Raw genomic sequence first — 57,069 nt, forward strand, 5'->3', positions numbered from 1 at the left:
CGACCTGGACTACGACGAGATCGCCGACGCCGTCGGCAAGAGCCAGGCCGCCGTCCGCCAGATCGCCCACCGCGCCCGCTCCCACGTCGCCGCCCGCCGACCCCGCGACACCGTCCCCCCGGACCAGACCCGCCACGCCCTCCAGGCCTTCAAACAGGCCGTCGAGACCGGCGACCTGCAACGCCTGCTCGATATCCTCGCCCCTGATGTCGTCCTCCTGAGCGACGGCGGCGGGATCAAGAAGGCGCTGACCCACCCCATCGTGGGGGCAGGCAAGGTGGCTCGTCTTCTTACCGCAGGCCTGGACAGGTTCGGCGACGGCGTGTCGGTCGAGCCGGTGCAGGTCAACGGCTATCCGGGCCTCGTCATGCGGATCGGCGGGGAGATCGACGGCGTCGTGGCGATGCGGATCGAGGACGGCCTCGTCACCGGGGTCTACTTCGTCCGCAATCCCGCCAAGCTGACGCATGTGGAACGCGAGACCGCACTGAGCCGCTGATGCGCTGTCCGCGCCGGTCCGGCCACCGCGCCCGGCCACCGGGCCCGGCCACCGGGCGCGACCAGCGCGTGTGCGGCCAGCGCGCGGGGACGGCGCGTGCGGGGCAGGGTGTACGGGGGCAGGGTGTGCGCGGCCGACGCGTGCGGCGACGGGGTGTACTGGGACAGGGCGTTTGGGGCCGGGCGCCATCCGATCAGAGAGCTTGGGCGGCTCAGGGACCTTGGGCGGCGTCGTCCTCGGGCGCCGTGCCGTACAGGCGGGACAGGTCGGCGACGGCCTCGGTCATCATCGCGCGCAGCTCGGCCGGCTCCAGCACCTCGACGAGCACGCCCATGCGCAGGAACAGCCACCTGGCGTGTGTGAGGGACTCGATCGGCAGCGTCAGCCGCGTCCAGCCGCCAGGCTCCGGCTGCCCGTCGGCGAGCGCCTTGTCGACGACGTCCTGCCCGACGGTGTATCGGAACAGGTCCTCCGCGCCCGGCGCGAGCCGCACCACCGCCTCGGCCGTGTACATGCGTGAGGCGAAATCCGCGGCGAAACCGCGCCAGAACTCGGCGAGGTCGAAGTCCTGCGGCCGTTCGAAGCGCTCGGGCAGCACCTCGGCCTCGATGATCCGGCCCACCCGGTAGGTGCGCACCGTGCCCGAGCAGGCGGCCGCGAGATACCAGGAACCCCCCTTGAGAACCAGCCCGTAGGGATGCACCAGCCGTTCCACCTCGGTCGGCCCCCATCGGCGGTAGCGCAGCCGGAGCACCCGCTCGTCCCAGACCGCCTCCGCGACCTCGGTGAGGAACGGCGCCTCGTCGGCGCTGCGATACCAGCCCGGCACGTCGAGGTGGAACCTCTCCCGCATCCGGGCCGCATGCGAGCGCGGCTCGGGCGGCAGCGCTGCCAGCAGCTTCAGCTCCGCCGCCGCGGCGAAGCCGGCGAGCCCGAGCTCAGCGGCGGGGCCGGGCAGCCCGGCCAGGAACAGGGAGGACGCCTCCTCCACGGTCAGCCCGTTCAGCCGGGTACGGTAGCCGTCGAGCAGCCGATATCCGCCGAGCGGCCCGCGGTCGGCGTAGACGGGCACGCCGGCGGCCGAGAGGGCCTCGACGTCCCTGTAGACCGTGCGGACCGAGACCTCCAGCTCTTCGGCGATCTCCGTGGCGGTCATCCTGCCGCGTGTCTGCAGCAGGAGCAGCAGGGACAGCAACCGGCTCGCACGCATGGTGACCAGTCTGCCACCTTTACAAAGTAGATTTATTTGCTTTCGCACATGAGCTGTGTTCAAATGCACGCATGGAAAGTGCCGATCGGATCCGCGCGATCATGAACGCGCTGCGTACGTCCGACAGCGTCTCCGTGGCCGAGCTGGCGCTGGCGTACGGCGTCTCGGAGATGACCATCCGGCGTGACCTGGACGAGCTCGCCCAGCAGGGGGTGGTGCGGCGCGTCCGCGGCGGCGCCCTGAGCCTGCTGCTGCGCGGTGAGGAGCCGCCGTTCGGCGTGCGCGAGCGGGAGGCGATCGACGCCAAGCGCCGCATCGCCGCCGAGGTCGCCGGCCTGCTCGCCGACGGCGAGGCCGTACTGCTCGACGGCGGCACTACAGCGCTCGAAGTCGCCCGAGCCGTGCGCGAACGCCGCCTGACCGTCCTGCCGCTGGCACTGCAGGCGGCACAGGAACTGGCCGGCGCACCCCGCATCCGCCTCGTCCTGCCCGGCGGGGAGGTGCGGCACGGGGAGATGAACTTCGTGGGCCCGCTCACGGAGACGTCGATCAAGGCCCTCCGGTTCGACACCGCGGTGATCGGCTGCTGCGGCCTGTCGGCCGAACACGGCCTGACCGCGCACGATCTGCCCGAGGTGGCCATCAAGCAGGCCGCGATCGCCTCGGCCCGCCGCGTCGTCGTCGCGTGCGACTCGGGCAAGTTCACCCGTACGGCCTTCGGCGCCGTCTGCGGCCTCGACCGGCTCGACGTGGTCGTGACCGACGAGCACATCCCCCGAGATCAGCACGACGCCCTCACCGCCGCGGGCGTCACCGTACGCACCGTTCCCGCCTCCGTTCCGGTCGGCTGACCATCGCCCCCGCTCCCTGGAACCGGCGCCATCGGTGTCGCGGCCTGCCGACGTCCAGGTGTCTCCCCAGATCACACCGGGCGCCGGACCTCGTCGCACCCACGTCGGACCAGCGCCGGACCGCATCGCACCCACGTCGGACCGCCCCGGCACGCTGGACCGCGCCGAACTGCGTCGCACCCGTGTCGCACCCGTGTCGCACCCGTGTCGCACCCGTGTCGCACCCGCGGTCGTCCCACGTCGGACCGCGCCGGACCGCGCCGGACCGCGCCGGACCGCGCCGGACCGCGCCGGACCACCTTGCACCCACCTCGGACCGCGGTCGGACCGCGCCGGACCCGCATCCGGCGCGGGGCGACTCCGCGGCGCATACGGCTTCGGGAACACGCCCCGAGGCCACATCGGACACAGGCCGGGCGGACATGCGAGGGGGGCAGTATTTCCCAGAGCCCTTCCCAAGAGCCCTCTCCCCACTTCCCCAGAACCCTCTCTCTTCTTCCCAGAACCCTCTCCCCTTGGGAGCCCCGCCTTCCTGAATCCCATGGAGCTCCGGATCCGGGTCGTCCCCGGGGCCGGCATCCCGGCGCGCCGGAAGCCCGCGAACATCTCCTGTGATCGTTCGCACAAGTCGCCGGCACATCCGGCGTCGCGATCCCGCCCCCGCCTCCCCACCCCGCCTCCCCACCCCGCCATCCCGCCCCGCCATCCCGCCCCGCCATCCCGCTCTGCCATCCCGCTCTGCCATCCCAGCCGCGACGACACCCGCTACGACACAGACGACGACATAGATGAACGTTCCGGCGTAAACCTCCCAGCCGCCCCGAGGAGCACCACATGGTCATGTCCGCCTCCACTCGCCCGGCGCTGCTGCGCGCACGCGTGGCCGTCTACGGGCTGTTCCTGCTGTCCGGCATGGCCATGGGCACGTGGACCAGCCGGATCCCCGCCATCAAGGCGGCCCTCGGGCTGAGCGACGGCGCGCTCAGCCTGGGACTGCTCGCCATCGCCGCCGGGGCCATCACCGGCATGCAGGTCGTCGGCAGGCTGGTGGACCGCTACGGCAGCTACCGGACCCTGCTGCCGGTGGCCGTCGCCCAGGGCCTCGTCCTCGTGCTCCCCGCCTACATGCCGAACCTGCCGGCGCTCGCGCTGTCCCTGTTCGTGTTCGGCGCGGTCTACGGCACGCTCGACATCGCGATGAACGCCAACGCCGTGGTGGTGGAACGGGCGTACGGGAAGTCGATCATGTCGTCCTTCCATGCGGTGTTCAGCGTCGGAGGGTTCGTGGGGGCGTCCGCCGGCGGCATGTTCGCCCACGCCGGGACGAGCCCCGGCGTCACCTTCGCGGCGATGGGCGTGGTCATCCTGCTCGTCGCCCTGCTGAGCGCCCGCTGGGCGATGCGCGACGCCCCGGCGCGGGAGGCGGCGAAGACGGGCTCCCCCGAGGCACGGCCCGCAGGCCGGCGCGTCGGCGGCACGGTGCTGCTCCTCGGCGTGCTCGCGTTCTGCTGCATGATCGGCGAAGGCGCGGCGGCCGACTGGAGCTCGGTCTACCTGCGCGACGACCTGGGCTCCTCCCCCGGCTTCGCCGCCGCCGCGTACGCGGCGTTTTCGATCATGATGACGGCGGGCCGGTTCGCCGGGGACCGCCTCGCCGCCTGGCTGGGGCGGGTCACGCTGGTGCGCTGCTGCGGGGGGCTCGCCGGGGCGGGTCTCGCGGCCGGGATCCTCATCGACGAGCCGGTCGCCGGGGTCGTCGGATTCGGCCTGTTCGGCGCGGGTCTTTCGTGCATCGTCCCGCAGGTGTTCTCGGCCGCCGGGCACCGCGACCCGGCCCAGTCGGGGCGGGCGCTCGCCGCCGTGGCGAGCCTCGGCTACACCGGTTTCCTGGCCGGTCCCGTTGTCATCGGCGGCCTGGCCGAGGCCGTCACCCTGCCGTACGCGCTGCTGGTGCCCGCCGTGCTCGCGTTGTTCGTGGCTTTCACCGCTCCGGCGCTGCGCTCGCCCCGCCCCGCCCCCGACCGCCGCGCCGAGCCCGCCCACGGCTGAGATCCGCGCCGCGTACGGCGAGGGTTGGATCGGGCGGGGCCGGGCAGTGGAGGGGCGTGGCCGTCAGCAACGATCCCGAGGGACCGGCTCCCGCGCACCGGCGGCTCGCGGCGATGCTCCGGGAGGAGATCGTCCACGGCCGGATCGAGCCCGATCGCCCGCTGCCGTCGGAGGAGTTCCTCGTGCGCGAGTACGGCTTCACCCCGGAGGACGTACGCCGCGCCGTCGAGACGCTCAGCGGAGAGGGCCTCGTGTACACGGTGGAGGGACAGGGGGCGTACGTGTCCACGCGTGCCGAGGAGACGGGCGGCGGCTGACCGGCCCCCGCCCGTCCCCCACAACTACGCCTGTGCGCCCTGTGCCGGCGAGCCGGGCTCTCGCCACATGGGGTACATGACCGGGCCGCCGGGCAGCCGGACCAGCTCGGGCATGTCGACGTAACCGTGCCGGAGGTAGAGCCGCCGGCTCGCCTCGCTGCTGGCCTCCAGGTAGGCCGGGATGCCCTCGGCGTCCAGCCTGCGGTGATGCTCCTGCAGCAGCCGGGTGCCGAGGCCGCGGCCGATCCTCGCCCGCTCCAGCGCGAGAAACGCCAGGTAGTGGTGCGGTTCCTGGGGGTGGAGCTTCTCCGTGATCTCCCCGAAGAGGCGGTAGCGCTCGGCGTTCTCGCCCGCGAAGGACGCGATCGCCTCCTGCTCTCCCGGGATCTCGGGGAACGGCACGGTGAACCAGACGGCCACACCGGCCAGTTCGCCCGACTCGTGGATGCCGTAGACGTCGCCGTGTTCGAGCGCGTGCGCGGACCACATGGTGAAGAACCGCCGCTGCATCGGCAGCCGGTCCTCGGCCCGCGGGATGAGCCACCGGGTGATCTCGTCGGTGTGGAAGGTCTCGGCGATGAGGCCGCCGGCCGCCGCGGCGTCCGTCATGCGGGTGATCTCGATCGTCACTTGGCGCCCCCGCCGACGGCCTGGGCGCCCAGGCCGATGTTGGCGTACACCTCGGGCCTGGACGACTTCAGCACCCGGCCCCAGATGAGGCCGAAGACGATCGCGACGACGAAGATGCCGGGCAGGATCCAGCGGAGGATCGAGTCGGGCTCGACCCCGAGGACCGTGTCGAAGTTGACCAGGGTGAGCGCGATGATCACGCACAGCGCCACGATCGCCAGAGCCGGGGCGATGCGGGTGCGCCAGGTCGTCTCCCCCCGCGCGTCGCGCGAGAAGAACACGATCACCGAGATCGAGGTGACGGTGAGCAGGGTCAGCAGCCCGAGGCCGCCGAAGGTGCCGAAGATGAAGAACATCTTGGTGACCGGGTCGAGGCCGGAGACCGCGTAGACGACGATCACGATCAGGCCGAGCACGGTCTGCAGCAGCGACCCGGAGATCGGGGCGGCGGTGCGGGCCGAGGTGCGGCCGAAGATCGAGGGCAGGACGTTCTCCCGGCCCAGGGCGAAGATGTAGCGGGCCGTGGTGTTGTGGAAGGCGATCATGCAGGCGATGCTGCTGGTCACGAACAGCACCGAGCCGATCGTCGAGACGGCGCCGCCCAGGTGGAGGGCGGCCTGGTTGAAGATGAGCTCGGTCCCCTGCTCCGAGGCGGCCTTGACGATGCCGTCCGGCCCGGTCGGCACGGTCTGCGCCCAGGCGGAGAACGCGTACAGCAGGGCGATGATCGCGATGCCGAGGTAGGTGGCGATCGGCACGGTCCGGTGGCGGTCCTTGGACTCCTCGGCGAAGACCACCGACGACTCGATGCCGGCGAACCCCGCGACGACGGTGGCGAGCGCGGCGCCCACGCCGGGCACGAACAGGGCGCCGGGGGTGAAGCCCTCGAAGCTGAGGCCCGCCGGGGCGGCGTGGACCACGTCGCCGAGGTCGAACAGCAGCACGATGGCGATCTCACTGACGAGCAGGACGGACAGGATCTTTCCGTTGACGTCCACCCGCAGCAGGCCGAGCACGCCGGTCAGCGCCCAGGCCACGAGCGCGATCACCCACCACGGCGGCGAGCCGCCGAACCAGTCGACCAGCAGCGGCTCGGCCGCCGATCCGATGATTCCGTAGAGGCCGAGCTGCAGCGCGTTGTACGCCAACAGCGCCACCCAGGCGGTCGCGACTCCCTGGGTGCGGCCGAGGCCCTGGGCGGCGTAGGCGTAAAAAGCGCCCGCGTTCACGACGTGCCGGGCCATCGTCACATATCCGACGGCGAACAGCGCGAAAACCGCGCCCAGCATCAGGAATGCGAACGGGACACCGATGACGCCCGTCACCGTGTATGCCGTGGGAACCGAACCCGCGACGACCATAAGCGGCGCAGCGGCGGAGATAACGAAGAACACAATGGACGGCACGCCGAGCCGGTCCTCTGCCAGTGCGGCGGTGACGGCACTCGGCCGTTGTTGTGTGAGGGACACCTGAAAACTCCGTGTGAGGGGGGGTGGAGGTCACCGGCGGCTGATGACGGCCTGGCCGACGGCGACCTTGGTCTGGGCGATGAGTCTCCGCAACTGCATGGGGAGCATGGCTGTCGCGGCGGCCTCGAACCGGGGATCGTGCTCGGAGAGGACCCGCTGGGCGCAGCCGGCCGCGGCCAGGAGCCCCAGGAGTACGCAATCGCGGTCCACCGGCGGCTTGCGTCGCTGGATGGCGAGGTTCAGGCGGGCGAGCGGCCACGCGGCGGTGTTCATGTCCGCGGGGGCCGCGGGCTGCTGTTTCAGCAGGTGCCTGACCGGGGGCTTGAGCAGCTTCGCGGCGATCATCCTGGCGGTGACGTCGGCGTAGATCGTCCGGGCGAAGAAGAGGAGCCACGTGCCGATCGGGTGGTGCGGCTCGGCGATGACGTGCCCGAGCACCGCGCTGGTGAGCGGGTCGCCCGTGGCCTTCTGGACCGTGGCGTAGAGGCGTTCGGGGTCCGCCGCGAAGTCGAGCGCCACACGCTCGGCGAGCATCAGTTCGCCGAGGATCCCACCGGCCAGCGTCAGCCCCGTGAGCCGGGAATGTAGCAACGGATGGCCCGTCACATTGTCGTGCAGGACAAAGTACAGGTCATCGACAAGGGACGGGCTCGAAAGATCGCTTTCAGCCACGGTCGGCGATGATATAGGCGAAATGTTCCATCTGTCATCGCGCAAATTCACGTTTCTGCGATCTCCCGCGGAATAGGAGAATTGTTCCAACCGGAACTTAGTTTTCGGCCAATGCGCTTACGGTCCGCCTCCGGCAGGGTCACGGCCGGGCGACGGAATCAGGCCGCAGGCACGCGCGGCGAAGGCCGGCGATCGGGCCGAGGGGACGAACGGCCCGCCGCCCGCGATTAGCATGCCGTGCCCCTCGGCCGTGCCCCTCGACCGCACCCCTCGGCCGCGCCTCTCAGCCGTACCCCCAGGCCGTGCCTCTCATCGGAGCAGGGCGTTGGCCAGAATCGTGAGCAGGATCGACGCCACGATCGAGACGATGATCATCACGAGGCAGCCCGCCGCTCCCCCGAGTGGCCGAATCTTGATATTTCCGGGCATGGCGTCCTCCCCCGCGACCCTTCCCGCGCCTACCCAGGTAAATCTGCCCAGATGCGCCTATCCCTGGCACTCATGCCGAACCAAGCCCGGTTTGTCGGTTTTGTCGCCGGGCATCGACGGCCTATGACCATCCAGGACGACAGGGGCGCGGCGGCCCTGGCCCGTGCCCAGGGGCTCTTCAACGTCGCGGGCGGGCTGTGGCCGCTGCTCCACCTGCAGAGCTTCGAGAAGGTGTTCGGCGCGAAGACCGACCGGTGGCTGGAGCGCACCGTCGCCGGGCTGCTCGTGGGGATCGGATGGACGCAGATCAGGGCCGCGTCCACGCCCGGCGGCGCCGACCACGCGCGCCGTCTCGGCGTCGCCGCGGCGGCGACACTGCTCGCCGCCGACCTGATCTACGTGCCCACGGGCCGCATCCGGCCCACCTATCTGCTCGACGCCGCCGCCGAGGCCATGTGGCTGCGCGCCTGGCGGGCCCGTGCCGTACGGCCGGAGCCTCCGTCCACCCGCGCGGGCGCGGCGTTCGCCGCGGCGGCGGCACTGGCCGCGGGGTGCGTCACGGGCGGCGTGCTGGCCGCGCGCCTGCTGCGGCGGCGGCGGGCGGAGCCGGACGAGTCCGAGCTCACCCGTGCCCGATACATCCGCCACCCCGCCGCGCGGTGACCACAAGTCGCTGTTAACACCGAATTACGGACCACGACGAGAGGCGACGAGAGACGGAGCGGACCCGCCGTCACCCGGGCAGGGTCTCTCCGCCGATCGGGGCGAGGACCTCACCCGTGTAGTACGACGACAGCCGGTTGGCGGCGAAGAACACGTACGAAGGGGCGATCTCGTCCGGGTCGGCCGGCCGGCCCATCGGCACCTGCTCGCCGAACTTCTCCACCTTCTCCTCGGGGAACGTGGACGGGATGAGCGGCGTCCAGACCGGGCCGGGGGCGACGGCGTTGATCCTGATCCCCCGCTCGACCAGCACCTGCGCCATGGAGTAGGTGAACGCGTTGATCGCGCCCTTGGTGGCGGAGTAGTCGATCAGGGTCTTGTTGCCGCGCAACCCGTTGATCGACGAGGTGTTGACGATCGAGCCGCCCTCGGGCATGTGCCGCAGCGCGGCCCTGGTCACCCGGAAGTAGCTGTGGATGTTGACCGCGAAGGTGCGCTCCCACTGCTCGTCCGGCAGCTCCTCCAGTGACCGCACCGGCGTCTGCGTGGCCACGTTGTTCACGAGCACGTCGATCCCGCCGAGCTCGCGGACCGTGCGTTCCACGACCTCCTCGCAGTGGCGGGCATCGGCGAGGTCGCCCGGGATGGTCACGCAGCGGCGGCCCTCCTGCTCCACCAGCTTCCTGGTGTGCTCGGCGTCGTCGTGCTCGGTCAGGTAGGCGATCGCGACGTCCGCCCCCTCCTTGGCGAACGCCACGGCGACGGCCCGCCCGATGCCGGAGTCGCCGCCGGTGACGAGGGCGCGCTTGCCCGCCAGCAGGTCACGTCCGACGTAGTCGCGCATCTCGTCCCTCGGCTCGGGCGTCATCCCGCCCGTCCGGCCCGGGTACGGCTGCGTCTGCGGTGGCGGTGTGGAGTTCGGCTGCTCAGGCATGCGGGTCGGCTACCCCTGACCGTCCGCGGCAAACGGCCGGCCGCCGCGCAGCCGCGGTCACGGTCACGCTCGCCCGATGGATACACACTGTTACCTATCCATCACGCTTTACTATAACCAGAACCGACATCGGGTATGACGTTGCCATGACATCACGGTCGCGGTTCGCTCCGCTCGATGTGGTCTGGAGGACGTGCGACGCCGTGCCCGAGTGCCTGGGCATCGCCCACGAGCCGTACGGCAGATGCCTGGCGCACCTCACGCCGGCCGAGGTGGCGGCGTTCCTGCGCGGCCTGGCGCCCGGACAGTCCCTCGACCTGCGCGGCACCCTCCTGTCGGAGGACCTGATCACGCGGGTCCTCGACGGCGTGGAGCGCCGCGTCGGCAGGGCGAGGTTCGACCGCGCGGTCTTCACCGGCCCGGCCCGCTTCGGCGAAGTCGTCTTCGCCGCCGACGCGAGCTTCGACCACGCCAGGTTCGACCGCCTCGCCTCGTTCTACGGCGCCCGCTTCCTCTGCAACGTCTCCTTCCGCGAGGCCCGGTTCCAGCGCGAGTTCTCCCTACACGGAGCGCGGGTGCGCGGCCATGCGGCGTTCGACCACGTCACGGTGCGCGGCGACGCTCTGTTCGGCGCGGCACTGTTCGGCGGTCCGGGGAACACCCGGTTCCAGAGGGCCTCGTTCCACCGGGCGCAGTTCCACGGGTTCGCCGTGTTCGACGGGGCCGTCTTCCACGGGGACGCCGCCTTCCGCTCCGCCCGGTTCCACCGGGCCGTCTCCTTCCGCGACGCGGACTGCGGGGCGAGCGCCGAGTTCCAGGGCGCCCACTTCGAGGGCGCGGCCTACCTCGGCCCGATGCGGATCGCGCGGCGCCTGTCGCTCGCGGGCGTACGGGCCTGCGCGCCGTTGCACATCGACACCGGCGGGTGCCGTGTGGTGCTGCGCTCGGCGGCCGTCCTGGGACGGCTCGCCGCGCGGCTGTCCGACGCCGAGATCGACCTGCACGGCGCGCGGGTGGCCGGGCTGTCCGACGTCACCCGGCGCTCCGGCCGGCTGCGGGTGACCTCGCTCGACGGCCTCGACGCGGACGCGCTCACGCTGACCGGGGCGGACCTGCGGACGTGCGGGCTCGGCGGGCTGCGCCGCCCCGAGGGCCTGCGCCTGCGGGAGTGCGTGTTCGCCGCGCCGCCGGGCGGGCTCGGGCTGCGCCTGGGCTGGCCGCCCGTACGGTGGTGGAGCCGCCGCCGGGTCATCGCCGACGAGCGCCTGTGGCGGGGCTGGGGAGCGCAGGGCTCGGACGGGCCCGCACCCGACCCGGCGCGCCTGGCCGTGCTGTACGAGCGGCTGGGGCCGGGCGTCGACGACGCGCGGGTCGCGGCCGACTTCGCGTTCGGCGCCATGGAGATGCGGCGGCAGGGCAGCCCGCGCGGCCTGATGCGGCTGCTGCTGTCGCTCTACTGGCTCGCCTGCGGGTACGGCCTGCGCGCGGGGCGGGCTCTCGGATGGCTCGCGCTGGTGGCGGCCGTCGCCGCGGGCGCGGTGTGCTGGGCCGCCGGGGTGCGCCCGCCGGACAGGCCCGCCGTCCAGCGTGCCCGGGTCGGTGTCGTACGGCCCGTGGCGTCCTTCTCCCACGCGGCGCACGGGCTCGCAGGCTGAGGACGAGCAGGGGAGCATCGAAGACTTCGATGCTGAGGACCACAAGCGTTCACGATTGTTACCGCCGTTACCTCCTGTCGCCAGCATAAGCTCAATCGTTCGCAAAGCAGGAGGTTCCATGACAAAGCGCCTATATGTGGCCATAGTCGGCGCGCTGGTCGTGTCGGCGCTCGCCGGCGGCTGCGGGCGTTCGTCGTCGGGGACCGCCGCGGGCGACAGCGCGGCGGCGACGACGGGCAAGACCGCCAAGGACCTGGTGCCCGAGGACCTGCGCGAGTCGGGCACCCTGCGGGTCGCGACGTCCGAGGGCTACCCGCCGATGGAGATGTACAAGAAGGGCACCCAGGAGCTCACCGGTGTCGACCCCGACCTCGGCGCCGCCATCGCGGCCAAGCTCGGGCTGAAGTTCTCGATCACCAACGCGGCCTTCGACGGGCTCATCCCCGGCCTCCAGGGCGGGCGCTGGGACATCGTGATGTCCTCGATGAGCGACACCGAGGAGCGGCGCGCGGCGGTCGACTTCGTCGACTACTTCAACGCCGGCGGCGCCATCATGGTGAAGAAGGGCAACCCGGACGGCATCAGGAACCTCGACGACCTGTGCGGCCACACGGTGGTGCTGGCCAAGGGCAGCTCCAACCTCGCCATCGGCGAGAAGCAGAACGAGAAGTGCGCCACCAAGATGAAGATCATGCAGAGTGAGGACGCGCCCACCGGCCTGCTCTCGATCGACTCCGGGCGCGCGGTGGCCACGATCGTCGACTACCCCGTCGCCGTCATGTACGCCAAGGACACCGGCAAGTACGACGTGCTGCCCGAGCAGTACGACGCCGGTCCGTGGGGCATCGCCATCGACAAGCGCAAGACGGCGCTGCGCGACGCGGTCGCCAAGGCGATGGAGGAGCTGCAGGCCGACGGCGGCTACAAGGCCGTGCTCGACACGTACGGCGTGACCGCCAACGCCGTCGACGGCGTGCTGGTCAACACCCAGCCGTGGAAGTGACGCCGGAGAGGGCGGCCGGCGTCGAGCTGCCGATCGAGGCCGTGCGCCCCGTGCGGCCCGGCCGGTGGCTGGGGGCGGCCGTCGCGCTCCTCTTCCTCGTCTGGCTGGCCTACACGATCATCGTCAACGAGAACCTGCACTGGGACGTCATCGTCGCCTTCCTGGCCGACGGCAGGATTCTCGGCGGCCTATGGGTCACGATCCAGCTCACCGTGCTGTCCATGGCCATCGGCCTGGCCCTGGGCGTGCTCGCCGCCGTCATGCAGCTGTCGGACAACCCCGTGCTGCGCGGCACCTCCGCCCTCTACACGTGGTTCTTCCGCGGCACGCCGCTTCTGGTGCAGCTCATCTTCTGGTTCAACATCGGGCTGGTCTTCCCCACCTTCGCGGTCGGCGTGCCGTTCGGCGGGCCCAAGCTGATCGAGTGGCAGGCGAACGCGGTCATCACGCCGTTCACCGCCGCGCTGCTCGGCCTGGCCATCAACGAGGGCGCGTACATGGCGGAGATCGTCCGCGCGGGCATCCGCTCGGTCGATCCGGGCCAGCGGGAGGCGGCCGAGTCGCTCGGCATGTCGCACCGGCAGGTGCTGCGCCGCGTGGTGCTGCCGCAGGCCATGCGGGTGATCATCCCGCCGACCGGCAACCAGTTCATCTCGATGCTGAAGACCACCTCGATGGTCTCGGTGATCGCCGGGGCCGAGCTGCTCACCGTGGCGCAGCGCATCTACCTCGGCAACTTCGAGGTCATCGCGATGCTCGTGGTCGCGTCGATCTGGTATCTCGTCCTCACCACGATCGCCAGCGTCGGCCAGCACTTCGTCGAGAAGCGGTTCGAACGCGGCCACGTGCGGCTGTCCTCCCGGATCCGCAGCAACCTGTCGCCCCTGCCGTCCAAGGAGGCGCTGCCGTCCGAAGAACCCCTGCCGCCCAAAGAACCCCTGCCGTCCGAAGAGGCGCTGCCGTCCAAGGAGCCCCGGTCAGCCGAGGAGACGATGTGAGCACCCCTGACCAGCCGATGGTGCGCATCCGCTCCGTCCGCAAGCGTTTCGGGTCGCTGGAGGTACTCAAGGGCATCGACCTCGACGTCCCCGCCGGTCAGGTGGTGTGCGTCGTGGGCCCGTCGGGGTCGGGCAAGTCGACCCTGCTGCGCTGCGTCAACCGCCTGGAGAGCATCGACTCGGGGCGGATCTGGGTGAACGGCGAGCTGATGGGCTACGCCGAGCGCGGCGGCCGGCTGCACGCGCTGCGCCCCCACGAGCTGTCGCGGCAGCGGCGCGGCATCGGCATGGTGTTCCAGCGCTTCCACCTGTTCCCGCACCGCACCGCGATCGAGAACGTGATGGAGGGGCCGGTCACCGTGCTGGGCACGCCCGCCGCCCAGGCGAGGCGGCAGGCGGAGGAGCTGCTGGAGCGGGTCGGCCTGGCCGACCGGGCCCACCACTACCCGTCCCAGCTGTCCGGCGGCCAGCAGCAGCGGGTGGCCATCGCCCGCAGCCTCGCCATGCGGCCCAGCCTGATGCTGTTCGACGAGCCGACCAGCGCGCTCGACCCCGAGCTCGTGCAGGAGGTGCTGGCCGTCATGCGGGACCTCGCGGCGACCGGCATGACCATGATGGTCGTCACCCACGAGATGAACTTCGCCCGCGAGGCCGGCGATCAGCTCGTGTTCATGGACGACGGCGTCATCGTCGAGCGCGGCGACCCGCGCGAGGTGCTCGCCGCGCCCCGCCACGAGCGGCTGCGCGCCTTCCTCGGGCAGGTCCAGTGAGCGGCTTCGACCTGCTGATCCGGGGCGGCCTGCTGGTGGACGGCACCGGCCGCCCGGGCAGGCCCGCCGACGTCGGTGTCACCGCCGGGAGGGTGACCGTGCTGGCCCCGGGCGAGGCCCCGGCCGGGAGCGCGGCCCACAGCGCGGCCGAGGTGGTCGACGCGCGCGGGCAGGTGGTCTCCCCCGGCTTCGTCGACGTGCACACCCACTCCGACGGCGTCACGCTGCTCGGCGCGGAGGGCGGCGGCTCGGCGCTGGTGCGGGCCCCGGTGCTGGTGCGGGCCTCGGTGCTGCAAGGGGTGACCACCGAGATCTGTGGCAACTGCGGGTCCGGGCTCTTCCCCGCCCTGCCGGAGCGGCTGCCCGCCATGCGGGCCGAGACGCGGATCACCTTCGGCGGCGACGTCGGGGCGTACGCGAACTTCGCGAGCTTCGCCGCCGCGCACGCCGGGGTGCCCCGGGCCAACCATCTGGCCTCGCTCGTCGGCCACGGCACGCTCCGGGCGGGCGTGCTCGGGCCCGTCGACCGGCCCGCCCGGCCCGGCGAGCTGCGCACGATGTGCGCGCTGCTCGACGCCTGCCTGGCGCAGGGCGCGGCCGGGCTGTCCACCGGCCTGATCTACACGCCTGGATCGTACGCGGGCACCGACGAGGTGGTGGCGCTGGCGGCGGTGGCCGCCCGGCACGGCAAGCCGTACGTCACCCACCTGCGCGACGAGATGTCGCGGGTGGAGGAGGCGCTGGAGGAGGCGGTCGAGATCTCCCGGCGCAGCGGCGCGGCGCTGCACGTCTCGCATCACAAGACCGCGGGCCGCTACGCCTGGGGCCGCACCGAGCGCACGCTGCCGCGCATCGCCGCGCTGCGCGCCGAGGGCATGGACGTCACCTGCGACGTCTATCCCTACACGGCGGGCAGCACGGCGTTGTCGGCGATGCTGCCGCCGTGGGCGAACGACGGCGGCCTGGGGGCGCTCACGGCGCGGCTCGGCGACCCCGCGCAACGCGACCGGATGCGCCGGGCCATCGCCGAGGGCGTGCCCGGCTGGGAGAACACGGTCGGCAACGGCGGCTGGGACCGGATCTCGGTGGCGTGCGCGCCCCGCCACCCGCAGACGGAGGGCAGGACCATCGCCGACCTCGCGGCCTCGGCGGGCGCCGACCCTCTCGACGTGGCCGCCGATCTGCTGGTGGCCGAGGCGGGCGAGGTGACGATCATCAGTCACTCGATGGTCGAGGAGGACGTGCGGCGGGTGCTGGCGGCGCCGTACGCGATGATCGGTTCGGACGGCGTGCCGAAGCCGGGCGGGCGTCCGCACCCGCGCTGGGCGGGGACGTTCCCGCGGGTGCTCGGCCGGTACGTCCGGGAGCTGGGGCTGTTGCGGCTGGAGGAGGCGGTGCACAAGATGACCGGGATGGCCGCGGCGCGCTTCGGGCTGACCGGGCGCGGCGTGATCCGCGACGGCGCGCACGCCGACCTGGTGGTGTTCGATCCGGCGACGGTGGCCGACCGGGCGACGTTCACCGACCCGCTGCTGCCGCCCGCCGGGATCGGCGCGGTCGTCGTCGCCGGTGCGGTCGTGGTGCGCGACGGCGAGGAGACCGGCGCCCGGCCGGGAAAGGTGCTGGCCCTGTGACCGGCGACGTGACGCATGGGGCCGGACGCGGCCCGCTGGAGGAGGCGGCGGCCGCCTGCCCGGGCACGCTGGCCGTCTGCGTCCCCGGGACGCTCGCCCTGAACGACGACGTGGTGCTGCCGCTGGCCAGTACCGGGAAGGTGCTGCTGCTCGCGGCGCTCGCGCAGGACGTGGCGGCGGGCGTCGTGGACCCCGGCGAGCGCGTGAGGCTGCTCGACGAGGACTACGCGGGCGGGTCGGGCCTGCTGACCGGCCTGTCGGCGCGCGACTGGACGGCCGGCGACCTCGCGCTTCTCACCGCCGCCGTCAGCGACAACACCGCGACCAACGCGCTGCTGCGGCGGCTGGGGCTCGGCCGGGTGGACGCGGCCGCCGCCGCGCTCGGGCTTGCCGTGACCCGGATCCACGACAGGATCCGCGAGCCCCGGCTCCCGGAGCATCCGCCCTCCTTCGCCACGGGGACGGCGCGCGAGCTGGCGGGCCTGATGCGGTCGCTGGCATGCGGGCGCCAGCCGTGGCAGCGGCTGCTGCTCGGCTGGATGGCGCACAACACCGACCGCGCGCTGGTGCCCGCGCTGCTCCCGCACGAGCCCGAGGACCGCGAGCTCCCGGCGGTCCTGCCGTACGCCGCGGGGGTCTGGGTGGCGAACAAGACCGGCACGGACGCCGGGACGCGGGCCGACGTGGGCGTCATGGCCGGGGGGCGGGGGGAGGGCTACGCCGTGCTCGCGCACGGTCCTGCGGGCCGTGAGCACGGCCTGGTCGAGGCGATCCGGCGGGCGGGCCTCGCCATCGCGGCCACCGTCCTGCCCCCGGGTATTTAAACCGGGTGATCAGGCCGGGTGATCAGGCCGGGTGACCGCGCCGGGTAACCAGGGCGCGGTGCATTCGACCAGGTCTGATGCGGGGTCACCGATACTGGGGGAATGCTCAGCAGTCACCGCCTCAAGGTGCTCCTGGAGGTCTTCAGGACCGGGAGCATCGCCGGAGCCGCCAAGTCCCTGCGGCTGTCGCCCTCCGCCGTCTCCCACCAGCTCGCCCGGCTGGAGGAGGAGGCGGGGGTCGGGCTGGTGGAGCGGGCCGCGCACAGCCTGCGGCTGACCGCGGCGGGGCGTCGCCTCGCGGGGCGGGCGCAGGAGGTGCTCGACCTCATCGAATGCGCCGAAAAAGACCTGCTCGCGCAGGCGCGGGCGGACGCGGGGCAGCTGCGCATCGGGTTCTTCGCCTCGGCCGGCTATCGCCTGCTGCCGATGGCGTTGTCGTCCTTCACCGCGCGCCACCCGGGCGTCGAGCTCGATCTGGTGCTCGGGCAGCCCCACGAGCTGCTGCCCGACGTGGAGCGCGGCGAGCTCGACGTGCTGGTCGTGTTCGAGCACGCCCTGGATCCGTGGAAGGCGCCGAAGGGCGTCGAGGTCGTCCACCTGTTCGACGAGCCGCAGCTCCTCGTCATGCCGCTCGGCCATCCGGCGGGGCACCGGCCCCGAGTGCGGCTGACCGACCTGGCCGACGAGCCGTGGATCACGACGTTCGGCACCGAGACCCCGGTGTCGGTGCTGGAGCGGGCCGGCGCGCTGGAGGGGATGACGCCCACCATCCGCTGCCGCAGCGACCACTACGAGGTGACGCTCGGCCTGGTGCGGGCCGGGCTCGGCGTGGCCCTCGTGCCGAGCCTCGGCGTGCAGGGCGCGGCGGGCATCCAGGTTTGCCAGGTGGACGGGCCCAGGCTCTACCGGCGGGGGGGCGCCGCGCTGCGCCCCACCAACCCCAACCCCGCGCTGCGCGCGTTCGTCGACTACCTCAGGGACGCCTCGGCCCGCCTCAGCGTGACCCTCCGGTAGGCCGGGCACGCGGCGCCCTGCCCACCGGATGGTGGGCAGGGCGCCGATCGGTCACCAGTTGCCCAGCCTGCGGCCGCTGTGCTCGCCACGCTCGTGCCGGCGGTACGCCTGCGCCATCGCCAGCGTGGCGGCTCCCAGCGCCACGGTCACGATGCCGATCGCGACGTTGTTCCATATGGTCGTCGCGGTGGCCTCACGTCCCGCGCGCAGCACAAACGGCGAGATGATCGCCCACACGCCGAGCAGCGGGAGAAGCCAGCCCATGCCGTAGGTGCGCCCGAAGGCGGACGCGAGCCCCAGGGCGAGGGCGCTGATCACGAGGCCGGTGATGAGGTTGTTGACGGTCATGCCCCGGAATCCGAAGAACCCGACGATCCATGGCGATAGGGCCAGATACAGGCCGGCCAGGAAGGCTAGCCCCTCCAGCACCTGGGCGGGGGCCGTCGAGCCCGCCCGATCGTACGTCTGGCGTAGCTCGCTCACGTCGGGATGACGCTCGAGGCCGGTGGGTCCAACCATGTCTGGTTCCGCCTTTCCTGCTGCGTGCGTTTGTATCGACGGCCATACCCCACAAAATCCCGGCATTCTCGAATTCGATTAATATTCCCGCATTTATTTGGTAATCGCCGGACAAATACGTTCGGGAGCGTTCAAGGCGACATGCGGCGGGAATGGCCGGGCAGGGTAGTGATAGGGCCTTCGACGGGAGGCCCCGCAACCAGAGCCGGAGACGGGACGCTGGGGGTCATGATCGCTGTAGTCCTGGCCTTGCTCGCCGCGGCGGCCAACGCCGTCGCGTCCGTGCTGCAGCGCCGGGCCGCCCGCAGCGCCCCGGCCGACGAGGCGTTCCGGATCGGCCTGATGTGGGACCTCATGCGGCGGCCCACCTGGCTGGGCGGCATCGCCGCGCTCATCGCGGGCTTCCTGCTGCAAGCGGCCGCGCTGACGACCGGCGGGCTCGCGCTCGTCCAGCCCCTGCTGGTCGCGGAACTGCCGATAACGATGCTCGTCGCGGGCTGGATGTTCCGGGCTTGCGTCACTCCCCAGACGTGGCTGGCGGTCGGCGCGCTGACGGTGGGACTGGCCGGGTTCCTCGTTTCGGCGTCGCCCACTCCCGGTGACCGGCTCCCCGGCATGCTGACCTGGGTCGTCTCGGCGGGTGTGACCGCCGGGCTGCTCGCCTGCTGCGTGGCCGCCGCGATCGCCTGTGGCGGGCCCGCCCGCGCGGTGCTGCTCGGGGTCGCCGCCGGGCTCGGCTTCGCCTACACCGCCGTGCTCATGAAGCGGACGGTGGAGGAGTTGCCGGCGGGCCTGCGGACGCTCGCCGGCTCCTGGTCGCTGTGGGCCATGGTGGCGGCCGGTCTGTGCAGCCTGTTCCTGCTGCAGAACGCCCTGCACAGCGGTCCGCTCGTCGCCGTGCAGCCCGCGCTGACCGTGACCGACCCCGTGGCGAGCACGGCGTACGGCGTGGCGATGTTCGGCGAGGACATCCGCACCGGTCCGTGGGTGCTGCCCGAGCTGACCGGCATGGCCCTCATCCTGTACGGCAGCGTGCTGCTGTCGAAATACGCCCCGCTCAGGGAGCAGGCTCGCATGGCCGGGGCTCATCATCGCGGAGCGGGAGGAGGTCCGGGAGAAGAAGGGACTCGGCCGGCGCCGTGGTGAACAGGGCGGCCGCCCGCGCGATGAGCGCGGCCCGCCCGGGCAGGCCGGGTTCGAGCCGGTCGAGCGCCCGCAGCAGGTCGGCACGGCGGCGCGCGTGGACGCTGACCCCGGCCCGCGCCATCGCGAGCACGCCGTCCCTGCCGTGCCCGGCGATGGGCCGGTGGGTGACGACCGGCACTCCCGCCGCGAACGCCTCCCGGCAGGTCAGCCCGCCCGCGTTGTCCACCAGCGCGTACGCGGAGGCGAGCAGGCCGGCCAGGTCGTCCCGCCAGCCGAGGGCGATCCCCGCACGGCCGAGCAGGCGGTCGAGGCGGCGGCGCAGCCGCTCGTTGCGCCCGCACAGCACGACGGGAATGTAGCGGCCCGAGCGGGCCAGGAGCCGGGCGGTCGCCGCGACCCTGCCGACTCCCCAGGACCCCGCGCAGACGAGCACGATCCGGTCGCCGTCGCGCAGGCCGATGCGGGCCCGCGCGTCCGCCGGCGCACCGGCGCACGCGAATTCCGGACGGACGATCGGGGCACAGCGGAAGGCCGGCCGGCCGACGGCGGCCGTCACCGCGAGGGCAGTGGACGTGTCCGGACACAGGTAGCGGTCGTTGCCGGGGTGCAGCCAGAGGCGGTGCACGGCGAAGTCGGTCAGCACGACCACGCTCGGCACGGCCAGCCGTCCCCGCTCGCGCAGATGCCCGGCGGCCTGCGCGGCCACGTGGAAGACCGGCACCACCAGGGAGGGCCGCACGCGGCGCACCGCACGGGCCAGCCCGGCAGCGGCCACGATCGTCAGCGGCGAGGTGGAGGGGGCCCGGCGGGAGACGAAGAACACGCGGTAGACCAGCGCGTACAGCCACGGCGACCGCAGCATGACCGCGCGATACCACCAGCGCAGGAGCGCGCCCAGCCGCAGCGGCAGCAGGGCGAGCACGTCCACGACCTCCGCGTGCATGCCGGCGGCGGCCAGGCGGCGGGCCAGTTCGGCGGCCACGGCGTCGTGGCCCGCGCCCATAGAGGCGCTGACGATCAAAGCCCTGCCGCTCATGCTCGCGACGTCCCTCATGCTCACGACCCTCCTTCCCGGGCGGGGGGAGGCGTGACGGACACTGGAACGCGATGAGACCTCACGCGCTGGTCGTCGCCGGGCTGGCCCTGCTCCACGCCGGGCCGGGGGCCGCCTGGCTGCCCGCGGTCCGCCGCCTGCTGCCGTCGCTCGCGGGCGAGGGCGATCCCGGGCATGTCGCGCTGACCTTCGACGACGGGCCCGACCCGCGGTCGACCCCGCTGTTCCTCGACGAGCTCGACCGGCTCGGATGCCGGGCGACCTTCTTCGTCCTCGGCGAGATGCTCGACCGCCATCCGGAGCTCGGGCGGAGCATCGCGCGGGCCGGGCACGAGGTGGCCGTGCACGGCTGGCGGCACGACAACGCCCTGCTCACCCGGCCGGGCCGGGTCGCGGCCGAGATGGGCAGGGCCGCGCGCCTCGTCGCCGCCGTCACCGGCACACGCCCGTCGTGGTACCGCCCGCCGTACGGCGTGCTGAGCGCCGAGGCGCTGGTCGCGGCGCGATGGCACGGCCTGCGGCCGGTGCTGTGGACGGCCTGGGGCGAGGACTGGACGCGCCGGGCCACGCCCGGCTCGGTGCTGCGCACCTTGGAGCCCGGCCTGCGCGGCGGGGCGACGCTGCTGCTGCACGACTGCGACCACACCTCCGCCCCGGGTTCCTGGCGCTCGGCGCTGGGCGCGCTCGCCGGCGCGGTCGCGCGCTGCCGCGCCGCCGGACTGCGTGTCGGACCGCTCGGCGCCCACGGCGTGGGTGTACCCGGCGGCGGCGCGCGGCCCCACCGGCTGCCTGCGCCGGCAAGCTTTTACCTGCGGCCGGAAGCATAAAAACGCGGAAAAAGGGACGCTCACCTTTGGCGCCCTTCTCCATCACATTTTTGCGCTTTTTTCCGAACATCACCTGGCCGGGCACGCCGCTTTTCCCGTCGGATTGCCCACGTAAAAGCGCCCGCCCGATCTGTCGGGGTTTGTGGTGAATCGCGGTGGAGATTCTTCAGGCATGTCCGCAGCGGACGTACGCGACGCCGCGCACCGGGAGAACTTCCCGGTGGCCTCCCGCCTGCTCCCGCGCGCGTACCGCCGCGACCTGATGGCGGTGTACGGCTTCGCCCGATATGTGGATGACGTCGGCGACGAGGGTGACCCCGCCGAGCGGCCCGCCCTGCTCGACGAGGTGGAGGCCGACCTCGGCCGCCTGTACTCCGGAGGGAGCCCGCGGCTGCCCGCCGTACGCGCACTGGGGCCGCTGGTCGCCGGGCGGGGCGTGCCGCGAACGCCCTTCCTCCACCTCGTGGAGGCCAACCGGCGCGACCAGACGGTGCGGCGCTACGACACCTTCGCGCAGTTGCTGGGCTACTGCGAGCTGTCGGCCAACCCGGTCGGGCGGATCGTCCTGCACGTCTTCGGCGTGGCCACCCCGGAGCGGGCGCGGCTGTCGGACCGCATCTGCTCGGCGCTTCAGGTGATCGAGCACTGCCAGGACGTGGGCGAGGACCACGCCCGCGGCCGCGTCTATCTCCCCGGCGAGGACCTGCGCAGGTTCGGCTGCCGCGAGGCCGACCTGGACGCGCCGCGCACCTCCCCGCGGCTGCGCCGGGCCGTGGCGCTGCAGGCCCGCCGCGCCGCCACCCTGCTGGACGAGGGCATGCCGCTGCTGGAGACGCTGAGCGGGTTCGCGCGCACCGCGGTCGCCGGGTACGTCGCGGGCGGCCGGGCGGCGCTCGCGGCGCTGGAGCGGGGCCGGCACGACGTCCTCGGCGGGGCGGTCCGCGCGCGCCGCCGCGCGGTGCTGAGCGAGTGGGTGCGCGTGCTGAAGGAGGTGAACGGTGACGGTTCCCGGCGCGATTCCTGATCCCGTTCCCGATCGCCCGCCCGGCCCCGCTCCGCATCGCGCGGGGGACGACCCGCCCGGTCCCGCGCCGCGCCCCCTCACGCCCATTCCCGTGCCGATGCCGGCAGCGGTGCCCGTTCCCGTCGCCTACCGGTACTGCGAGCGCGTCGTCCGCACCCGCGCGCGCAACTTCGCCTACGGCATCCGCCTGCTCGCCCCGCCCAAACGCCGTGCGCTCAGCGCGCTCTACGCCTTCGCCCGGCGGATCGACGACATCGGCGACGCGGCCGGGCCGATGGACGCGCGGCTGTCGGCGCTGGAGCAGGCCCGCGCGGGCCTGCGGGCCGCGCACCCGGATCCCGCCGACCCCGTCCTGGTGGCGCTGCGCGACACCGCCACGCGTTTCCCCGTCCCGCTTGAGGCGTTCGAGGAGCTGATCGACGGATGCGCCGACGACGTCGCGGGCGCGTGCTACCAGTCGTACGAGGACCTGGTCGGCTACTGCCGGGAGGTCGCCGGGTCGATCGGTCGGCTGTCCCTCGGCGTATTCGGCCTCGCCTCCGGGGTGGCGAGCGGTGACCGCGCTCTGCGGCGTGCGGCGCGGCTGGCCGACTCCCTGGGGGTGGCGCTCCAGCTCACCAACGTGCTCAGGGACCTGCGCGAGGACCGCTGCGCGGGCCGGGTATATCTGCCCGCCGACGACCTGCGCAGGTTCGGCTGCACGCTCGACCTGGACGCGTCGGGGGCGTTCACCGATCCGCCCGAGCGGCTGGCGCGTCTCGTCCGCTACGAGGCCGGCCGGGCGCTCGGCTGGTACGCCGAGGGGATGCACCTGGTCCCGCTGCTCGACCGGCGCAGCGCGGCCTGCACGGCGGCGATGGCGGGCATCTACCGGCGGCTGCTCGCGCGCATCGCCGCCGACCCCGGCCAGGCGCTGGCCGGGCGCGTGTCGCTCACCCCGTGGGCGAAGGCGATGGTCGCGGCGCGCGCGATCACGGGAGCGGCCAGATGAACGGCCCGAGGGACGTCGCGCCCGTCGCGGTGGTGGGCGGCGGCCTCGCCGGCATCACCGCGGCCCTCGCGCTCGCGGAGGCCGGATGGCCGGTGACGCTCTACGAGGCGAGGCCCCGGCTCGGCGGGGCCACCCACTCCTTCGCCCGGGGCGGCCTGACGGCTGACAACGGGCAGCACGTCTTCCTGCGCTGCTGCACCGCCTACCGGGGGCTGCTCGACCGGCTGGGCGGCACCGGGCGGGTGCGCCTGCAGGAACGCTTCGACGTACGCGTGCTCACCCCGCACGGCGGTCGGGGACGGCTGCGCCGGGCCGCGCGGCCCGGGCCGTTCCACCTGCTGCCCGCGCTCGCGGGCTACCGCCTGCTGTCCCCCGCCGACCGGCTGCGCGCGGTGCGCGGCGCGCTCGCGCTGCGCGGGCTCGACCCGGCGGAGCCCGCACTCGACCGGGCCGCGCTCGGCGGCTGGCTGGCCGACAACGGCCAGCGGGAGGCCGTGCGGCGGGCGCTGTGGGACCTGTTCGCGGTGGCCGCGCTCAACATCCCGGCCGACGAGGCGGCGCTGGGACCGGCGGCGATGGTCTTCAGGACGGCTCTGCTCGGCCGCGCCGACGCCGCCGACATCGGCGTGCCGTCGGTGCCGCTCGGCGAGCTGCACGGCGGTGCCGCACTGTCCGCGATCACCCGGCTGGGCGGGCAGGTGCGGCTGGCGGCGAAGGTCGACAGGGTCCTGCCGGGGCCGGCGATCCGCGTGGGCGGCGCGCGCGTCGGCGCGTCGGCCGTCGTCGTCGCCACCCCGCACGGCCAGGCCGCACGGCTCGTGCCCGCGGAGGCCGCGCCGGACCGGGACGCCTGGGCGGGCCTCGGGGCGAGCCCCATCGTCAACGTGCACGTCGTCTACGACCGGCCCGTCATGCGGCTGCCGTTCGCCGCCGTCGTCGGCTCGCCGGTGCAGTGGATCTTCGACAGGACCGCCTCGGGCGGCCTCACCCGGGGCCAGTATCTGACGGTCTCGGTGTCGGCGGCGCGGCACTGGATCGAGGTGCCCACGGCCGCGATGCGCGAGGTGTTCCTGCCCGAGCTGGAGCGGCTGCTCCCCGCCGCCCGTACGGCGAGGGTCGTGGACCTGTTCATCACCAGGGAGCGGCGGGCGACCTTCCGGCAGGTCCCGGGCAGCGGGGGGCTGCGCCCCGGCGCGGCCACCCGGTGGCCCGGGCTGTTCCTCGCCGGCGCGTGGACCGACACGGGCTGGCCCGACACGATGGAGGGAGCCGTGCGCAGCGGTCTCCAGGCGGCCCGCCTCGCCAGGCGGCATCTCGAACGGGAGCACACCCGATGACCGGCGTCACCGCTGGGGTGGCCACCAGCGCCGCCCGCGCCGCGACCGCCCTGAAGGCGGCGCGCGATCACCTGCTGGGCCTGCAGTCACCCGAGGGCTGGTGGAAGGGCGAGCTTCAGACCAACGTGACCATGGGCGCCGAAGACCTCCTGCTGCGCGAGTTCCTGGGCGTGCGGACCGCAGAGGAGACCGCCGAGGCCGCCCGGTGGATCAGGTCGCAGCAGCGCCTTGACGGCCCGCGTTCCGGCACGTGGGCGAACTTCCACGAGGGTCCCGCCGACCTGTCCACCACCATCGAGGCGTACGTCGCGCTGCGCCTCGCGGGCGACCCGCCCTCGGCCCCGCACATGCGCGCCGCGGCGGCGTACGTGCGAGGGGCGGGCGGCATCGAGTCGGCCCGGGTCTTCACCCGGATCTGGCTCGCCATGTTCGGGCAGTGGCGGTGGGAGGACCTGCCGGTCATCCCGCCGGAGATCATGTTCCTGCCGCCGTGGTGCCCGCTGAACGTGTACGACTGGGCGTGCTGGGCGCGGCAGACCATCGTCCCGCTCACGATCGTGACCGCGCACCGGCCGGTCAGGCCGCTGCCGTTCGGGCTGCCGGAGCTGCGTACGGGACGGCCCGCGCCGCGGCCCCCGCGTACGGGCTGGGACGCGGCGTTCGCGGCACTCGACCGCGCCCTGCACCGCTACGAACGGCATCCGGTCGCCGGGCTCCGCCGCGCCGCGCTGCGGCGGGCCGTCGAGTGGGTCGTGGCACGGCAGGAGGCCGACGGCTCGTGGGGCGGCATCCAGCCTCCCTGGGTCTACTCGCTGATCGCGCTGCACCTGAGCGGATACGGCATCGACCACCCCGTCATGCGGGCCGGCCTGGCCGGCCTGGACAGGTTCACCATCAGGGAGGACGGCACGCGCCGGCTTGAGGCGTGCCAGTCGCCGGTCTGGGACACCGCGCTCGCGATGACCGCCCTCCTCGACGCGGGCCTGCCCCGCGACCATCCCGCGCTGGCCCGGGCGGGCGAGTGGCTGCTGTGCGAGGAGATCAGGGGGCCGGGCGACTGGGCGGTGCGGCGTCCCGGTCTCGCGCCGGGCGGCTGGGCCTTCGAGTTCGACAACGACGGCTATCCCGACGTCGACGACACGGCCGAGGTCATCCTCGCGCTGCGCCGGTTGCGCCGGCCCGACGCCCGGCCGGCCCTGGAGCGGGGGCTGCGCTGGATGGCCGGGATGGCCTGCCGCGACGGCGGGTTCGCCGCCTTCGACGCCGACAACACCCGCGAGCTGTGCCTGCGGCTGCCGTTCTGCGACTTCGGCGCGGTCATCGACCCGCCGTCTGCCGACGTGACCGCGCACGTGGTCGAGGCGCTCGCGGCCGAGGGGATGGCCCGCTCCCCCGTCGTACGGCGGGCGGTGGTGTGGCTGCTGCGGGCGCAGGAGCCCGACGGCTCGTGGTTCGGCCGGTGGGGGGCCAACCACGTGTACGGCACGGGGGCGGTGCTGCCCGCCCTCGTCGCGGCCGGGGTGCGGCCGCAGGCCCCCTGCGTACGGCGGGCCGTGGCGTGGCTGGAGGCGCACCAGCACCCCTGCGGCGGCTGGGGCGAGGACCTGCGCTCCTACCGCGACCCCGCGTGGATCGGGCGGGGCGAGCCGACCGCCTCGCAGACGGCGTGGGCCCTCATCGGCCTGCTCGCGGCCGGGGAGCGGGGCCCGTGCGTGGACCGGGGCGTGGCCTGGCTCGCCGACAGCCAGCGCCCGGACGGCACCTGGGACGAGCCCTACTACACCGGGACGGGCTTCCCCGGCGACTTCTACATCAACTATCACCTGTATCGGCTCGTCTTCCCGTTGAGCGCGCTCGGCCGTTACCTGCACGCCGGGGAGGGGCCGTCATGACGGACCTGATCGTGTGCACCGCGCTGGGGATCGAGGCCAGAGCCGTCGCCCGCGGGCTGCGGCCCATGCCCGATCACCTCCGGGTCCGGGTCGTCCGGATGGGGAGGGGGCCCGAGCGGGCGGCGCGGGCGGTGGCCCTGCTCCCGCCGGGCGCCGCCCTCGCCGTCACCGGCTTCGGCGGGGCGCTCCACGACGGCCTGCGCCCCGGGGACGTGCTCGTCGCCACCGAGGTGCGCTCGGGAGACCAGGTCTGGCCGTGCCCGTCGGCTCCGCTGCTCGCCGGGGAGCTCGCGCGCGCCGGGCTGCCCGCCCGCACCGGCCCGCTCGTCACCTCCCCGCGCATCGTGACGGGCCGTGGCCGCCGGGCGCTGGCACGCGAGGGCGCGTACGCCGTCGACATGGAGAGCGCCCCGCTGGCCGCCGCCGCGGGCGCCCGGCCGTTCGCGGCCGTGCGGGTCATCGTGGACACCCCCGGCGCCCCGCTGCTGAACCTCGCCACGATGGGCGGCGCGGTCGCCGCCCGGCGCACGCTCGCCCGGATCGGCCCGGTGCTGGCGCGGTGGGCGGCGGCGACCGGCCCGCGCCGGGTCCTGCTGGCCTCGCCCCGCTCGTTCTGCGCCGGGGTCGAACGGGCCATCGAGATCGTGGAGCGCGCGCTCGACCGCTTCGGCGCGCCCGTGTACGTGCGCAAGCAGATCGTGCACAACATCCACGTCGTACGCGACCTGGAGCGGCGCGGCGCGGTGTTCGTCGACGACCTGGCCGAGGTGCCGGAGGGCGCGGTCACGGTCTTCTCCGCCCACGGGGTCGCGCCCGCCGTACGCGAGGAGGCGGGGCGGCGCGGGCTGCGCGTCATCGACGCGACGTGCCCGCTGGTGGCGAAGGTGCACGCGGAGGCCCGCAGGTTCGCCGCGCGGGGCGACCTCGTCGTGCTCATCGGCCACGCCGGGCACGAGGAGGTCGAGGGCGTGCTCGGGGAGGTGCCCGGCGCGGGCGTGCTGGTCGAGGACGAAGCCGGCGTGGCGGACGCGGTCGCGGCCGTGCCGCCGGGGCGCGGGGTCGCCTACCTCACCCAGACCACGCTGGCGGCCGACGAGGCGGGGCGGGTCGCGGCGGCCGTACGGCGGCGCTTCCCCGACGCCGAGGGGCCGCGCGGCGACGACATCTGCTACGCGACGACCAACCGGCAGCACGCGGTGCGTGCCGTCGCCGAGGAGGCCGACCTGGTGCTGGTCGTCGGGTCGGCCAACTCCTCCAACGCCCTGCGCCTCACCGAGGTCGCCGCGCGCTCCGGCCACGGCGGGGCACCGCTCGCCCGCCTGGTCGACGGGCCCGGCGACGTCGCGCTCGACTGGCTGCGCGGCGCGCGGACGGTCGGGGTGACCGCCGGGGCGTCCACCCCCGGCGCGATGGTGGACGCCATCGTGGCCGCCCTCGGCGGGCTCGGCCCGCTTGAGGTGGAGGAGCGGCGGGTGACCGAGGAGAACGTCGAGTTCACGTTGCCGAAGGAGGTGCGGCCCTGATGCCGATGCCCGTACGCCAGAGTCTGCGCGTCGGGGCCTACATCCTGGCCCAGCGGCTGCGCCGGCGGGAGAGGTTCCCGCTGCTGGTCGAGCTTGAGCCGTTGTTCGCGTGCAACCTGAAGTGCGCGGGCTGCGGGAAGATCCAGCACCCGGCCGACGTGCTGAAACAGCGCATGCCGGTGGAGCAGGCGGTGGCCGCCGTCGAGGAGTGCGGCGCCCCGATGGTGTCGATCGCGGGCGGGGAACCGCTCATGCACCCCCAGATCGCGGAGATGGTCGAGGAACTGGTGGCGCGCAGGAAGTACGTCTTCCTGTGCACCAACGCGCTGCTGATCCCGCGCAAGATCGACCGGTTCACGCCCTCGCCGTACTTCGCCTGGGCGGTCCACATCGACGGCCTGCGCGAGCGGCACGACGCGTCGGTGTGCAAGGAGGGCGTCTTCGACGAGGCGGTCGCGGCGGTGCGCGAGTGCCGGCGGCGCGGCTTCCGCGTCACCACCAACACCACGTTCTTCGCCGGGGACAGCCCGCGCACCGTGATCGAGGTGCTCGACTTCCTCAACGACGACCTGTGCGTCGACCAGATGATGATCTCGCCCGGGTACGCGTACGAGAAGGCGCCCGACCAGGACTGCTTTCTCGGGGTGCGGCAGACGCGGGAGCTGTTCCGCGCCGCGTTCGCGGGCGGCAACCGCAGACGCTGGCGGTTCAACCACTCGCCGCTGTTCCTCGACTTCCTGGAGGGGAAGGCCGACTTCCCGTGCACGGCCTGGGCGATCCCGTCCTATTCGGTGTTCGGCTGGCAGCGGCCCTGCTACCTCATGGCCGACGGGTACGCCCGGACCTACCGGGAGCTGGTCGAGGAGACCGACTGGGACGCCTACGGCCGGGGACGCGACCCGCGCTGCGCCAACTGCATGGCGCACTGCGGCTACGAGCCGACGGCGGTCTTCGCCACCCTCGGCTCGCTGCGCGAGTCCCTGCGCGCGCTGCGCGGCACATAGGAGCCGGGCGCTCATGGATGCGGAAGACGGGGTGCCGAGGCGCTATCCGGTGGAACTCCGGCAGCGGCGCCGTCGGCCCCAGCCCGAGATGAGGCCGCGCACCCGGCGCGCCAGCAAGGTAGCGGCGCAGGATCTGCGCACGATGCTCGGACGGGATCTCCTCGAGCAGGATCGGACACTCGCGGCCCTGACGGCGGAGCGCGGCCTTGCCGCCCGCGGCCTCGACGTCGCGCACCCAGCTCGCGTCCGGCCCGAGCATCGAGACGAGGAAGTCGGCGCCGCGGTAGTGGGTGACCGCGAGCACGACCGCGGCGAGACCGGGAACACATGGAAGGACCAGCAGCCAGCCCAGCAGCGGGGCCGGACCGACATCACCCGAGGTGTCCCGGACGGTCAGTGCGGCGATCGCGACGCAGAGCGCGATCCCGAGCAGCCCGATCGCCAGCGGGAAAGTCCAGCGCTTACCGGCGCGGGCCGCCCGGATCGTGCCCATCCAGCCCAGGAGTCCCAGCGCCCCGACCACAGACACCGTGGCGCAGGGTCCGTTACTTCTTCGCCGAGCCATCGGTGCGCATGGCCGTCTGCGGCACACTCGACCGCGCCAGCCGGCGGATCGCGCCGCTGATCACCGTGCCCGGAGAGGTGAGCGAAACGCAGGCTCGCGTGATCGCGAAGGCCCTCGCCTTCGGCTACTTCGCCGCACTCGAGCAGTGGTACCTCGACGGCGGCAACCGGCCTATCGCCGAATACGTCGAGGAAGGCATGCGGCCACTACGCGGCATCTGGAGCGCACCGCATCCGTCCTCCGAGCGCGATCACCCCAGCGTCTCGGCGCCTTCCCATTGAGTTCCTTTACGATGTAGATCATCCTATCGGGATGCTCGTACACCTCGGAGGAACGCTCAGGGGCGGCCGAAGCGGCGGGCCAGGATCCGGAACGCGCCGGGCGCGGCCCCGTGCAGGCGGGCGGGCACCCGCAGCCAGGCGGGGACGTACACCTCGGCGCGGTCGCGCTCGACCGCCGTCGCGATGGCGCGGGCCACCCGCTCCGGCGGGACGGGCACCGGCCTGCGGCGCGTGTACGGCCTGCCGCGCCGGGCGAAGAACGGCGTGTCGACGACCCCCGGCACCACCGCCGTCACGCCGACGCCCTTGCCCTCGACGCCGTTCACGTCGACCGCGGGCAGCTCGTAGCGCAGGCTCTCGGCGAAGGCCAGCAGGCCCGCCTTGGTCGCGGCGTACACCGCCTCCTCCCGCACGCCCACCACGCCGGCGATCGAGGCGACGTAGACGAGGTGGCCCCGGCCGCGCTCCAGCATCCCGGGCAGCAGCAGCCGGGTGAGCTGCACGTGGGCCGTCAGGTTGACCGCGATCATGCGTTCGGCCGTGCCCCCGGACATGCGCGGGAGCGGCCCGCTCCAGCCCTCGCCCGCGCACGCCACCAGCACGTCCACCCGCCCGGCGCGTACGGCGAGGTCGGCGGTGGGGTCGGACAGATCGGCGGGCAGCGTCTCGCCGCCGGTCCGCGCGGCGACGCCGTCGAGCGCCTCCTGATCGCGCCCGGACAGCACCAGCCGCGCGCCGCGCGCCGACAGCTCCAGCGCCGTGGCGGCGCCGATGCCCGACGACGCCCCGGTGACGAGCACCCGTGCCCCCGCCAGCCGCATCCGCCCCGCCCCCCTCGTCACCCGCTCGTCACCCCGCTCGTCACCCGCTCGTCACCCGCTCGTCACCCGCTCGTCACCCGCTCGCCCAAGGGTGTACCCCCGCGGTTTCCGCGAACCGGTGGACCACCGACGGTATGACTGGGTAGCCTGCCAAGTATGACCAAGAAGATTACGATCTCTTTGCCGGACGAGCTGGCCGACGAGGCGCAGGCGTCCGGCAACGCCTCGGCCTACATCGCCGCCGCGCTGCGGGAACGGCGGCGCATCCAGGGCGACCTGGCCATCATGGCCGATTTATGGGGGCCGGGCTGGCAGGACGGCATCACCGATGACGACAGTGCCCGCGCGGCGCGCCTGGTGACCGGCGACGCCAAGGCGGACGCCGCGTGACCGACCCCGTCCCACCGGCCGGCGTCCTGTCCGGCCACGTGCTGGACCTCGACGCCGTCGTCCACCTGATCGAGGGCAAGAGCATGTACGGCAGGGCCGTCGTGCGGCAGTCCTCGGCGCACGGCGTCACCCTCCTCGTCCCCGCGCTCGCCGTCCAGGTGTTGTCGCTCGGCCCCATCCAGCCCCGGCTCGAACGCTTCCTGCGCATGTCGATGGTGGTCACCGGCGCGCTCTCCCCCGGTGACGCCGTCGAAGGCGGGCCGTACGCGCAGACGATCATGACGAGCCTGCGGCGCCACCGGCCGGCCGCCGCGGACGCGCTCCTGCCCGACGTCCTGGTGGCCGCCCACGCGGCCGTCCACGCCATCCGCCGCGACTGGCGGATCATCACCGCGACCCCCTACCTCTACGAGGGCATCGACGTCCGCCTGGAGATCCTTCCCTAGATTTGCGACCAGGCCCTGCGATGCGGCGGCCGGTCAGCGGCAGAGGGATCGACGGCGGGCGAACCATCGCCTGGCGGGAGCCGTCCGCCCATGACCGCGTACACGTCGCCGCAGGTCAGGGGTACTGCCTGGGAGGCGGGGGTACCAGCAGGGCATGGCCGCCCTTCCGGCGTACGCGCCGATGCTGGCCCGGCTAGGGCCGCTGCCCTCGCCCGGCAGCGAGTACGCGTACGAGATGAAGTGGGACGGCGTCCGCGCCCTCGGCTACGTCGAGGACGGCACGCTGCGGCTGGTCTCGCGCAACGGCAAGAACGTCACCGTCGCCTATCCCGAGCTCGCCGGACTGGCCGCCGCCACGGGCGGGCACGCGGTGGTGCTCGACGGGGAGATCGTCGCGTTCGACCAGCAGGGCAGGCCGTCGTTCGAGGCGCTGCAGCCGCGCATGCACCAGCGCGACCCGCTCAAGATCAGGCAGCTCCTCGGCACCACACCCGTGACGTACCTGCTGTTCGACGTGCTGCACGTCGACGCCGCGACCACGATCGCGCTGCCCTACACCGAGCGGCGGAGCCGCCTGGAGGACCTCGTCCACACCGGGCCCCACTGGGCCGTCCCGCCCTACTACACCGGCTGCGGCGAGCACGCGCTGGCCGACTCCCGGCGGCTGGGGCTGGAGGGCGTCGTGGCCAAGCGGCTCACCTCGCCCTCCCGCCCCCGCCGCCGCTCCCCCGACTGGGTGAAGGTGAAGAACTTCCGCACACAGGAGGTCGTCGTCGGCGGGTGGCGGCCCGGGGAGGGCCGCCGGGCGAACACCATCGGCTCGCTGCTCGTGGGCGTCAACGACGACAGCGGGCGCCTGCGGTACGCCGGCAGCGTCGGCACCGGCTTCACCGACGAGGCGCTCCGGCGGCTCGCCGAGCGCCTGGCCCCGCTGCGGCGGGACACGCCCCCGTTCGAGGGCATCACACGTGAGGAGGCCAAGGGCTGCCACTGGGTGGAGCCGGTCCTGGTCGGCGAGGTGCGGTTCGCCGAGTGGACGGGCGAGGGGCGGCTGCGCCACCCCTCGTGGCGGGGCCTGCGCGACGACAAGGAGCCAAGCGAGGTCGTCCGCGAGGAGGGCTGAGCCCGCGCCTGTTCACGTGCCGTGTTATGCGGCGCCGCGCCGCCGCGGGTCACGCGTCCTCATCGCGCCGCCACGCGGCGGCGAGGACGACGACGCCGACGACCGCGACGAACAGATCGGCGTAGATCTCGTAGCCGGTGAGGAAGCCCAGGCGCGGGATGACCTGGCGGTTGAAGACGTTCAGTATCGCGCCCCAGAACGGCTGCACGGCCAGGTGGTCGATGGTCCCGCTGATGCCCGCGGCGACCAGGAACGCCCCGGCGAGCCTGATGACTTCACGCATGCCGCCGACGCTAGGGACCGGCCCGCCCGGCGGGGATCGGGCGTCGGCATGCTCCCGTACGGCGAAGGTCGCGGGCGCGCGGCGTGCCCGCCGACCGAAGTCGGACGTCCGCCGACTTCGGTATGGTCCTCGCGCTCGGCCGTTCGCAGGCCACGCGCCGGGTCGTAGGCTGCGGGGGATATGGATGCCCCCGCCGCCCCCCGGCACCGGCGCAGCCGGCGCGACCGGTTCGTGGACACGGCGATGTTCATGCTGGCCGTGGCCTTCGGCTTCTACACGTCGGTGGAGCGTCTGCACACCTCGCCCCTGCCGCCGGCCTGGCTGTTCAGCCTCGACCAGGCCGTGGGCATGCTCGGCTGCGCGGGGTTGTGGCTGCGCCGCAGATGGCCGGTCGGGCTCGCGGTGACGCTCGTCGTGCTGTCGGCCGTCTTCGAGATGATCGCGGGCCCGATGCTGGCCGCGCTCTTCTCCGTCGCGGTGCACCGCCGTCCGCGGACCTCGGGGATGGTGTTCGCGCTCAGCGTCGTCGCCGCGGTCGTCTTCACCTTCCTGCGCCCCGACCCGGACATGCCGCCGCTCGCGCTGCTGACGCTGGGCCTGGCCCTCCAGGGCGCGGCGGCCGGCTGGGGGCTGTTCGTCCACCACCGGCGGCGGCTCGTGCTGGCCCAGCGCGACCGCGCGGCCCGGATGGAGACCGAGGCGAGGCTGCGGGCCGAGCAGGCGCAGCACCAGGTCCGCGAGGCCATCGCCCGCGAGATCCACGACGTGCTCGGCCACCGGCTTTCGCTGCTGAGCGTGCACGCGGGGGCGCTGGAGTTCAACCCCGGGGCCGATCCCGCCGACGTCGCCCGGGCGGCGCGGGTGATCAGGGAGAGCGCCCACCAGGCCCTGCAGGACCTGCGCGAGGTGATCGGCGTGCTGCGCGCCCCGACCACCGAGCACGCGCCCACCCTGGCCTGCCTGGAGGAGCTCGTCGCGGAGTCGGGCCGGGCCGGCATGCGGGTCGAGTTGCGCGACGACCTCGGCGTGTGCGAGGCCGCCGTCCCCGGCCGGGCGGGCCGCGCCGCCTACCGCGTCGTGCAGGAGGCCCTCACCAACGCCCGCAAGCACGCGCCGGGAGCCGCGGTCCGCGTACGAGTGTCGGGGGCGCCCGGCGAGGGCCTGACGGCCGAGGTGGTCAACGACGCTCCCGCCGCCGCGCCGGAGGCCGCCGGTGGGGGCCATGGCCTGGCCGGCCTGGCCGAGCGCGTCACGCTGGTGGGGGGACGTTTGGAGCACGGACCGGCGCACCCGGATGACAGCGACCCGGGTAACGGCGGCCCGGGTGGCTGGCGCGTGCGGGCCTGGCTACCGTGGCCGCCATGACCCTCCCACCGCATGCCCTGCCACCGCATGCCGTGCCACCGCATGCCGTGCCACCGCATGCCGTGCCGCCGCATGCCGTGCCGGAGTCCGCCCCGATCGGCGTGCTCATCGCCGACGACGACCCCCTCGTCCGGGCCGGGCTGGAGATGATGCTCGGCGGCGCACCCGACATCCGCGTCCTCGCCCAGGCCGGGGACGGGGCCGAGGTGCTGCCGCTGGCCGGCCGGCACCGCCCCGACGTGGTGCTGATGGACATCCGGATGCCGGTGATGGACGGCCTGGCCGCCACCGAGGCGCTGCGCGCCCGCGACGGCGCGCCCGAGGTGATCGTGCTGACCACCTTCGACGCCGACGAGCACGTGCTGCGCGCCCTGCGCGCGGGGGCCGCCGGGTTCCTGCTCAAGGACACCCCGCCGGGCGAGATCGTGGACGCCATCCGCCGGGTGGCCGCCGGTCATCCGGTCCTGTCCCCGGCGGTGACCCGGCGGCTCATCGCCCGAGTCGCCGAGGACGGCCAGGACCGGCGCCGGGCCCGCGCGCGGGAGCGCCTGGCACTGCTCAACGACCGGGAGCGGGAGGTCGCGGTGGCGGTCGGCCAGGGCAGGCCGAACGCCGAGATCGGCGCCCTGCTGCACCTCAGCGTCCCCACCGTCAAGACGCACGTGTCGAGCATCCTGGCCACGCTCGGCCTCAACAACCGCGTGCAGATCGCCCTGCTCGTCCACGACGCCGGACTGCTCGACGATCCGCCCGATCCAGGGACCACAGGACGGTGACCTCGTCGCCCAGCTCGGCCCGCACCCGCTGAAGGGTGCGCGGGCTGGGGTCGACCAGGCACCGCTGCGCGGCGGCCCGCAGCAGCGGCAGGTCGACGGCGCTGTCGGTGTAGGCGTGGGCCAGCGGCATCGTGACGCCGATCTCCCGCAGGCGGCCGGGCTTGGCCGCGCCGTAGCAGCCGCGCACCGGCGTGAAGGCGTGGCGGCCACGGCGCAACTGCGCGGCGATCACCTCCACCCCGTCGAGGCCCAGGCTCCGGCAGACGGCGGTGGCGAGCGGGTCCGCGCAGGCGGTGGCGACGACGACCCGGTCACCGGTGTCCAGGTGCGCCCGGAGCCGGTCCAGCGCCACGGCGATCCGGCGGGGCTCGGCGGTGTGCGCGACGGCGAACTCCTCCGCCAGGGCGTGGAACCGCTCCGGCGGCACCCCGGCCGTGGCGAGCCAGACGAACCCCGCCGTCGCCCGCCGCCTGGTGGGCGGCAGGATGAACAGCGGCACCAGCACCACCGCCGCGGTCAGGGCCGCCGCCGCCCGCAACCGGCGGCGCAGCAGCAGCATGCGCAGGAAACGCCCGAAGGAGTCGCCGCGTACGAGGGTGTCGTCGAGGTCGAAGACGACGACGGGCCGGCCGGTCATCGGCGCCCCCGGCTCTCCGGCAGGCCGAGCATGCCGAGCAGGACCTCCAGGACCTCGTCGGACGACCGCGCCCCGGTGGCGGTCGGCAGCGCGTTCCAGATCCACAGCTGCGCGAGCCCGTGCAGGGCCGCCCACAGCGCGCCGGCGACCTGCCGGTTGTCCGCCGCCGGGTTCCACCCCTCCGCCTGGCAGGCGCCTACCAGCGCGGCCAGGGTGTCGAACACCGTCAGGCTCGCCCCGGCCAGCTCCGGCTCCTGCGGATCGACCAGGTCGTGCCGGAACATGAGGGCGAACATGCCGGGCTGTTCGAGCGCGAACCCCACGTACGCGCTCGCGGCCGCCCGCAGCCGCTCGACGGCGCCGGCCCGAGCGGGGAGGGCGCCGAGGGCCCGCTCCCCGCGTGCCGCCAGGTCGCCGAACCCCAGGGCCGCCACCGCCGACAGCAGGGCCGCCCGCCCGGAGAAGTGCCGGAGCGGCGCGCCGTGCGACACCCCCGCCGCCCGTGCGATGGCGCGCAGGGTGACGGTGCCGGGGTCGCCCTCGTCGACCATCCTCCGCGCGACCGCGATCAGGTGGTCGCGCGGGCCGATCTCTCTATCCATGTAGACAGTGTCTACACCCTGGACGTAGACACTGTCTACATGACGTCAGACCACGCGATATCGCTCGGCCGCGGCGGCGCGCAGCGTCAGGCCGTGGCCCGGCGCGTCCGGCGGGCGTACGGCACCGCCGGTGGGGTCGGCCGCGCCGTCGAACAGGGCGCCCTCGATGCGCACGTGGTCGTGGAACCACTCCATGTGGCGCAGGTTGGGGGTCGCCGCGGCGACCGGCGCGTGGAGGTTGGGCGCGCAGTGCGCCGACACCTCAAGGCCGTGCCCGGCGGCGATCGCCGCCGCGCCGGACCAGCCGGTGTAGCCGCCGCAGCGGGTCGCGTCGATCTGCAGGCAGTCGACCGCGCCCGCCGCGCACATGCGGGTGAAGTAGACGAGGTCGCCGCCGTACTCGCCCGCCGCGACGTCGGCGTCGGACCGCTCGCGCACCAGGCGCAGCCCGGCCAGGTCGTCGGAGGACACCGGCTCCTCGAACCACCGCACGTCGTGGTCGCGCATCCGGCGTTCCAGCCGTACGGCCTGTTTCGCGCCGTAGCCGCCGTTGGCGTCCACGTACAGCTCGGCGGCGTCCCCGATGACACGGCGGGCGAGCGCGACACGGTGCAGGTCGCGGGCGGGCATGGCGCCCGCGGACTCCCCGATCTTGATCTTGACGCGGGGGATGCCCTGCTCGTGCACCCAGTGCGCGAGCTGCGCCGTCGTGACGTCGTCGTCGTAGGTGGTGAACCCGCCCGAGCCGTAGACGGGCACGGACGGCCCGGCCAGACCGAACAGGCGGGCGAGCGGCACGCCGAGCAGCCGGGCCTTGAGGTCCCAGATCGCGACGTCGACCGCGGAGACCGCATACCCGGCGACGCCCGTGCGGCCCGCGTTTCGCACCCGGCGGACCATCGCGGTCCACAGGCCCGGCACGTCCATGGGGTCGCCGCCGCGCACGACCGGCGCGAGCAGGTCGGTGACGACCCGCGCGGCGGCGGCGGGCGCGTAGGTCCAGCCGAGCCCGGCCGCCTCGCCCGCGTCCGCGCGGACCACCACCATCGTGGTCGCGTCCCAGCTCAGCGTGCCGTCGGCCTCCGGACGGTCGGTCGGCACGCGGTACGCCGACACGTGAAGGTCCCCGATCACGAGGTGGCTGCGCACGCGCGTCCCCCTACCCGGGCGTGACCCCGGGACTCCGGATCGGAGGAAAGATTTTCCCTGGGGCGAGTGTTCGGCTTCCCATTCCAAGGGCAGCGCGCCACATATGACGGAAATCGCCTCAGAAATACTCATCAGGCGGCTCGCCGACTGGGGTGTCGACACCGTCTTCGGGCTTCCCGGTGACGGCATCAACGGCATCATGGAGGGGCTGCGCCGCCACTCCGACCGCGTCCGGTTCGTGCTGGTGCATCACGAGGAGGCGGCCGCCTTCATGGCGGCGGCGCACGCCAAGGCCACCGGTCGCATCGGAGTGTGCCTGGCCACCTCGGGCCCCGGCGGGATCCACCTGCTCAACGGCCTGTACGACGCCAAGCTCGACCACCAGCCGGTGCTGGCCATCACGGGCATGCAGGAGACCAGCGTGCTGGGCACCGGCTACCAGCAGGAGGTCCACCTCGACCGGCTCTACGAGGACGTGGCCGAATACAACCTCGTGGTGGACAACCCGGCCCAGCTCCCTGGTGTGGTGGACATCGCGATCCGCACGGCGTACGCGCGCCGCGGGGTGGCCCACCTGTGCCTGCCCAACGACGTCCAGGTGGCCCCCGCCGACGCGGACCCCTACCAGCACGTCGCCCCCGCGCGGCCGCCCGCGACCGCCCCGGTGTACCTGCCCCCGCCCGGCGCGCCGCGCCAGGAGGATCTCCGCGCCGCCGCCGAGGTGCTCAACGCGGCCCGGCGGCCCGCGATCCTGGCCGGCGCCGGCGCCCTGCACGCCCGCGCGGAGGTGCTGGCCGTCGCCGAGACGCTGAGCGCGCCCGTGATCAAGACGCTTCCCGGCAAGGCGGTCATCCCCGACGACTCGCCGTACGCGGTGGGCGGGATCGGCCTGCTCGGCACGAGGCCGGGCGAGGAGCTGGTCGAGGACTGCGACACCCTGCTGATGGTCGGCACCAACTTCCCCTACACCAAGCACCTGCCCGAGCCCGGCACGGTCCGCGTCGTGCAGATCGACGCCGACCCCGCCCGCGCGGGCGTGCGCATGCCGACCGAGGTGCCGATGATCGGGGACGCCAAGGAGGGGCTGGCCGCGCTGCTGCCGCTGCTGCGCCGCAACGACGACCGGGCGCACCTGGAGAAGTATCAGAAGGCCATGGCCGCATGGCGGGAGAACATGGCCGCCCTGGAGAACCCGGAGCGCGCCCCGATCGCCCCGCAGTATCTGATCGGCTGCGTCGACCGGGCCGCCTCCGACGACGCCATCCTCACCTGCGATTCCGGCACGATCGCCACCTGGGCGGCACGGCACTGGACGATCCGCGGCGACCGCGAGTTCTACCTGTCGGGCAACCTCGCCACGATGGCCCCCGGCCTGCCGTACGCGATCGCGGCGCAGCTCGCCCACCCCGACCGGCAGGTGATCGCGTTCATCGGCGACGGCGGCTTCGCGATGCTCATGGCCGAGTTCCTCACCGCGGCCCGGCTCGGCCTGCCGATCACCGTCGTGGTCAACAACAACGACTCGCTCGGCCAGATCCTGTGGGAGCAGATGGTGCTGGGATACCCGGAGCACGGGGTCAGGTTCGGCGCGCCGGCCTCCGACTTCTCCGCCTGGGCCCGCTCCTGCGGCGGCTACGGCCGCAAGGTCACCGACCCCGCAGAGGTGGACGAGGCCGTACGGCAGGCCCTCGCCCATCCGGGGCCGGCGCTGGTGGACGTGGACGTCGATCCGAACGAGCCGCCCATGCCGGGCAAGGTCGCCCGCGACCAGGCGGTCAGGTTCGCCGAGGCGTTCCTGAAGGGGCAGCCGCACAAGGCGGCCATCGCGACGACGCTGTTCAAGGACAAGATCTCTCAACTGGGGCGGTGACGCCATGTCGGACCAGGTGCTCGTTCCTCCGCCGGTGACGACCCGGCCGCGGCGCCCGTACGTGCGGGTGCGCGACCTCGAACGGGACCTGGCCGCCCGGGTGGACGGCGAGGTCAGGTTCGACCCGGGCAGCCGGGGCGCCTACTCCACCGACGGGTCGAACTACCGGCAGGTGCCGATCGGGGTGGTGGTGCCGCGCACGGTGGACGCGGCGGCCGAGGCGATCGCGGTCTGCCGGGAGCACGGCGCGCCCGTCACCTCACGGGGCGGGGGGACGAGCCTGGCCGGTCAGACCTGCAACACCGCCGTGGTGATCGACTGGTCGAAGTACTGCCACCGGCTGGTGTCGGTGGACGTGGCGGCGCGCACCTGCGTGGTCGAGCCCGGCATCGTGCTCGACGTGCTGAACCGGCTGCTGGCCGACACCGGCCTGATGTTCGGGCCGCGCCCGTCCACCCACGCCCAGTGCACGCTCGGCGGCATGATCGGCAACAACTCCTGCGGCTCGACCGCCCAGGCGTACGGCAAGACCGCCGACAACGTCGCGCGGCTGGAGATCCTCACCTACGACGGCCAGCGGATGTGGGTGGGGCCGACCAGCCAGGAGGAGTTCGACCGGATCGTCGCCCAGGGCGGGCCGAGGGCGCGGATCTACCGCGAGCTGCGCGCGATCGCGGACGAGCACGCCGACGAGATCCGCCGCCGCTTCCCCGACATCCCCCGGCGGGTGTCGGGCTACAACCTCGACCAGCTCCTGCCCGAGGCCGGGTTCGACCTGGCCAGGGCCCTGGTCGGGTCGGAGGGCACACTGGTCACGGTGCTGCGGGCCGAGCTGCGCCTGGTGCCCGCGCCCAAGGCCGAGTGCCTCGTGCTGCTCGGCTACCACGACATCGGCGTGGCCGCCGAGGCCGTGCCGCGCATCGTCGGCCACGGCCCGCTCCAGCTCGAAGGGGTGGACGACAAGCTCGTGGACTTCGAGCGGCGCAAGCACATGCATCCCGACGCCCTCAAGCGGCTGCCGGAGGGCGGCGGCTGGCTCATGGTCTCCTTCGCCGGCCGCTCGCAGAAGGAAGCGGACGCCAAGGCCCGCGGCATGCTGAAGGAGCTGAAGGACAGCGAGCACGCCCCGCACGTCTCCTTCTTCGACGACGCGAAGATCGAAAAGGAGCTGTGGGAGGTCCGCGAGTCCGGGCTGGGCGCCACCGCCCGCGTGCCCGGCATGCGCGAGACGTGGGAGGGGTTCGAGGACTCGGCCGTCCCGCCCGACCGGCTCGGCGACTACCTGCGCGACCTGCGCCGCCTGCTGGAGGAGTTCGGCTATGGCGACGCCTCCCTGTACGGGCACTTCGGGCAGGGCTGCGTGCACACCCGCATCCCGTTCGACCTGGTGACCGCCGACGGGGTGGCGGCCTTCCGTGCCTTCCTCGAACGCGCCGCCGACCTCGTCGTGTCCTACGGCGGCTCGCTGTCCGGCGAGCACGGCGACGGGCAGGCCCGGGGCGAGCTGCTGCCGAAGATGTTCGGGCCTACGATCATGACCGCATTCGAGCAGGTCAAGGCCGTCTTCGACCCGGGTGACCAGATGAACCCCGGCAAGGTCGTCGCGCCGTACCGGCTGGACGAGAACCTGCGGCTCGGCCCCGGGTGGACGCCCGCCGACCCGCCCGTCCACTTCGGCTACCCGGACGACGAGGGCAGTTTCCAGCGGGCCGTGATGCGGTGCGTGGGCGTCGGCCAGTGCCGCCGGCACACCGGCGGGGTGATGTGCCCGTCCTACCGGGCCACCGGCGAGGAGGAGCACTCCACCAGAGGACGCGCGCGGCTGCTGTTCGAGATGCTGAACGGCCACGCCGACTCCGCGGTCAAGGACGGCTGGCGTCCCACCGCCGTGCGCGACGCGCTCGATCTGTGCCTGGCCTGCAAGGGCTGCCGGCACGACTGCCCGATGCAGGTCGACATGGCGACGTACAAGGCCGAGTTCCTCGCCCACCACTACGCCCGCAGGATCAGGCCGATGGACCACTACGCCATGGGGTGGCTGCCGGTGTGGGCCCGCCTGGCCGCGCTCGCCCCGGGCCTGGTGAACGCGCTGGCACACGCGCCCGTGCTGTCGGGCCTGGCCAAGGGCCTGGCGGGGATCGAACCGGCCCGGCCGGTGCCGGACTTCGCGCCGCTGCGCTTCAGCGACTGGTATCGGCACCGCGGGCCGCGCGGCGGGGGCGAGCGGGGGCCCGTGCTGCTGTGGCCCGACACGTTCACCGACAACTTCCACCCGCACATCGGCCGCGCCGCCGTCTGGGTGCTGGAGTCGGCGGGCTACCGGGTGCTGATCCCGCCGCGCACGCTGTGCTGCGGCCTGACGTGGATATCGACCGGCCAGCTCGGCGTGGCGCGGCAGGTGCTGCGCCGCACCCTGCGCACCCTCGCCCCGGCGCTGCGCCGCGGCATCCCGATCGTGGGGCTGGAGCCGAGCTGCACGGCGGTGTTCCGGGCCGACGCGCCCGAGCTGTTCGCGCACGACCGGGACTTCGCCCGGCTGCGCGAGCAGACCAGGACCCTCGCCGAGCTGCTGAGCGCGGCCGGCGGGTGGGAGCCGCCCCGCATCGACCGGGACGCCGTCGTCCAGCCGCACTGTCACCACCACGCGGTGCTCGGCTTCGACACCGACAGGGACCTGCTGTCCCGCGCCGAGGTGCGGGTGGAGGCGGCGGGCGGCTGCTGCGGCCTCGCCGGGAACTTCGGCTTCACCGCCGGACACCTGGAGGTGTCGACGACCTGCGCGGAGCACGAGATCCTGCCGGCCGTCCGCGCCGCCGACGCCCGCACGGTCGTCCTCGCCGACGGCTTCAGCTGCCGTACGCAGATCGAGCAGGCGGGGGTGGGACGCCGGGCGGTCCACCTGGCGGAGCTGCTGGCGGCCGGGGTGCGCGGCACCCCGTTGAGCGAACGTCCCGAGTGCCGCATCGCGCGCAGGCCCGGCCCGGCGCGGGTGCTGGGGACGCGTTAGCGGTCGCGGTCGGCGGCCAGGCGGGCCAGGGCCTCCAGGCCCGCCGCCGGTCCCGGCGCCAGCTCCGCCGACCGCAGCGCCTCCATCGCCTCGGACAGCAGGTCGTCCCCCCTGGCCAGGCACCACGCCCGGCCGCCCGCCTCTTCGACGAGCCGCGCGGCCCGCGCGAGGTCGGCCTGGGCGAGCGGGCGGCGATACAGCGCGGCGAGCGCGCCGCCCGCTGCCGTGCCCGACGTCAGCGCGGCGACGACCGGCAGGGACTTCTTCCGGTTGCGCAGATCGGAGTGGACCGGCTTGCCTGTGACGGCCGGGTCGCCCCAGATGCCCAGCAGGTCGTCCACGATCTGGAACGCCAGCCCCACGCGCTCGCCGAACATCCGCAGGAAGGACACCTGCTCGCTGGTGGCGCCCCCCGGGAGCCCGGCGGCCTGCAGCGCGCCGAGGGCGCAGGCGCAGCCGAACAGCGCGCCCGTCTTGCCCTCCGCCATGCGCACGCACTCCCCCAGGCTCACGTCCGACCGCTCCTCGAAGCCGAGATCGGCGCTCTGGCCGTCCAGCAGCGTCTGGACACACCTGGTGAGCGTGCGCACGCTCGCGCCGGCGGATCGGCCGCTCCCGGCGAGCACGGCGAAGGCCAGCGTCAGCAGGGAGTCTCCGGCCAGGATCGCCTCGGAGCGCCCGAAGACGTTCCACACCGTCGGGCGGTGGCGGCGGACCGCGTCGCCGTCCATCACGTCGTCGTGGACGAGGGAGAAGTTGTGCACCAGCTCGACCGCGACGGCGGCCGGCAGCGCGGCGTCCGCGTCCGCGCCGACGCCCTCGGCCGCCAGGAGCGTGAACGCGGGGCGCAGCGCCTTGCCGCCGTCCGCCCGCAGCGGCCGCTCCCGCGCGTCCCACCATCCGAAGTGGTAGCCCGCCATCCGGCGCATCGGCGCGGGCAGGGTGTCGACCGCATGGCGCAGGGCGGGCTCCATCAGGTCGCGCGTCCGGGCGAGCACCTCCGCCGTGGTGCGCACTCCCTCTGCAACCGGTTCCGTCACGCTCCCACCACCTCGGGCTCGAGTGGACACACAGGCCGGCTGGACTTGTCGGCATACCCCGGCCGCCCCCGCGCCACACGTGCCTCCGAATCCCCATAGCGTGGTGCGCATGCGGAAGTGGGTGCAGGAGATGGGGCTCGGGCTCGCGGCCGTCGGGCGGCCCGCGTACATCACGCTGGGCAGGGACGAGGACCTCGGCAGGGACCGTGACGTGGCGGCGATGCGGGCCCGCACGTGGGAGGTGCTGGACGCCGCGTGGGCGGCGGGCGTGCGGTACGTCGACGTGGCCCGGTCCTACGGCCGGGCGGAGGAGTTCCTGGCGGGCTGGCTGGCCGACCGGGGCATCCGGCCCGGGGAGATCGAAATCGGGTCGAAGTGGGGATACGAGTACGTCGGCGGCTGGCGCATGGACGCCGCGCGCCACGAGGAGAAGGACCTGTCGGCCGCCCGGCTGCGCCGCCAGCTGGGCGAGACCCGGGAGCTGCTCGGCGAACACCTGACGCTCTACCAGATCCACTCCGCCACGGTGGAAAGCGGGGTGCTCGACGACGAGGAGGTGCTCGGCGAGCTGCGCGCCCTGCGCGCCGGGGGCGTCGCCGTGGGCCTGTCGACCACCGGCCCCCGCCAGGCCGCGACGATCGACAGGGCGGTCGCGACCGGGCTCTTCGACACCGCGCAGTCGACCTGGAACCTGCTGGAGCGCTCGGCGGGCGAGGCCCTGGCCCGGGCGCACGCCGCCGGGCTCACCGTGATCGTCAAGGAGGGCGTGGCCAACGGCAGGCTGACCTCCCGGGGCGCGCCGCCGGCGCTGGCGGACGCCGCACGCGAGCGCGGCGTCACCCCCGACGCGCTGGCGCTCGCCGCCGTGCTCGCCCGCCCGTGGGCGGGGATCGTGCTGAGCGGCGCGGCCACGACCGCCCAGCTCGCCGAGAACCTGACGGCATCTGCCGTGACCTGGGACGACGAGGCCGAGAAGGCGCTCGCCGGGCTGGCGGAGGACGCCGAGACCTACTGGGCCCGCCGCGCCGCCCTCCCGTGGGCCTGAGCCCCCGGGTCTTTTTCAGGGCAGGAACTCGCCGTCCTTCAGCTCCAGCACGCGGTCGGCGAGACCGACGAGGCCCTCGTCGTGCGTGGCCACCAGCACGGTGACGCCCTCGCCCCGGACGAGCACCCGGAGCAGCTCCATGATCTGGCGGGCGGTCTGGGAGTCGAGCTGACCGGTCGGCTCGTCGGCCAGCAGCAGGCGGGGCCGGTTGGCCAGGGCCCTGGCGATGGCCACGCGCTGCTGCTGGCCGCCCGACAGCTCGTAGGGCCGCTGCTCGGCCTGGCCGGCCAGCCCGACAAGGGACAGCAGCACGTTGACCCGCGCCTCCCGTTCCTTGGCGGGCACCCGGGCCAGCCGCAGCGGCACGCCCACGTTCTCGGCGGCCGACAGCACCGGGATCAGCCGGAACGACTGGAAGACGAACCCGACGACGTCGCGCCGCAGCCGCAGCAGGCCCTCCTCTGGCAGCTCGGGCACGGCCTGCCCCGCCACCCGCACCTGGCCCTCGTCGGGCCGGTCCAGGCCCCCGACCAGGTTGAGCAGCGTCGTCTTGCCCGCGCCGGAACGCCCGCGGATCGCGACCAGCTCGCCGGGGTTGGCCTCGAAGGAGACCCCTCTGAGGGCGCGCACGCCCGCGGGATAGGTCTTGCGCAGTCCCTCTACGACGACCAGCGGCTCACTCATCGGTCTCCTCATCCACCCCGGAAGGCCACACCCCGATGTGGTCGCGTTCGAGCTCCAGGCGCACCCGGTGTTCCATCGACAGGGCGTTGATGAACTCCCTCGGCAACTGCAGGCGCCCGGCCCGGTCCAGCACCGCGTACTCCTCGGCGACCACCCTCCCGTCGGAGGAGGTGCGGCGGAACGTCTCGCTGGAGGTGCGGCCGTCGCGGATGCCGATCGTCCGGTCGACCTGCTGCGACACCATCGGGTCGTGGGTCACGACGACGGTCGTGACGCCCAGCTCCCGGTTGGCGTGGCGCAGCACGCCGAAGACCGTCTCGGCGCTCTCGCTGTCGAGCTCCCCGGTGGGCTCGTCGGCGAGCACCACCTCGGGCGCGTTGGCCAGCGCCACGGCGACGGCCACCCGCTGCTGCTCGCCGCCGGACATCTCCCCGGGCCGCCGGTCCGCGCGGTCCGCCATTCCCGTCAGCTCCAGCAGCTCGTCCGTACGCGACGACCTGGCCCGCCGCGACGTGCCGCCCGCCAGCCGCATCGGGAGCATGACGTTCTCCCGCGCGGTGAGGTACGGCAGCAGGTTGCGGGAGGTCTGCTGCCAGACGAAGCCCACGACGGAACGCCGGTAGCGGAGGCGGTCGCGGGGGGTCATGGACAGCAGGTCGATCCCGGCGACCCGGGCGAGCCCCGCCGTCGGCACGTCGAGCCCCGACAGGATGTTGAGCAGCGTCGACTTGCCCGACCCGGAGGCTCCGACGACCGCCACCAGCTCGCCCCGGCCGATGAGCAGGTCGAGACCCTGCAGCGCGACCACCTCGACCGCGGCGGGCCCCTCGGTCTTGTAGATCCGCACGAGGTTGTCGCACAGGATGTGGGCGTCCGCGCCGAACACGGGTCCGCCCCGCGTGGCCCGGGCCTCCAGGTCAGCCAGCGTGTCCACGTCTTCCTCCCCAATAGGCGCCCGCGAGGGCGACGGCGGCGACCCCGGCGGCCAGAGCACCCGCGACAACGCCGGGCAGCGCGGGCAGGAGCGCGCCGCCCGACAGCGCGCCCTGGCGCCCGCCCGCGTACGCCGACAGGTCGATTCCGATCAGCGCGGGCATGGCGAGCCCGGCCGCCAGCCCGGCGACGGCGGTCAGGACGAGCAGCGGGGCCGCCTCCAGGACGGTGACCAGCCCGGCCTGCCTGCGCGTGAGGCCGAGGGCGCGCAGCAGCCCGAGGTCCTCCGCGCGCCGGGCCGCGCCCCCGGTCAGGGCGATCGCGACGGCCGCCAGCGCGTACGCGGCCAGCGCCGCGGCGGCGACCCGCAGCGCGGCGGTCAGCGCCGCCGTCAGCGGCGCCCCGGTGATCTCGGCGAGCGCGCCCGCCACGGTGGTCATGTTCGCGCCGGACGGGAGCAGCGGCCTGACCGCTTCGGGGTCTCCCGCGATCAGCAGCGTGTTGACCTGTGCGGGAGCGCCGGGCAGCACGATGAGGGCGCCGTCGCCGGCCGCCACCCCGGGCATCGCGTCGACGGTCCCCGCCGGGGTGACCGTCGTCCGCGCGGGCCAGCCGACGTCGAAGCTCCCCGCGGCCGACAGGTCGCGCGAGACCAGCGCGCCGCTGCCCGGCGGCGGCAGGCGGAGCGGGCTGCCCGCGACCAGCCGGTGGTAGGCGCCGAGATCGACGGCGACGACCGTGGCCGGCCGCCCGCCGAAGCCCACCTCGGCGACCGTCGTGCCGACCGCGGCGGGGACGACGGCCCTGACGCCGGGCGCGTGGGCGATCTGCTCCAGCGTCTCCGGCGCGATGCCCTCCGCGCGCTCCACCCTGATCTCCGCGCCGGTCCGCTCCCAGGCCGCCTGCCGCTGGGCCTCCTCCAGCCCTCCGGCGGTGACCATGCCGTACGCCGCGAGGGCGACGGCCGGCAGCAGCGTGAGCACCGGCAGCGCGGCGCTCGGCACGGCCCGGGCGGCGGCGAGCCCGAGGAACGGCACGGCGCCGCTGCGCCGGGCGGCGGCCCGGAAGGCGAGGTGGATCAGGGCCGGGCCGGCCCGCAGCACCACCAGCGCGGCGGCCAGCGCCAGCAGCACCGGCCCGGGCGCGAGGAACGCGTCGCCCGTGCCGAGACCGCCCGTGCCGAGACCGCCAGTGCCGAGACCGCCCGTGCCGAGCCCGCGAGTGCGCAGAAGGTGCACGCTCGCCACCGCGAGCGCGAGCACCAGGAGCTCCAGCACGATGCGGCGCAGCGCGTTCCCCGACCGCCGGCCGCCGGACCGGACCAGCGCGGCGGCGCAGGCGATCGCGATGGTCCCCGCCGCCAGCGCGGCAGGTCCCAGCCGCGCGACCGCCGTCGGGGCGCCCGGCACGAAGCCCGCGGCCGCCTGGCCCGCCGCGGCCGCCGGCACCGCCACGAGCGCGACCGCTCCGCCGCAGGTCAGCATGGTCCGGGCGAGGGACGCGCCGCGGGCGCGCATCAGCAGCAGGTCGCCGCGCACCCGCCCGGCGAACAGCAGCACGGCCAGGGCCGTGGTGCCGAGGCACACGACGGCCAGCCCGCTCAGGAACACCGTGATGAGCGCCCGCGTGAGGGCCAGCCGTTGCAGGTACTCCGCCAGGATGCGGTCGAGCCCGGTCGACAGGGTGACTTCGAGGTCCTGCCTGCCCAGGCGGCGGCCGAACTCCGCCGTGTCGGCGAGCACGGCCGCCGCGTTGCCCGCGCCGATGCGCTCCTGCGCCGGGGTGACGAGCCATCGGAAGAGGATGGGCAGCTCGGCGCCCGCGAGGCTGTCGCCGTCGGCGAGCGCGGTGACGATCAGGTCGTCGTCCATGGCGAGCGGCACGCGGTGGTGGATGACGTAGGTGAGCTCCGGCTCCAGCGCCCAGAACCGGTCGGCGGGACGCACCGGCTCGAACAGCCCGGTGACCTTCACGGTCAGGTCGCCGAGGCGGAGCGTGTCGCCCGTTCTGATCGACATCTCCGTGGCGGCGACCGCGGGGACGGCCACCTCGACGCGGGTGCCGGAGCCGCGGCCAGGTGGGCCGCCCTTGACGTACCGCACATGCCGGCCCGCCCCTGAGACCCATTTCAGCGTCATATACCGATGCGCCCGGTCGTCGATCAGGATCGGCGACGAGGTGGCGAAGTCGTAGAGCCGGCCGGGATCGGCGACCTCCCGCAGCGCCGTTGGGAGCAGGGCGCGCCAGGCGGTGTCCGCCTTGGCCACCTGCTTCGTCGTCCGCATCCCCCTCGGGTCGAACGGCCGGCGGGTGAACTGGACCGCCAGCGAGGTGGTCCCGGGCGGGGCGGAGCCGACGGCCGACCTGGCCGCCGCGTCGAGGGACGACTCGACCATGCGGGGCAGGGCCGAGACGACCAGGGCGGCGCCGAAGACCAGCGCGGCCAGCAGCGCGGCCACACCCTTGTGCACTCCCAGAAGCCCGTGCACTCCCGGCAGGCGGATCATGACGCCTCCCCCGCACGCAGCACGGCGGCCGGCTCACGGCGGTGCAGCGACCGCGCGAGCCCCGCCACGATCGCGAGGAGCACCGCGAGGATCGCGACGGCGAGCGCCGCCACCTGTGGCCACGGCACGTGGAGCGACACCGGCAGCCCGCCCGCGGTCGCGTATCCGGCTGACACCATCGGCGGCACCACCGCGGCGGAGACGGCCACGGCGAGCGCCACCCCACCGGCCAGCGACAGCCCGATCACGAACGACTGCTCGGCCGCGAGCAGGCCGAGCGTCTGCCGGAAACTCACGCCGAGCGCGCCGAGCACGGCGAACTCCCCCCTGCGCTCGCGCGCCGAGACCGCCGTGTTGACCAGGAATCCCAGCACGGCGAACGCCAGCGCCGCCGCGAAGCCGAGCAGCAGCGCGCCCTGCAGACCGGCCGCCGTGGGGTCGTCCCGGTAACCGGCGGTGAGGGCGGCCGCGTCCACGATGTCCCTGCCGCGTCCCGAGGCGGCCAGGGCATCCCGAGTGGAACCGTCGGCGGCCAGCCACCACTCCGTCACCTGCCCCTCGGCGCCCTTCCCCCGGAACGCCGTGAGGTCGGCGAGCAGGGCCGGGGTGCCCTCGGGCGTGCCGGGCATCGCCGTGACGACGCCCACGACCCGGACGGGGATCGCCGCCGTGCCCGCGGTGATCCTGGTGGTGTCCGCCAGCCCGGGGGTCACCACGACCGGGAGCGGTCGCCCGGCGGACCCGGTGATCCGGGAGGCCAGCGTGGCCGGCGGCAGTTGCGACAGGTCGGGGCGCAGCAGCAGCACCCGGCCCAGATCCGCCGCGTCGGCGGCGATCAGCGTGGCGTCCGCGCCGTCGGCGACGACCGTGGCGCGGTGCGCGGGCACGGCCGCCGCGACCCCCGGCAGCCTGGTGAAGGTCCGGGCGTCGTCGCCGGGCAGGGCCGGGACGCGCAGCGAGGATCCGGCGACGTGCCTGGCCCGGTCCTCCTGGGCGGAGCGCCAGGTCGCGGCCGTGGTCAGGGACAGCACGCCGATCGCCGTCGCCATCGTCAGCAGCAGCGCCGGGCCCGAATAGCGGGCCGGGCGCCGGCTCACCTGCCGGGCGGCCACGGCCGGGCCGAACCCGGGGCGTCGCCGCGTCGCCCGCTCGGCGATCTTCGCGACGGCGGGCACCAGCCGCAGGGCGGCCATCCCGCCGCAGAGCAGGGCGAGCGCCGGCCCGGCCCCGACGAGCGGGTCGAGCCCGAGCTCGCCGCCGAGGCGCGTCGTCTCCGCCGCGTCCTGGCCGCGCAGGCGCCAGATGGCGAGGGCCGCCAGGACGAGCAGTGCCACGTCGGCCCCGGCCCGCTGCACCAGGCCGGGCCGGTCGGCGCGCCCGCGCGCCGCCTGCTCCTCGACGTACGTGCGGCGGGCGGCGAGCAGGGGCGGCGCCGCCAGCATGGCGGCGCAGGCGAGCGCGACCACCGCCGCCACGGCGAACGTGCTGCCGTCGGGCGCGCGGGGCGGCTCCACGCCGGTGGCCTCGATCCAGGGGAAGGCGCTCAGCAGCCGCAGGAGGACGGGTGCGAGGAACGGCGCCGCGGGCGCGCAGGGCAGCGCGATCAGCAGCGCCTCCCCCGCCGCCATGGCGGCGAGCCGCGGCGACCCGCCGCCCCTCGATCGCAGCAGGGCCGTCTCCATCCGGCGGTGTTCGGCGAGCAGCCGCGCGGTCAGCGCCAGCGCGTACGCGGCCAGCACGAGCAGCTGGAGCACCGGCACCAGCATGGTCGAGCGGGCGACCAGCGCGCCGTGGTCGAGCCGCAGCAGTGTGCCGGACAGCGTCTCGGTGACCGTGCACCGGGGGCAGCCGGACCGTACGTCGGCGGAGATCCCGGCGACCGACGCCGAGAACGGCCGCAGTCGCTCGGGCGGGAGCCGGCGCAGGTCGGGCTCGGCGAGCCAGCGGGCCGAGGCGCCGGCCGCGAACCGGTCGAGGAAGACGCCGGCCGGCACGACCATGGGGCCTCGGGAAGTGAAGTCGGCGGTCTGCGTGCCGTGGCGCAGCAGGTCCTCTCCCGTCCAGCGCGGGTCGTCGGGGTCGCGCAGCCGGAAGACGCCGGAGACGCGCACGCGGGCCGGCTTGCCGTCCAGGCGTCCGACGACGGTGAACGTGTCGCCGGTGGAGACCCTCATCGCCCGCGCGGCCGGCTCCGAGAGCGCGACGGCCGTATCGCCTGCCGTCCCCGCTGTCGTTCCCCGTGCCGTCCCCGCGGTCCCTTTCCGCGTGGGCCATCGGCCGCTCACCAGGTCGGCCTGGCCGTCCAGTCCCTCGTACGTGGCGAACCGGGTCAGGACGGGCTGACCGCCTTTATCTCGTCCCCTCAGCGCGTAGGAGGCGGACTCGACGCGCGCGGTGACCCGTACGGGCACCTCGCCATGGGCGTGGGCGATGCCCGCGCGGACGGCCTGGTCGACCTTCGCGAAGTCCCCGGACGTGACCGAGGAGGTGACGACGGTGGCGGTGGCGGCGAGCGGTGCCGTGTCCAGGGCCCTCCGCACGCCCGCCTGGCTCGCCGACCCCGCGTGCAGCAGCAGCGCCGCGATCGCCGTGGTGGCGAGCAGGATGGAGCCGAACGCGGCCGCCAGCAGCAGCGGCTCGGCCAGCGCACGTCGGATCACCAACGGCAGCCGCCCCAGCACTGCCCTCCCCCGTTTCACCCGGGCATCATGGCAAAGCCGATCCGGGCACACCACACCGGCCCGACATACGTAGCGATTCCGATATATCCGACAGACCGTACTTGCGGGACATCCGGCACGAAGGTGTAAGTTGACCCCGCAAGCGACGGACGCGGAGGAAGCCGGTGTGAATCCGGCGCGGTCCCGCCACTGTCACCGGGGAGCGAACCTCACCCACGCCACTGCCCAGCACGGGCGGGAAGGCTGAGGGGAGCGCTGATCCGGGAGCCAGGATACTCCGGCCGTCGGACCTTCTACCGGGGGCGCGGATACCCCCAGGGGGGACATGCCATGGCCCGGACAGGCCTGCGCAGACGCGCCTCACTGCCGGTTTCGCGCTCCACCTGCTGACGTGGCCGGCGGCGGCCTGCTCGTGGCGGGCACGACCTCCGACGCGGGAAAGAGCGTGCTGGTGGCCGGCCTGTGCCGGTGGCTGGCCCGGCGCGGCGTACGGGTCGCGCCGTTCAAGGCGCAGAACATGGCGCTCAACTCGATGGTCACCGCCGACGGCGGCGAGATCGGGCGGGCCCAGGCGATGCAGGCCGTGGCGGCCCGGGTCGAGCCCGAGGCCGCGATGAACCCGGTGCTGATCAAACCCGCGGGCGATCGGCACTCCCACGTGGTCGTGCTCGGCCGCGCGCACGCCGACGTGGACGCCATGTCCTCCCGCGCCCACAAGATGCGCCTGCTCGACGTCGCCCTCGACGCGCTCGACGGCCTGCGCCGCCGCTACGACGTCGTGATCTGCGAGGGCGCGGGCAGCCCCGCCGAGGTCAACCTGCGCGACCGCGACATCGCCAACATGGGCCTGGCCCGCGCCGCCGGCCTGCCGGCGCTCGTCGTCGGCGACATCGACAGGGGTGGCGTGCTCGCGCACTTCGCCGGCACCCTCGCCGTGCTCGACCGGCACGACCAGCGGCACATCGCGGGCTTCGTGGTCAACAAGTTCCGCGGCGACCTCGCGCTGCTGCGGCCGGGGCTCGACTGGCTCACGGAGGCGACCGGCCGGCCGTGCCTCGGCGTGCTGCCGTGGCGCTCGGGCCTGTGGCTCGACGTGGAGGACTCCCTCGACCTCGACAGCCGTCCCGGCCTGCTCACCCCGCCGGTGGGACGTGACGTGCTGCGCGTGGCCCTCGTGCGGCTGCCGCGCATGTCCAACGTCACCGACGCCGACGCGCTCGCCGCCGAGCCGGGGGTGAGCGTCCGCCTCGTCACCACCCCCGCCGAGCTCGCCGACGCCGACCTCGTCGTGCTGCCCGGCACCCGCGCCACCGTCGGCGACCTCGCCTGGCTGCGCGAGCGCGGCCTGGACGAGGCGCTGCGCCGCCGCGCCGCCGAGGGCCGCCCGGTGCTCGGGATCTGCGGCGGCTACCAGATGCTCGGCACGGTCATCGACGACGAGGTCGAGAGCCGGGCCGGCCGGGTGCCCGGCCTCGGGCTGCTGCCTGCCCGGACGGCGTACGCGCCGGGCAAGGTGCTCACGCTCGCGGAGGGCGAGTGGCGGGGTCACGTGGTCGCGGGCTACCAGATCCACCACGGCCGGGTGACCTTCGACGGCGGCGAGCCGTTCCTCGACGGCTGCCGGGCCGGGCAGGTGTGGGGCACGACCTGGCACGGCCTGTTCGAGCGCGACGGATTCCGCCGGGCCTTCCTCGCCGAGGTCGCCGCCGTCACCGGCCGGGCCTGGCTGCCCGGGACCGGAACGTTCGCCGCGCACCGGGAGGCCCGCCTCGACGCCCTGGGCGACCTCGTGGAGGAGCACCTCGACACCGAGGCCGTGTGGCGGCTCATCGAGCGCGGCGTGCCCACCGGCCTGCCCATCGCCGAGCTCACGCTGCGGGAGGACCGTCCATGACGACACCGCCGAGGATGCTGCTGCTGTCCACCGCCGACACCGAGCTGCTCGCCGCGACCCGGAGCGGGGCCGGCTGGCGGGTCGCCAACCCCGCGCGTACGGCCGCGGAGGACGTGCCCGCCCTGGTGGACGGCGTGGACGCCGTCGTCGTCCGGCTGCTCGGCGGCAGGCGCTCCTGGCCCGAGGGACTCGACGCCGTGCTCGCGGCCGGGCTGCCCACCGTGGTCCTGGGCGGCGAGCAGGCCCCGGACGCCGCGCTGATGGCCCTGTCCACCGTGCCGTCCGGGGTCGCCGCGCAGGCGCTCGCCTATCTGGCCGAGGGCGGCCCGGACAACCTCGCGGAGCTGCGCCGCTTCCTGTCCGACACGCTCCTGCTGACCGGCGAGGGCTTCGCGCCGCCCCGGCCCGCGCCCGAGTCCGGCGTACGGCCCGGCCGCGCCCGCCGGGAGGGCCGCCCGCTGGTCGGCGTGGTCTACTACCGGGCGCACGAGCTGTCGGGCAACACGGCGTTCGTCGACGCGCTGTGCGACGCCGTCGAAGCGGCGGGCGCCGACGTGCTGCCGGTCTTCTGCGGATCGCTCCGGGGCGCGGGTGACGACCTGCTCGACCTGCTGCGGCCCGTGGACGCGCTGGTCGTCACCGTGCTGGCCGCGGGCGGGGCGGTCGCCGCCGCCGCGAGCGCCGGGGGCGACGAGGACGCCTGGGACGCGGGGGCGCTGGCCGCCCTCGACGTGCCGGTGCTGCAGGCGCTGTGCCTGACCACGCCCCGCGCGGTGTGGGCGGACTCCGACGCCGGGCTGTCCCCGATGGACGCCGCGATGCAGGTGGCGGTGCCCGAGTTCGACGGGCGCCTGATCACCGTGCCGTTCTCGTTCAAGGAGGACGGGCCCGACGGCGTGCCGGTCTACGTCGCCGACGCCGAGCGGTGCGCCCGGGTGGCCGCGCTCGCGGTCGCGCACGCCCGGCTGCGCCACGTGCCGAACGCGGACAAGCGCCTGGCGATCGTGCTGTCGTCCTATCCCACGCGGCACTCCCGGGTCGGCAACGCCGTCGGGCTCGACACCCCGGCCTCCGCCGTCGTGCTGCTGCGCGCCCTGCGCGACGCCGGATATGACGTGGGCGACGCGCCCGACGACGGCGACGCGCTGATCCACGCCCTGATCGCGGCCGGCGGCCACGACGTGGAGTGGCTCACCGAGGAGCAGATCGAGGCCGCCCCCGCCCGCGTGCCGCTGCACGCCTACCGGGAGTGGTTCGCGGCGCCGCCCGGCGACCTGCGCGACGCGGTGACCGCCCACTGGGGGCCGCCGCCGGGCTCCCTCTATGTGGACGGCACCGACATCGTGCTCGCGGCGCTGCGGTTCGGCAACGTCCTGCTCGCGATCCAGCCGCCCCGGGGATTCGGCGAGAACCCGGTCGCCATCTATCACGACCCCGACCTGCCGCCCAGCCACCACTACCTCGCGGCGTACTGGTGGCTGGCCCGCGAGTTCGGCGCGCACGCGGTCGTCCACCTCGGCAAGCACGGCACGCTGGAGTGGCTTCCGGGCAAGGGGCTCGGGCTGGCGGCGTCGTGCGCGCCCGACGCCGCGCTCGGCGCGCTGCCGCTGGTCTACCCGTTCATCGTCAACGACCCCGGCGAGGGCACCCAGGCCAAGCGGCGGGCCCACGCCACCGTGGTCGACCACCTGATCCCGCCGATGGCGCGGGCCGACTCCTACGGCGACCTCGCCCGCCTGGAGCAGCTGCTGGACGAGCACGCCACCGTGGCCGCGCTCGACCCGGCCAAGCTGCCGGCCGTACGGGCACGGATCTGGACGCTGATCCAGGCCGCCCAGCTCCACCACGACCTGCACGTGGACGAGCGGCCGCAGGACACGGAGTTCGACGACTTCCTGCTGCACGTCGACGGCTACCTGTGCGAGATCAAGGACGCGCAGATCCGCGACGGCCTGCACGTGCTGGGCCAGGTCCACACCGGGGAGGCCCGGGTCGACCTGGTGCTCGCCGTGCTGCGCGCCCGCCAGGTCTGGGCCGGCGCCGCCGGGGCGCTGCCCGGCCTGCGCGAGGCCCTCGGCCTGCCGGGAGACGCCGCCTCGGCCGAGGTGGACGCGTTCGAGGCCGAGGCGCGGCGGCTGGTCCAGGCCATGGAGGACCACGGCTGGGACCCCGCGGCGGCCGGCGTGGTCACGGACTTACCAGAGGTCGCCCGGGTGCTGCGCTTCGCCGCGACCGAGGTCGTGCCCCGGCTCGACCGGACGACGGACGAGGTGGCGCATGTGCTGCACGCGCTCGACGGCGGATATGTGCCCGCCGGTCCTTCCGGGTCGCCCACGCGCGGGCTGGTCGGCGTGCTGCCGACCGGCCGCAACTTCTACTCCGTGGATCCCAAGGCCATCCCGTCGCGGCTGGCCTGGGAGACCGGCTCGGCGCTCGCGGCCTCGCTGGTCGAGCGCTACCACGCCGACACCGGCGAACATCCGCGCACGGTCGGGCTCACGGTCTGGGGCACCAGCGCGATGCGCACCCAGGGCGACGACATCGCCGAGATCATGGCCCTGCTCGGCGTGCGCCCGGAGTGGGACGACGCCTCCCGCCGGGTCACCGGCTTCTCCGTCATGCCCGCCGAGGAGCTGGGCCGCCCCCGCGTGGACGTGATCGTGCGGATCAGCGGATTCTTCCGCGACGCGTTCCCGCACGTCGTGGCGCTGCTCGACGAGGCCGTCCGCACGGTCGCCGCGCTGGACGAGCCCGCCGAGGTCAACCCGCTGCGCGCGCACGTCCACGCCGACCTCGCCCGGCACGGCGATGAGCGCCGCGCCACCAGCCGCGTCTTCGGCTCCAAACCCGGCGCGTACGGCGCCGGCCTGCTGCCGCTCATCGACGCCCGCAACTGGCGCGACGACGCCGACCTCGCCGAGGTGTACGCGGTGTGGGGCGGCTACGCGTACGGCGAGGGCCTCGACGGGCGGGAGGCCCGCGCGGACATGGAGGCGGCGTTCCGGCGCATCGACGTGGCGGCCAAGAACCAGGACAACCGCGAGCACGACATCGCCGACTCCGACGACTACTTCCAGTACCACGGCGGGATGGTCGCCATGGTCCGCCACCTGACCGGCCGGTCCCCGGCGGCGTACGTGGGCGACTCGCACGTCCCCGACGCGGTGCGCACCCGGACGCTGGGCGAGGAGACGCGGCGGGTGTTCCGGTCGCGGGTGGTCAACCCGCGCTGGATCGCGGCGATGCGGCGGCACGGCTACAAGGGCGCGTTCGAGATGGCGGCCACGGTGGACTACCTGTTCGGGTTCGACGCCACGGCCGGGGTGGTGGACGACTGGATGTACGAGTCGCTCGCCTCCTCCTACGTCTTCGACCCGCAGGTGCGGGAGTTCATGCGGGCGTCCAACCCCTGGGCGCTGCGCGGCATCGCCGAACGGCTGCTGGAGGCGGCCGACCGCGGCCTGTGGGCCGAGCCGTCGCCGGAGACCCTCGACGGGCTGCGGGCGACGTACCTGGAGATGGAAGGCGACCTGGAGGCGGGCAAGTGACCGTGGGATACCCGTTCAGCGCGGTCGTCGGGCACGACGACCTCAAGCTGGCGCTGCTGCTCAACGCGGTGTCGCCCGCGATCGGCGGCGTGCTCGTGCGGGGCGAGAAGGGCACGGCGAAGTCGACCGTGGTGCGGTCGCTCGCGGCCCTGCTGCCGCGGGTGGCGGTGGTCGCGGGCTGCCGGTTCTCCTGCGACCCCGCCGCGCCCGACCCGTCGTGCCCGGACGGCCCGCACGCGAACGGCCTGTCCCCGCACCCGCGCCCGGCCCGGCTGGTGGAACTGCCGGTGGGCGCGTCGGAGGACCGCGTGGCCGGGTCGCTCGACCTGGAGCGGGCGCTGACCGAGGGCGTCAAGGCGTACGAGCCGGGCCTGCTCGCGGCGGCCCACCGGGGCGTGCTCTACGTGGACGAGGTCAACCTGCTCCACGACCACCTGGTCGACCTGCTGCTCGACGCGGCGGCGATGGGCGTGGCCCACGTGGA

General features: G+C 74.2%; 48 protein-coding genes, 1 pseudogene and 1 riboswitch (1 of these 50 only partly in view). Of the genes and pseudogenes, 32 read left to right on the forward strand and 17 right to left on the reverse strand.

Annotated elements, in window-relative coordinates:
• Positions 1-499: pseudogene (locus tag FLV34_RS40795) on the forward strand (RNA polymerase subunit sigma-24); the annotation flags it as partial.
• A gap of 211 nt (positions 500-710) precedes the next feature.
• On the opposite strand, the gene FLV34_RS28895 reads toward FLV34_RS40795, so the two are convergent.
• A complete protein-coding gene (locus FLV34_RS28895; RefSeq protein ID WP_147944599.1) occupies positions 711-1,709 on the reverse strand; it encodes a YafY family protein in 999 nt (332 codons plus the stop codon).
• Between the two features lie 71 nt (positions 1,710-1,780).
• Here FLV34_RS28895 and FLV34_RS28900 point away from each other — a divergent pair, with 71 nt between their 5' ends.
• The 3 genes from FLV34_RS28900 (at position 1,781) to FLV34_RS28910 (ending at position 4,926) form a co-directional block, all read left to right on the forward strand.
• On the forward strand, positions 1,781-2,560 hold the full coding sequence (locus FLV34_RS28900; protein WP_142648534.1) for a DeoR/GlpR family DNA-binding transcription regulator: 780 nt from the start codon (positions 1,781-1,783) through the stop codon (positions 2,558-2,560).
• Positions 2,561-3,394: 834 nt separating this feature from the next.
• Positions 3,395-4,609, forward strand: a complete 1,215-nt coding sequence (locus FLV34_RS28905) for an MFS transporter (protein WP_142648533.1) — start codon at positions 3,395-3,397, stop codon at positions 4,607-4,609.
• Between the two features lie 56 nt (positions 4,610-4,665).
• Entirely contained in the window at positions 4,666-4,926 is a 261-nt protein-coding gene (locus tag FLV34_RS28910) for a GntR family transcriptional regulator (RefSeq protein ID WP_142648532.1), read from the forward strand.
• Positions 4,927-4,950: 24 nt separating this feature from the next.
• Here FLV34_RS28910 and FLV34_RS28915 read toward each other — a convergent pair whose 3' ends face one another.
• The 3 genes from FLV34_RS28915 to FLV34_RS28925 are packed head-to-tail and all read right to left on the reverse strand — an operon-like array spanning position 4,951 to position 7,697.
• Positions 4,951-5,556, reverse strand: a complete 606-nt coding sequence (locus FLV34_RS28915) for an N-acetyltransferase (protein WP_142648531.1) — start codon at positions 5,554-5,556, stop codon at positions 4,951-4,953.
• Positions 5,553-7,025 (reverse strand): APC family permease, encoded by a 1,473-nt coding sequence (locus tag FLV34_RS28920; protein WP_142648530.1) that lies wholly within the window; start codon positions 7,023-7,025, stop codon positions 5,553-5,555. The genes FLV34_RS28915 and FLV34_RS28920 overlap by 4 nt, the downstream gene beginning before the upstream one ends.
• Positions 7,026-7,055: 30 nt before the next feature.
• Positions 7,056-7,697, reverse strand: a complete 642-nt coding sequence (locus FLV34_RS28925; RefSeq protein WP_168066036.1) for a GPP34 family phosphoprotein — start codon at positions 7,695-7,697, stop codon at positions 7,056-7,058.
• A 552-nt stretch (positions 7,698-8,249) separates the two neighbouring features.
• On the opposite strand from FLV34_RS28925, the gene FLV34_RS28930 reads away from it, so the two are divergent.
• Positions 8,250-8,789: a hypothetical protein gene (locus tag FLV34_RS28930; RefSeq protein WP_205830400.1), complete on the forward strand. Its 540-nt coding sequence runs from the start codon at positions 8,250-8,252 to the stop codon at positions 8,787-8,789.
• A 70-nt stretch (positions 8,790-8,859) separates the two neighbouring features.
• On the opposite strand, the gene FLV34_RS28935 is transcribed toward FLV34_RS28930, so the two are convergent.
• Positions 8,860-9,723 (reverse strand): SDR family oxidoreductase, encoded by an 864-nt coding sequence (locus tag FLV34_RS28935; protein WP_147944600.1) that lies wholly within the window; start codon positions 9,721-9,723, stop codon positions 8,860-8,862.
• A gap of 146 nt (positions 9,724-9,869) precedes the next feature.
• On the opposite strand from FLV34_RS28935, the gene FLV34_RS28940 reads away from it, so the two are divergent.
• The 7 genes from FLV34_RS28940 (at position 9,870) to FLV34_RS28970 (ending at position 17,621) form a co-directional block, all read left to right on the forward strand.
• Positions 9,870-11,378: a pentapeptide repeat-containing protein gene (locus tag FLV34_RS28940; protein WP_147944601.1), complete on the forward strand. Its 1,509-nt coding sequence runs from the start codon at positions 9,870-9,872 to the stop codon at positions 11,376-11,378.
• A 118-nt stretch (positions 11,379-11,496) separates the two neighbouring features.
• The gene (locus tag FLV34_RS28945) at positions 11,497-12,381 is read left to right on the forward strand and encodes an ABC transporter substrate-binding protein (RefSeq protein WP_147944602.1); all 885 of its coding nucleotides are present in this window, start codon (positions 11,497-11,499) and stop codon (positions 12,379-12,381) included.
• Entirely contained in the window at positions 12,372-13,379 is a 1,008-nt protein-coding gene (locus FLV34_RS28950) for an amino acid ABC transporter permease (protein ID WP_187280770.1), read from the forward strand. Before FLV34_RS28945 ends, FLV34_RS28950 begins: the two co-directional genes overlap by 10 nt.
• Positions 13,380-13,396: 17 nt before the next feature.
• Positions 13,397-14,149, forward strand: coding sequence for an amino acid ABC transporter ATP-binding protein (locus FLV34_RS28955; protein ID WP_142648556.1), 753 nt, complete (start codon positions 13,397-13,399; stop codon positions 14,147-14,149).
• Positions 14,146-15,783 (forward strand): amidohydrolase family protein, encoded by a 1,638-nt coding sequence (locus tag FLV34_RS28960; protein WP_142648525.1) that lies wholly within the window; start codon positions 14,146-14,148, stop codon positions 15,781-15,783. The genes FLV34_RS28955 and FLV34_RS28960 overlap by 4 nt, the downstream gene beginning before the upstream one ends.
• A complete protein-coding gene (locus tag FLV34_RS28965; RefSeq protein ID WP_261985943.1) occupies positions 15,780-16,607 on the forward strand; it encodes a serine hydrolase in 828 nt (275 codons plus the stop codon). Before FLV34_RS28960 ends, FLV34_RS28965 begins: the two co-directional genes overlap by 4 nt.
• Positions 16,608-16,709: 102 nt before the next feature.
• Complete coding sequence (locus tag FLV34_RS28970) at positions 16,710-17,621, forward strand: LysR family transcriptional regulator (RefSeq protein WP_147944603.1); 912 nt, start codon at positions 16,710-16,712, stop codon at positions 17,619-17,621.
• A gap of 51 nt (positions 17,622-17,672) precedes the next feature.
• Here FLV34_RS28970 and FLV34_RS28975 read toward each other — a convergent pair whose 3' ends face one another.
• Entirely contained in the window at positions 17,673-18,104 is a 432-nt protein-coding gene (locus FLV34_RS28975; RefSeq protein ID WP_205830399.1) for an SPW repeat protein, read from the reverse strand.
• Between the two features lie 264 nt (positions 18,105-18,368).
• Between FLV34_RS28975 and FLV34_RS28980 the strand changes: the two genes are divergently transcribed.
• Positions 18,369-19,286: a DMT family transporter gene (locus tag FLV34_RS28980; RefSeq protein ID WP_142648523.1), complete on the forward strand. Its 918-nt coding sequence runs from the start codon at positions 18,369-18,371 to the stop codon at positions 19,284-19,286.
• Here the strand turns inward: FLV34_RS28980 and FLV34_RS28985 are convergent.
• Positions 19,198-20,340 carry a hypothetical protein gene (locus tag FLV34_RS28985; protein ID WP_261985950.1) on the reverse strand — a complete coding sequence of 381 codons (1,143 nt, stop codon included), beginning with the start codon at positions 20,338-20,340 and terminating at the stop codon, positions 19,198-19,200. The two genes, FLV34_RS28980 and FLV34_RS28985, sit on opposite strands and share 89 nt — an antisense overlap.
• A 53-nt stretch (positions 20,341-20,393) precedes the next feature.
• Here FLV34_RS28985 and FLV34_RS28990 point away from each other — a divergent pair, with 53 nt between their 5' ends.
• The 8 genes from FLV34_RS28990 (at position 20,394) to FLV34_RS29025 (ending at position 29,784) form a co-directional block, all read left to right on the forward strand.
• Positions 20,394-21,167, forward strand: a complete 774-nt coding sequence (locus FLV34_RS28990; RefSeq protein ID WP_142648522.1) for a polysaccharide deacetylase family protein — start codon at positions 20,394-20,396, stop codon at positions 21,165-21,167.
• A 172-nt stretch (positions 21,168-21,339) separates the two neighbouring features.
• Positions 21,340-22,191 (forward strand): squalene synthase HpnC, encoded by an 852-nt coding sequence (hpnC, locus tag FLV34_RS28995; protein WP_142648521.1) that lies wholly within the window; start codon positions 21,340-21,342, stop codon positions 22,189-22,191.
• 97 nt (positions 22,192-22,288) lie between these two features.
• A complete protein-coding gene (locus tag FLV34_RS29000; RefSeq protein WP_142648520.1) occupies positions 22,289-23,182 on the forward strand; it encodes a squalene/phytoene synthase family protein in 894 nt (297 codons plus the stop codon).
• Positions 23,179-24,519, forward strand: coding sequence for a hydroxysqualene dehydroxylase HpnE (gene hpnE, locus FLV34_RS29005; protein ID WP_147944604.1), 1,341 nt, complete (start codon positions 23,179-23,181; stop codon positions 24,517-24,519). The genes FLV34_RS29000 and hpnE overlap by 4 nt, the downstream gene beginning before the upstream one ends.
• The gene (gene shc, locus FLV34_RS29010; RefSeq protein ID WP_147944605.1) at positions 24,516-26,411 is read left to right on the forward strand and encodes a squalene--hopene cyclase; all 1,896 of its coding nucleotides are present in this window, start codon (positions 24,516-24,518) and stop codon (positions 26,409-26,411) included. The genes hpnE and shc overlap by 4 nt, the downstream gene beginning before the upstream one ends.
• On the forward strand, positions 26,408-27,934 hold the full coding sequence (gene ispH / locus FLV34_RS29015) for a 4-hydroxy-3-methylbut-2-enyl diphosphate reductase (RefSeq protein ID WP_147944606.1): 1,527 nt from the start codon (positions 26,408-26,410) through the stop codon (positions 27,932-27,934). Before shc ends, ispH begins: the two co-directional genes overlap by 4 nt.
• Complete coding sequence (gene hpnH, locus FLV34_RS29020) at positions 27,934-28,938, forward strand: adenosyl-hopene transferase HpnH (RefSeq protein ID WP_142648516.1); 1,005 nt, start codon at positions 27,934-27,936, stop codon at positions 28,936-28,938. The genes ispH and hpnH overlap by 1 nt, the downstream gene beginning before the upstream one ends.
• Before the next feature lie 567 nt (positions 28,939-29,505).
• On the forward strand, positions 29,506-29,784 hold the full coding sequence (locus FLV34_RS29025; RefSeq protein WP_185948986.1) for a hypothetical protein: 279 nt from the start codon (positions 29,506-29,508) through the stop codon (positions 29,782-29,784).
• Positions 29,785-29,840: 56 nt separating this feature from the next.
• Here the strand turns inward: FLV34_RS29025 and FLV34_RS29030 are convergent, their stop codons facing one another.
• Positions 29,841-30,626 (reverse strand): SDR family oxidoreductase, encoded by a 786-nt coding sequence (locus tag FLV34_RS29030; protein WP_261985944.1) that lies wholly within the window; start codon positions 30,624-30,626, stop codon positions 29,841-29,843.
• A 135-nt stretch (positions 30,627-30,761) separates the two neighbouring features.
• Between FLV34_RS29030 and FLV34_RS29035 the strand changes: the two genes are divergently transcribed.
• From FLV34_RS29035 to ligD, 3 genes are all read left to right on the forward strand, one after another.
• Positions 30,762-30,995, forward strand: coding sequence for a hypothetical protein (locus tag FLV34_RS29035; protein WP_142648514.1), 234 nt, complete (start codon positions 30,762-30,764; stop codon positions 30,993-30,995).
• The gene (locus tag FLV34_RS29040) at positions 30,992-31,441 is read left to right on the forward strand and encodes a hypothetical protein (RefSeq protein WP_142648513.1); all 450 of its coding nucleotides are present in this window, start codon (positions 30,992-30,994) and stop codon (positions 31,439-31,441) included. Before FLV34_RS29035 ends, FLV34_RS29040 begins: the two co-directional genes overlap by 4 nt.
• Positions 31,442-31,595: 154 nt before the next feature.
• Positions 31,596-32,564, forward strand: coding sequence for a non-homologous end-joining DNA ligase (ligD, locus tag FLV34_RS29045; RefSeq protein WP_147944607.1), 969 nt, complete (start codon positions 31,596-31,598; stop codon positions 32,562-32,564).
• Positions 32,565-32,613: 49 nt separating this feature from the next.
• Here ligD and FLV34_RS29050 read toward each other — a convergent pair whose 3' ends face one another.
• A complete protein-coding gene (locus FLV34_RS29050) occupies positions 32,614-32,847 on the reverse strand; it encodes a hypothetical protein (protein ID WP_142648511.1) in 234 nt (77 codons plus the stop codon).
• Between the two features lie 180 nt (positions 32,848-33,027).
• On the opposite strand from FLV34_RS29050, the gene FLV34_RS29055 reads away from it, so the two are divergent.
• Together FLV34_RS29055 and FLV34_RS29060 are read left to right on the forward strand one after the other, a co-directional pair.
• On the forward strand, positions 33,028-34,212 hold the full coding sequence (locus FLV34_RS29055; protein ID WP_147944608.1) for a sensor histidine kinase: 1,185 nt from the start codon (positions 33,028-33,030) through the stop codon (positions 34,210-34,212).
• Positions 34,209-34,988 carry a response regulator transcription factor gene (locus FLV34_RS29060; RefSeq protein ID WP_147944609.1) on the forward strand — a complete coding sequence of 260 codons (780 nt, stop codon included), beginning with the start codon at positions 34,209-34,211 and terminating at the stop codon, positions 34,986-34,988. The genes FLV34_RS29055 and FLV34_RS29060 overlap by 4 nt, the downstream gene beginning before the upstream one ends.
• On the opposite strand, the gene FLV34_RS29065 is transcribed toward FLV34_RS29060, so the two are convergent.
• From FLV34_RS29065 to FLV34_RS29075, 3 genes are read right to left on the reverse strand one after another with little or no spacing between them, the layout of a single operon-like run.
• The gene (locus FLV34_RS29065) at positions 34,903-35,625 is read right to left on the reverse strand and encodes a haloacid dehalogenase-like hydrolase (RefSeq protein WP_147944610.1); all 723 of its coding nucleotides are present in this window, start codon (positions 35,623-35,625) and stop codon (positions 34,903-34,905) included. The genes FLV34_RS29060 and FLV34_RS29065 overlap by 86 nt on opposite strands.
• Positions 35,622-36,227: a TetR/AcrR family transcriptional regulator gene (locus FLV34_RS29070; RefSeq protein WP_147944611.1), complete on the reverse strand. Its 606-nt coding sequence runs from the start codon at positions 36,225-36,227 to the stop codon at positions 35,622-35,624. The genes FLV34_RS29065 and FLV34_RS29070 overlap by 4 nt, the downstream gene beginning before the upstream one ends.
• A 45-nt stretch (positions 36,228-36,272) precedes the next feature.
• On the reverse strand, positions 36,273-37,376 hold the full coding sequence (locus tag FLV34_RS29075) for an enolase C-terminal domain-like protein (protein WP_260617318.1): 1,104 nt from the start codon (positions 37,374-37,376) through the stop codon (positions 36,273-36,275).
• Positions 37,377-37,479: 103 nt separating this feature from the next.
• Here FLV34_RS29075 and FLV34_RS29080 point away from each other — a divergent pair, with 103 nt between their 5' ends.
• Positions 37,480-39,246, forward strand: a complete 1,767-nt coding sequence (locus FLV34_RS29080; protein WP_147944612.1) for a thiamine pyrophosphate-dependent enzyme — start codon at positions 37,480-37,482, stop codon at positions 39,244-39,246.
• A gap of 4 nt (positions 39,247-39,250) precedes the next feature.
• Positions 39,251-42,253, forward strand: coding sequence for an FAD-binding and (Fe-S)-binding domain-containing protein (locus FLV34_RS29085; protein WP_147944613.1), 3,003 nt, complete (start codon positions 39,251-39,253; stop codon positions 42,251-42,253).
• On the opposite strand, the gene FLV34_RS29090 is transcribed toward FLV34_RS29085, so the two are convergent.
• Entirely contained in the window at positions 42,250-43,293 is a 1,044-nt protein-coding gene (locus FLV34_RS29090) for a family 2 encapsulin nanocompartment cargo protein polyprenyl transferase (RefSeq protein ID WP_261985945.1), read from the reverse strand. The two genes, FLV34_RS29085 and FLV34_RS29090, sit on opposite strands and share 4 nt — an antisense overlap.
• A 109-nt stretch (positions 43,294-43,402) precedes the next feature.
• Here FLV34_RS29090 and FLV34_RS29095 point away from each other — a divergent pair, with 109 nt between their 5' ends.
• Positions 43,403-44,338: an aldo/keto reductase gene (locus FLV34_RS29095; RefSeq protein ID WP_147944615.1), complete on the forward strand. Its 936-nt coding sequence runs from the start codon at positions 43,403-43,405 to the stop codon at positions 44,336-44,338.
• A gap of 15 nt (positions 44,339-44,353) precedes the next feature.
• On the opposite strand, the gene FLV34_RS29100 is transcribed toward FLV34_RS29095, so the two are convergent.
• Genes FLV34_RS29100 through FLV34_RS29115 form a run of 4 tightly spaced genes read right to left on the reverse strand, consistent with a single transcriptional unit; the run spans position 44,354 to position 51,161 of the window.
• Complete coding sequence (locus FLV34_RS29100; RefSeq protein WP_240971535.1) at positions 44,354-45,022, reverse strand: ABC transporter ATP-binding protein; 669 nt, start codon at positions 45,020-45,022, stop codon at positions 44,354-44,356.
• Positions 45,015-45,956, reverse strand: a complete 942-nt coding sequence (locus FLV34_RS29105) for an ABC transporter ATP-binding protein (protein ID WP_221889932.1) — start codon at positions 45,954-45,956, stop codon at positions 45,015-45,017. Before FLV34_RS29105 ends, FLV34_RS29100 begins: the two co-directional genes overlap by 8 nt.
• Positions 45,940-48,462, reverse strand: a complete 2,523-nt coding sequence (locus tag FLV34_RS29110) for an FtsX-like permease family protein (protein ID WP_147944616.1) — start codon at positions 48,460-48,462, stop codon at positions 45,940-45,942. Before FLV34_RS29110 ends, FLV34_RS29105 begins: the two co-directional genes overlap by 17 nt.
• Complete coding sequence (locus FLV34_RS29115; RefSeq protein ID WP_222709661.1) at positions 48,459-51,161, reverse strand: FtsX-like permease family protein; 2,703 nt, start codon at positions 51,159-51,161, stop codon at positions 48,459-48,461. Before FLV34_RS29115 ends, FLV34_RS29110 begins: the two co-directional genes overlap by 4 nt.
• 136 nt (positions 51,162-51,297) lie before the next feature.
• Positions 51,298-51,421: riboswitch (cobalamin riboswitch) on the forward strand.
• Positions 51,422-51,534: 113 nt separating this feature from the next.
• Here FLV34_RS29115 and FLV34_RS29120 point away from each other — a divergent pair.
• The 3 genes in view from FLV34_RS29120 to FLV34_RS29130 are tightly spaced (each overlapping or abutting the next) and all read left to right on the forward strand, a layout consistent with a single transcriptional unit that may run on beyond the window.
• Positions 51,535-53,037: a cobyric acid synthase gene (locus tag FLV34_RS29120; RefSeq protein ID WP_261985946.1), complete on the forward strand. Its 1,503-nt coding sequence runs from the start codon at positions 51,535-51,537 to the stop codon at positions 53,035-53,037.
• Entirely contained in the window at positions 53,034-56,585 is a 3,552-nt protein-coding gene (gene cobN / locus FLV34_RS29125) for a cobaltochelatase subunit CobN (RefSeq protein ID WP_187280771.1), read from the forward strand. The genes FLV34_RS29120 and cobN overlap by 4 nt, the downstream gene beginning before the upstream one ends.
• Positions 56,582-57,069 carry the beginning of a putative cobaltochelatase gene (locus FLV34_RS29130; RefSeq protein ID WP_147944619.1) on the forward strand. Its footprint extends 1,438 nt past the window's final position, so only the first 488 of its 1,926 coding nucleotides appear in the window; the start codon lies at positions 56,582-56,584; its stop codon lies beyond the right edge, outside the window. The genes cobN and FLV34_RS29130 overlap by 4 nt, the downstream gene beginning before the upstream one ends.

This window comes from Microbispora sp. CSR-4 (genome assembly GCF_008033685.1).
Lineage (GTDB): Bacteria > Actinomycetota > Actinomycetes > Streptosporangiales > Streptosporangiaceae > Microbispora.

What these genes read in the sequence shown, in the direction of transcription:
- FLV34_RS28970 (WP_147944603.1), top strand. Translation starts at nt 16,710, where the DNA reads ATGCTCAGCAGTCACCGCCTCAAGGTGCTCCTGGAGGTCTTCAGGACC.
- cobN (WP_187280771.1), top strand. Translation starts at nt 53,034, where the DNA reads ATGACGACACCGCCGAGGATGCTGCTGCTGTCCACCGCCGACACCGAG.
- FLV34_RS29060 (WP_147944609.1), top strand. Translation starts at nt 34,209, where the DNA reads ATGACCCTCCCACCGCATGCCCTGCCACCGCATGCCGTGCCACCGCAT.
- hpnH (WP_142648516.1), top strand. Translation starts at nt 27,934, where the DNA reads ATGCCGATGCCCGTACGCCAGAGTCTGCGCGTCGGGGCCTACATCCTG.
- FLV34_RS29000 (WP_142648520.1), top strand. Translation starts at nt 22,289, where the DNA reads ATGCCGGCAGCGGTGCCCGTTCCCGTCGCCTACCGGTACTGCGAGCGC.
- FLV34_RS29080 (WP_147944612.1), top strand. Translation starts at nt 37,480, where the DNA reads ATGACGGAAATCGCCTCAGAAATACTCATCAGGCGGCTCGCCGACTGG.
- FLV34_RS29035 (WP_142648514.1), top strand. Translation starts at nt 30,762, where the DNA reads ATGACCAAGAAGATTACGATCTCTTTGCCGGACGAGCTGGCCGACGAG.
- FLV34_RS29100 (WP_240971535.1), bottom strand. Translation starts at nt 45,022, where the DNA reads ATGAGTGAGCCGCTGGTCGTCGTAGAGGGACTGCGCAAGACCTATCCC.
- FLV34_RS29070 (WP_147944611.1), bottom strand. Translation starts at nt 36,227, where the DNA reads ATGGATAGAGAGATCGGCCCGCGCGACCACCTGATCGCGGTCGCGCGG.
- FLV34_RS28930 (WP_205830400.1), top strand. Translation starts at nt 8,250, where the DNA reads ATGACCATCCAGGACGACAGGGGCGCGGCGGCCCTGGCCCGTGCCCAG.
- FLV34_RS28990 (WP_142648522.1), top strand. Translation starts at nt 20,394, where the DNA reads ATGAGACCTCACGCGCTGGTCGTCGCCGGGCTGGCCCTGCTCCACGCC.
- FLV34_RS28955 (WP_142648556.1), top strand. Translation starts at nt 13,397, where the DNA reads ATGGTGCGCATCCGCTCCGTCCGCAAGCGTTTCGGGTCGCTGGAGGTA.
- FLV34_RS28945 (WP_147944602.1), top strand. Translation starts at nt 11,497, where the DNA reads ATGACAAAGCGCCTATATGTGGCCATAGTCGGCGCGCTGGTCGTGTCG.
- FLV34_RS28935 (WP_147944600.1), bottom strand. Translation starts at nt 9,723, where the DNA reads ATGCCTGAGCAGCCGAACTCCACACCGCCACCGCAGACGCAGCCGTAC.
- FLV34_RS28980 (WP_142648523.1), top strand. Translation starts at nt 18,369, where the DNA reads ATGATCGCTGTAGTCCTGGCCTTGCTCGCCGCGGCGGCCAACGCCGTC.
- FLV34_RS29050 (WP_142648511.1), bottom strand. Translation starts at nt 32,847, where the DNA reads ATGCGTGAAGTCATCAGGCTCGCCGGGGCGTTCCTGGTCGCCGCGGGC.
- hpnC (WP_142648521.1), top strand. Translation starts at nt 21,340, where the DNA reads ATGTCCGCAGCGGACGTACGCGACGCCGCGCACCGGGAGAACTTCCCG.
- ligD (WP_147944607.1), top strand. Translation starts at nt 31,596, where the DNA reads ATGGCCGCCCTTCCGGCGTACGCGCCGATGCTGGCCCGGCTAGGGCCG.
- hpnE (WP_147944604.1), top strand. Translation starts at nt 23,179, where the DNA reads ATGAACGGCCCGAGGGACGTCGCGCCCGTCGCGGTGGTGGGCGGCGGC.
- FLV34_RS28940 (WP_147944601.1), top strand. Translation starts at nt 9,870, where the DNA reads ATGACATCACGGTCGCGGTTCGCTCCGCTCGATGTGGTCTGGAGGACG.
- FLV34_RS28900 (WP_142648534.1), top strand. Translation starts at nt 1,781, where the DNA reads ATGGAAAGTGCCGATCGGATCCGCGCGATCATGAACGCGCTGCGTACG.
- FLV34_RS28905 (WP_142648533.1), top strand. Translation starts at nt 3,395, where the DNA reads ATGGTCATGTCCGCCTCCACTCGCCCGGCGCTGCTGCGCGCACGCGTG.
- ispH (WP_147944606.1), top strand. Translation starts at nt 26,408, where the DNA reads ATGACGGACCTGATCGTGTGCACCGCGCTGGGGATCGAGGCCAGAGCC.
- FLV34_RS29065 (WP_147944610.1), bottom strand. Translation starts at nt 35,625, where the DNA reads ATGACCGGCCGGCCCGTCGTCGTCTTCGACCTCGACGACACCCTCGTA.
- FLV34_RS29085 (WP_147944613.1), top strand. Translation starts at nt 39,251, where the DNA reads ATGTCGGACCAGGTGCTCGTTCCTCCGCCGGTGACGACCCGGCCGCGG.
- FLV34_RS29055 (WP_147944608.1), top strand. Translation starts at nt 33,028, where the DNA reads ATGGATGCCCCCGCCGCCCCCCGGCACCGGCGCAGCCGGCGCGACCGG.
- FLV34_RS28895 (WP_147944599.1), bottom strand. Translation starts at nt 1,709, where the DNA reads ATGCGTGCGAGCCGGTTGCTGTCCCTGCTGCTCCTGCTGCAGACACGC.
- shc (WP_147944605.1), top strand. Translation starts at nt 24,516, where the DNA reads ATGACCGGCGTCACCGCTGGGGTGGCCACCAGCGCCGCCCGCGCCGCG.
- FLV34_RS29095 (WP_147944615.1), top strand. Translation starts at nt 43,403, where the DNA reads ATGCGGAAGTGGGTGCAGGAGATGGGGCTCGGGCTCGCGGCCGTCGGG.
- FLV34_RS28985 (WP_261985950.1), bottom strand. Translation starts at nt 20,340, where the DNA reads ATGAGGGACGTCGCGAGCATGAGCGGCAGGGCTTTGATCGTCAGCGCC.
- FLV34_RS29110 (WP_147944616.1), bottom strand. Translation starts at nt 48,462, where the DNA reads ATGATCCGCCTGCCGGGAGTGCACGGGCTTCTGGGAGTGCACAAGGGT.